This is a genomic window from Oceaniserpentilla sp. 4NH20-0058 (assembly GCF_040371755.1).
Taxonomy (GTDB): Bacteria; Pseudomonadota; Gammaproteobacteria; order Pseudomonadales; family Oceanobacteraceae; genus Bermanella.
Window position 1 is genome coordinate 1 of sequence record NZ_BAABWE010000002.1, and the last position, 57671, is coordinate 57671.

Below are 57671 nucleotides of genomic sequence, written 5' to 3' on the forward strand. Positions count from 1 at the left end.
GAAATTCAATCTGTTCGCGTTTTTTAGCCATCCAACCTCACCTCAAATAACAATTTTGATATTTACGCGATCCGCAAATATTTATTGTTGCTATAATGGGTGTCTGAATTAATTAGAATTAATTATTTCACCAGCACCGGAATGTAGGTCCTGCTGACTGGCCTTGTTAGGGCTTGGGAACAGATTTAAAACCACCCAGCTTTCTGTTTACAAAGTTACTTAGCTCATGATTTTCTTCGTATGGCTCCAGAGCAGTAGCAATATCCCATGGTGGATTTACTATGCCAAAATACTTTAAAACCTCATCTTGTTCCATAGGAGGAAACGAAGATAGGCTTCTTAAGAAACCCTCTGGACACTTGAAAAATGCTGCCTCATTAATCTCTGAGAGCCATTCGGAATTAGCTGCTCCTGTATACTGACCAGACACAGCCAACGAAAATAGTTTCTTGTAGTCTATATTTTTGTCACAGGACGATTGTGCTACCTCATTTGCCATGCTGACCAACGCAGACTCTCCGTCAGCTTGTGAAAACGCCATTGATGGAATAGTGAGAAGAACAGCCAGTATTAAATTTCTCATAGGTTTTACTTCATGGGTGCCCTAACGCCACATTAAGCGGCTAATTACAGTTTGTTATAATTTGAGCGAAGCGAACAACAAACTGTAATTTGTCCACTTGAATGCCTTGTTATACGTATTTTATACCTAATTTAAATTTATGAGCCGACTTAACGAGAAAGTAACTAACAATTGGGAATAATGGTGTAAACAAGATGAACATTAGAGCAATGCCTCCATCCATAATTCCAGCCTCCAAATGACTTAAAGGCGTAATAAATAAAACCAACATCATTAATGCAAAAGTTAAAGGCCCAGTCAAAATTGTAATAAAAGCTTTAAGTGTTGAAGTAAGCTCATAATCATAAAATTTAGCAAAATATTTACATACTAAAAAAGAGATATAAAAATGTGCTATAAGAAAAACACCTAAAATTAGCAAATCCACTGAACCTCCTTATACGTATAACGCCGCCCACAACGGCGAGCGTAGCGAGTCCGGCAGCCGTAGGCTGCGTATTGCTGGGCCTTGTTATAAATCATTTGCGAGCCCTTTGGTGATATTTTTTGAAATCCTTTTCATACCGGATTGAATATTACTACTAATGCGATGCCCTGGAATATATTGGGGGAGAACAGTGTTGCACTTTTGATAGTCTGGGTGAGTGCGAATTACATTTATATATTGCTCTAAAACCTCTGGAGGTGTGGTGGGACGTTTCAGCTGCCCTTTTAATTTTTCGTAGAATTTTCTAATGGATTCTTCTTCATTTGGTTCTTCATCATTCAGATGTATATACAGCACCTCTGCTAGTTTCGGAATTTTCCATCCAAGACCATCTATTGTGCCTTTAATAACTTCTTGTAACTCGTTAGTGTTCATTGTCCCTATTTGTCCCGATGAAAGTGTTAATTTAAATATTCCCAGTTTGGGACTTTAAACAAAAGAGGATTCTATTATGCATAATTTAAACATTACAATTTTCGCAAATGCTGGCGGTAACCCTCCAAATGGGCCAAGCACCACAGGAAACCCATCTGGTGGTGGAAGAGGTAACAACCCACCAAAGGGCAAATAGTTACTTTTGGCAGTTTTCAGCATTCTTATCAAAGGCCTTTAAAAAGGCCTGTTCGCTTACTTTATAACGAATATAGGATATCTCATTCATTGTATCCTCCATCGCACACAAACATATTTCATTTCTGCTTCCATAAACTCGATAGCTAACAGGCTCCCGATAAGAATTTGAGCAAGCGTTAAGAATTTCATACTCAATATCTAAAGGATATCTGTTATCAGTGATAGCGTAATCAATAAACTGGCTACCACCATAAGCCAAAATTGCAGCTATTCCAGCGGCCTTAAGGGGCTTCTTGATTTGAAATCTTTCAATTTCATTTGAGCAATTTTTGCAATGAAAAATGATATCTGCATTTATATCTGCATTCTCATCACAATTACAAGAATCTGACACTGCCTCTCCTTGATTTATAACATTTTAATCGTGCGCATGCGCGTTTTTGCAATTCTGATTTTGAAGGAAAGATCGTCTGGAAGACTCGCCATTTCTGGGCTATAGACCAAATTCCGTTTCGGCTTCTCAAGAAAAACGCGCATGCGCGGTATTAACCTAATTGCGGGTTCTCGCAATCTCAGGATTAATTTTTATAAGTCGTTGATATTGCACGATTTAAATTCAGGGCACCAGTAAAAACACGCACTATTTTATTATTTTAAGGTAAAAACGCGCATGATTTTTTTGATTTATTGAAAATATACTGTTTATACATACAGACTAATTACTGCAAGGAATAATCATATTTAAAAGACCATATTTGATCATTAAGGCAATCTTCAGATCATTCTCCAAAATTTGGAAAATGAAGCATTGTGTACACCAAAACCATGAAAGGATAAATAAGTCTTAGGTCCACACCTGCTTATCACTGTGTATCCCGCTGCATGCTCAACTCCCCCCCTTTACAATCAGTTCAAATAAGACTACATTTCGTTATATAACGAAATTACAAATGGAAGAATTACTATGACTCCAAACGATGATGCTCTCCTAGCTTTCTTCCGCGGCCTCGCTAACGAGAATCGGCAGAAGATCCTGTTTAGTGTATTTATTGATAAACAGCCCCACACGGTAGGGGAGGTGGCCGAGCGTATTGGGCTTGCCCAGTCCACCACCTCAATGCATCTAACACAAATGAAGCAGGCTGGTATTCTCAGCTCCGAGAAGATCAACAAAGAGGTCTTCTACCGAGTCAACAAAAACCGCATCGCTGAATATCTAAACCTAGTGCAGAATTGGCTCAGCTGCAGTTAGCCCGAACTCAAACTCAACTGGTATTTTGATATTTAATATATCTTAATTTCGCGATATAACATAACAAAAGCTATAGGAGTCACCAAATGAAACGATCATACATGCTTTACGCTACAGTCCTATTGTTCGTAATAGGCTTAAGCAGTAGCAACCTCGTGAATTATTATCATTCCAAACTGACACTGTTCGATGAAGATAAACTGGCCGACAACTTCCGGCATATGGACCGAATATTTAACAGTAATCCCATTGCGGCATCGACAAACCCAGTGCCATTCAGTCTTTCTCAAAAACCTATTGCTGACATGTATCGATTCAAAGGCAAGCAGTATTCTGTTAATGAGTTTCTCCAGCGCAGCGAAACCACTGGCTTTCTCGTCATTCAGAATGATCAGATCATCCATGAGCGTTATTTCAAGGATTATGATGCCCACGACCGAGTGACTTCTTTCTCTGTAGCCAAATCATTTATTGCAACGCTCGTGGGTATTGCTCTCGATGACGGTCTAATTCAAAGCCTGAGTGACCCGATCACGACATATGTACCTGAGTTAAAAGAGTCTGGGTTTCATCAAGTACCTATCGTCGATATATTGCAAATGTCATCTGGCATTGACTTCTCCGAGCACTACGACGACACCAGTACAGATGCCTATACGATCTACGACAAAATGTTCATCTGGCTACGCCCTATAGATGAGGTAATCAATGACTATGGCAGCACTGCAGCCCCCGGTGAACTCTTTCACTACGCCAGTATAAATACTCAGGCGCTAGGCATGCTGATAGAAAACGTGTTCGGCAAGAAGGTGCATTTGGTGATGCAGGAGCGACTCTGGAAACCTATGGGCGCTACCGAAAGTGCCTTATGGCTGACTGATCAATATGAAACCGAAGTCAGCCTTTGGGGGCTGAACGCCACGCTTCGCGACTTCGCGCGGCTCGGCCTACTTCATTTACACGAGGGCCGAATCAACAATCAGCAGATTATTTCCAAGGCATGGGTTCAGCACGCGACTAAACCGAATAAACCCTACCTACAAGCAGGTCATATTAATCAAGATTGGGGCTATCAGTATCACTGGTGGATTCCACGTGAGTCTAAGGGCGACTACACTGCAATCGGCATCTGGGGGCAGTTTATTTATGTGAACCCGAGTGCGAATCTCGTGATCGTGAAAACCAGTGCGGATGCTAACTTCAAGCCACACGAGTATGAAGCGATTACAGCCTTTCGAGCGATTGCAAAACAGTTAAAGGCCAGCGGCAGTCTCTAAATCGGTTATACCCTCTAAAATTAACTTGCTTAGGGGGCATCATTTCAAAAGAAAACGTAAACCCAGACCCGTGTCGATTATAAATTATAATTGCTGAGTACCGCATTTATAAACTGTAAATCAACCTAACCCTAACTTCTTTTTCAGCGCCCCTATAATCGGCACATTGGCCTCTGGAAAATCATAAGCATCTATCTCACTCATCAAAATCCACTTCGTCACTTGTCCTTCGGCACCATGTGCTTCTCCGCGGAATTCATTCACCACATAGACATCCAACTCGATTAACTTATCGCCGTAATCATGCTCTAGCCTGATGAGTGGGGAAACGCTTTGCGCGTGAATGCCTATTTCTTCGTCTAGCTCACGAATCAGGGCTTGTTCTGGAGTTTCCCCGTTTTCTTTTTTACCACCGGGGAATTCCCATAGTCCTCCTTGGTGCGCTTGGCTGGCACGCTTGGCTATGAATAACTGGGTTAAATCTGACGACAATATAGCAGCGGCGACCACTTCTATCTTTTTCATGTTACGTCCTTAAAATTTGGGCAAAAAAAAGCAAGCTTAACTCTCGCTAAGCTTGCTGATAGCTAATATTGTTGTTTAGCTGCGATAATCGGCATTAATCGAAACGTATTCGTGGGACAAATCTGTGGTCCACACGGTTTCGTTAGCATTTCCTCGCCCCATATCAATGCGAATGGTTAATTCCGATTGCGCCATTACTTTGGACCCTGCTTCTTCCGTATAACTAACTGCGCGTGCGCCGTTTTCCACAATGCAAACATCATCTAAATAGATATTAATATTTTCAACGATCATGTCGCGCACACCGCTGCGACCAACCGCTGCTAATATACGCCCCCAGTTTGCATCGGATGCAAATAAGGCCGTTTTCACTAATGGACTGTGGGCAACGGTATAGGCAATACGCAGTGCTTCTTTTGCGTTTTCACAGTGGCTAACGTCAATAGCGACAAATTTTGTGGCACCTTCGCCATCACGCACAATGGCATGAGCCAAGTACATAAATACTTTTTCAAGCTCTGCTTTTAATGTACGGTACTGAGGGCTTGCCTCGTCATCAATCACTGCAATATCGGCCGTACCACTGGCCATTAACATGCAGGAGTCATTAGTAGAAGTATCACCGTCAATGGATATTCGATTAAACGATTTATCTCCAAGCTCAGAACATAACTTTTGCAAAATGACTTTTTCAACCGGAGCGTCTGTGGCGATAAACCCTAACATGGTAGCCATGTTAGGTTTGATCATCCCTGCTCCTTTTGAGATGCCCGAAATAGAAATGGTTTGCCCATCTATTTCAAATTGCGTCGAAATGCCTTTTGGTTGAGTGTCTGTGGTCATTATGCCTCGACTGGCCTCAAACCAAATGTTGTCTTGCGGGTTGGCTAAGGCTTTTGGCAAAGTAGGCAGTATTTTATCCATTGGCAATCGTTCACCAATTACACCTGTTGAAAAGGGCAACACTTGTTCAATGCTAACGCCTTTTTCAGTTGCAATGGTTTGGCAAATTGCCATGGCGTCTTCATGGCCACCTTCGCCAGTGCCTGCGTTAGCATTACCTGTATTAATAACCAAGTAACGCGTATTAGCTGCCGCTAAATGTTTTTTGCAAATTTTCACTGGCGCTGCACAGAAGGCATTTTCAGTAAAAATACCCGCTGTGGTTGCACTTTCTTCCAGCTCAAAAACGACAATGTCAGGTCGCATGGTCTGCTTGATACCTGCGTTAGCGGTACCAATGTTAATGCCTTTGATTGTATTGAAGTCTTCAAATACAGATAAGTTTACCGGCATGTTTACGTTTTTCCTTTTAAATTAGGCTAATTTGCCATGACATTGTTTGTACTTTTTACCAGATCCACATGGACAAGGATCATTACGACCTACTTTTTGTCCTTCACGAACAAATGGTTTTGCATGTTCTTCTTGCACTTGTGCTGGTTGCTGCGTTTGTTCTTCTGCAGCAAGTGCTGATGCACTTTCATGTTCAAACTCTAAAGATTGAGCTTGTGCCTGTGCACGAGCTTGATCTTCCATACGCTTCACTTCGTCTTGGCTCATAAACTGGATATGGGATAAGTTACGAATGGTTTCGTGTTTAATATCATCCAGTAATTGTTTGAATAAATCGAAGGATTCACGCTTATATTCTTGCTTAGGATTCTTTTGTGCATAGCCACGTAAATGAATACCCTGACGCAAGTGATCCATAGTGGCTAGGTGTTCTTTCCACTGATGATCAACAATTTGTAGCATCATGCGTTTTTCAACTTCGCGCATCATATCCACACCAACTTGCTCGGTTTTGTCCGTGTAGGCTTGGTCTATTTTTTCTTTTATTCGTTCACGAAGGGTTTCTTCATAAAGTGCTTTATCTTCTTCTAACCATCCAGATACAGGGACTGTTAATCCGAATTCTTTTGCTAATTCGTGTTCTAGTCCGTCTATATCCCACTGCTCTGCCATGCTTTGCGGCGGAATATATTGGCTGATAGATTCTTGAACAACATCTTCACGGATGGACTCGATAGTACCAGCGATATTATCAGCTTCTAGCAATTCATTACGCTGTTGGTAGATCACGCGACGCTGATCATTGGCTACGTCATCGTACTCTAATAGTTGCTTACGCATATCAAAGTTGCGGCCTTCCACTTTACGTTGGGCTTTTTCAATGGCATTAGAAACCATTTTATGTTCGATGGCTTCGCCGTCTTTCATACCAAGCGCTTGCATTAAACGACGAGTTCGATCACTGGCAAATATGCGCATGAGGCTGTCTTCTAAAGATAGGAAGAAACGCGATGAACCTGGATCCCCTTGACGACCAGCTCGACCACGTAGCTGATTATCAATACGACGGCTTTCATGACGCTCAGTACCTAAAATGTGTAACCCACCTGCTTCAATAACCGTGTCGTGACGTTCTTGCCAGTCAGCTTTTGCTGCCGCAATTTTGTCATCATTAGGGTTATTTATTTGCTCCAATTCGCGCTCTAAATTGCCGCCTAATTTAATGTCGGTACCACGACCAGCCATATTGGTTGCAATCGTTACCGCGCTAGGACGTCCAGCATCCGCGATAATTTGGGCTTCGTTTGCGTGGTTTTTGGCGTTCAGTACGTTGTGTTTTATTTTCGCTTCTTTCAGAGCTTCTGAAATTAATTCACTGCTCTCGATGCTAGCAGTACCCACTAGTACTGGGCGTTTTTTCTCTTTCGACTCTAAGATTTCTTTAATTATGGCTTGGTATTTTTCATCTTCGGTTAAGAACACCAAGTCATTATAATCTATACGAGATACTGGACGGTTTGTTGGGATAACAACCACATCCAGTGAGTATATTTCACGAAACTCGAATGCTTCTGTATCGGCTGTACCTGTCATACCCGACAGTTTGGTATATAAACGGAAGTAGTTCTGGAAAGTAGTTGAGGCTAACGTTTGGCTTTCTGCCTGAATTTTCACACCTTCTTTTGCTTCTACCGCTTGGTGCAAGCCATCACCCCAACGACGACCAGCCATAGTACGACCAGTGTGCTCATCAACTATCACTACTTGTCCGTTAGAAACAATGTAGTCCACATTACGTTGGAATAAGGTATGCGCGCGTAACGCCGAATGTACATGGTGCAACATCATTAGGTTGCTTGGTGCGTATAAGCTGTCGCCTTCTTCTAGCAAGCCTTCTTTTATCAGCATGTCTTCTACTAGTTCATGACCCGCTTCGTTTAGTTCAACACTGCGTGATTTAAGATCAATTACAAAGTGACCTTCTTGCTCGACTACTTCTTCTTCGGTTTCTTTATGCTCAATCAAGTTTGGCACTAAGAGGTTAATACGCTGGTACATTTCAGAGCTGTCTTGTGCTGCACCAGAGATAATTAACGGCGTACGGGCTTCATCGATTAAGATGGAGTCAACTTCATCGATTACCGCAAACGCTAAACCACGTTGAACACGCTCTTCTTTTGAAAGCGCCATATTGTCACGCAGATAATCAAAGCCAAATTCGTTGTTCGTGCCATAGGTAATGTCAGCTTGATAGGCTTCTTGCTTGGTTTTTGAATCTTGTCCCGAAAGAACGATACCAACAGATAGGCCCATAAATTCATACAAAGGCTTCATCCAGTTGGCATCACGTTCCGCTAGGTAGTCGTTCACTGTAATAACATGAACACCCAAGCCATTTAATGCATTTAGGTATACCGCGAGGGTTGCAACTAAGGTTTTACCTTCACCGGTTTTCATTTCGGCAATTTTGCCGTTATTAAGCGTCATACCACCAATCATCTGAACGTCAAAATGACGCATACCCATTACTCGTTTGCTGCCTTCTCTTAGGGCGGCAAAGGCTTCGGGTAATATCTGATCGAGGCTTTCCCCTTGATTGATACGCTGCTTAAATTCTTCCGTTTTATCTTTTAAAGCCTGATCGGTTAGGCCTTCGAAGTTGGGCTCTAACTCATTTATTTTTTTCACGACTTTACGTAAACGTTTTAATTCTCGTTCGTTTTTACTGCCAAGTACTTTGGCTAATGCTTTGATGAACATTGGGAAGATTCTTTTATTCTGTTTGTTATTAGTAAAAAACTGGATAACGCAATTTGATAATTGCGTTATACCGAAATTAAGTTATGAGGGGAATAAGAATTTATCGGCGAGTGCGATGTATGTAGGCTGCAGGGTCAACTGTACGGCCATTTTTGTATACTTCAAAGTGAACATGCGGACCAGTTGAACGGCCTGTACTGCCCATTAAGGCAACCACTTGGTCTTTACGGACCACATCACCTACTTTGACTGTAATTTCGTTGCAGTGCGCATAGCGTGTCTTGTAGCCATTACCATGATTCACTTCAACCAAAAGACCGTAGCCATAGCGTTTGGCTGCCCATGTTACAACACCAGAGGCAACAGAAACGATATCCGAACCGCTTTTACCTGCGAAGTCTACTCCGCCATGCCATGCTAAACGCCCAGTAAATGGATCAGTTCGCATCCCATAACGGGATGACATCCAACCTTTTTTGATTGGCAGGCCCGCAACGAAGGTATCGCGAGTGATTTTTTTCGCACCCAACAGACTATCTAATACTTCTAATTGTTGTTCGCGGTTATCTATTTGCTCGCTTAGCTCATCTAACACAGACATGATGCCTGGGGCTTGATAGACAGAACCCACATCCTGACGATTCGGGCCACCTATTGCCGGTAAATCACCAAAATTGAATTCGCCTTTATCAAGCTTAGATTGATCAATTAGGCGTTCGCCTAAGGCATCAAGTCGGGTTAAACGGGTTTGTAACTCAGCCATACGCAGAGTTAAACCGACTAGCTGCTCGTCGGTTTGCTCACGTATTTTATCGAGCTTTTTACGTTGTTGAGTTAGGTCTTGCTCCCATGCCTTAGCAGTCTCAGGGCCAAATAGACCTTCATCTGCCAACATCATGGTTAAATAATAGCCTGCAGCCCCCATAGAAAAAGGCATAACAGCTAAAATAAACGTTAATATCCAACGAGCCACGGGCCCCAAAGATATAGTCTTAGAGCGACCGTGACGCTGACCTACGATTATAATATTCACTCAGCGCGTCCTAAATTTGTTAACTGGTATTTAGTTTAGACGGAACCCAGCCCACAGTATGAGACAAAAATCACAGTAATACTGATCATTACATTTCAGTATATACAAATAACGGCACTTTACGTGCCGTTACAAGTTCTATTTCTTAAAGCTAAACAGCAGCTACAGGTTTAGCATATGAGATAGGGGAGGCTTCCTCATCATCGAAGGAAACGAACTCCCAGCACTCAGGCTGATCCAGTAATGCCCGCAGTAGCTGATTGTTCAGGCCATGGCCTGATTTTACACCAACATATTCGCCAATTAAGCTATGCCCAAGCAGGTATAAATCACCCACGGCGTCTAAAATCTTATGTTTTACGAATTCATCGTCATAACGAAGTCCGTCTTCGTTAAGTACGCGGTAATCATCAACCACTATTGCATTGCTGACACTGCCACCTAACGCTAAATTTTGAGAGCGAAGGTATTCAATATCGCGCATAAATCCGAAAGTACGAGCTCGGCTCACTTCTTTCACAAAGGAAGTAGTGGAAAAATCTAAGCTGGCAACTTGGTTTTCTGCATCAAATAACGGGTGATCAAAATCGATTGTGAAGCTCACTTTAAAGCCTTTGTATGGCTGAAAAGAAGCAGATTTATCGCCGTCTGTTACCGTTACAGGGCTTTTTATGCGAATAAATTGCTTAGCTTTGTTTTGCTCTTCAATACCAGCTGATTGCAGTAAGAACACAAATGGTCCAGCACTACCGTCCATAATAGGTACTTCGGCTGCGCTTAGTTCTACGTATACATTATCAATGCCTAAGCCTGCCATTGCTGATAGCAAGTGCTCAACGGTAGAAACCTTCGCGGCACCATTGTTAAGAGATGTAGATAGCGTTGTATCGCCTACATTTGTCGCTTTAGCTTGGATTTCTACAGCGGGCTCTAAATCCGTACGAATGAAGACAATACCCGTATCAATCGGGGCCGGGCGCAAAGTCAGGTAAACCTTCTCACCAGAATGCAAACCAATCCCGGTGGCTCTGATTGCGTTTTTAAGGGTACGTTGTTTAATCATTGATGCTGTCGCTTACTCTTTTAACGGCAATCGATCATTATACTAATAATAATCGAATAGACCAACCGCCATGCTTAATCAGCTTGGCGGCGTAAAAATGCAGGGATATCTAGGTAATCCATATCCTTGCTATTATTTGTATCTGGGTTTGATTGAGGCGCTGCTTGAGCGTTTGAACCTCGCATGACCGTCGGACGATCTAGCTTTTTGTAGTCCACATTGCCGTCCACTTTGCTAGTAGTATTATCCACTACTTTTTTCGGCGCCGCTTCCATTGCACCTAACCCTGTAGCCACAACGGTTACGCGCAGTTCATCGGTCATATTTTCATCTATAACGGTACCGACTACGATTGTAGCGTTATCTGATGAGAATTCCTCTATCGTGTCACCCACTTCTGTGAACTCACCCAAGGATAAGTTCATGCCAGCCGTGATATTCACCAGAATACCGCGGGCACCTTGTAAATTTACATCTTCTAGCAGTGGACTGCGAATAGCTGCCTCTGCTGCTTCACGGGCACGGTTTTCACCAGAAGAGAAACCTGTTCCCATCATTGCCTGACCCATTTCCGACATAACTGTACGTACGTCGGCGAAATCCACGTTGATCATACCAGGGCGAATAATGAGATCCGCAATACCTTGCACTGCGCCTAGCAATACATCATTAGCCGCTGAGAAAGCATCCAATAATGACGTATTCTTACCCAGTACCGCCAGTAACTTTTCGTTAGGAATTGTTATTAGGGAGTCAACATGCTTCTCAAGTTCCGCTAAACCACCTGCCGCTGCGCTAATACGCTTGCGTCCTTCAAATGGAAAGGGCTTGGTTACAACAGCCACCGTTAAAATGCCTAGTTCTTTAGCTACTTCGGCCACAACAGGTGCAGCACCGGTTCCGGTACCACCACCCATACCAGCTGTAATAAAGACCATATCAGCACCGTTTAGTGCCTCAGCGATACGTTCACGATCTTCCATAGCAGCTTGACGGCCAACTTCTGGATTAGCACCTGCTCCTAGACCTTTGGTCACAGTGGAGCCTAACTGCAAGACAGAACGAGCAGACATGTTTTTTAGTGCCTGAGAGTCAGTATTTGCACAGATAAAATCTACGCCTTCAACTTGGCTCGACACCATGTGCTCAACGGCGTTGCCGCCACCACCACCTACACCCACAACCTTTATGATTGCGTTATGTTGAGGTTCATCTACTAATTCAAACATATCCCCATCTCTTTGCGACATCGCCCTTCTCCTTAAAAATTATTATTCGTCAGGCGCTTTACTGCTATTCTAGCGCCTATTAAATATTAAAAGTTCCCTTTAATCCAATTTTTTACGCGTGCAACGAAACCAATTGGGTCGTCTTCCTTGCGAGCAAAAATTAATTCGCCTAACTGATGCTTTGCACCGTAAATTAATAACCCGACAGATGTGGCGTATATTGGGTTAGAAACCACATCCGTTAGGCCCTCTACACCGTGAGGTTTTGCCAACCTCACGGGGACATGAAAAATTTCTTCAGCCAGTTCAACCACGCCCTCCATCATGGATGTCCCTCCGGTTAAAACCACACCTGCAGCGATCATATCTTCAAACCCACTGCGCCTTAATTCAGCCTGTATTAGAGTGAATAATTCTTCGTACCTAGGCTCAACCACTTCTGCCAAGGCTTGTCGAGAGAGGTTTCTAGGGGCACGCTCACCGACACTTGGCACTTTTATCAGCTCATCAGCGCCAGCTAACTGGGTTAAAGCACAAGCGTACTTAATTTTAATTTCTTCAGCGTGCTGAGTTGGAGTACGCAATGCCATGGCAATATCGTTAGTCACTTGATCGCCAGCAATAGGGATCACCGCAGTATGGCGAATAGCACCTTCGGTAAAGATGGCAATATCCGTGGTGCCTCCCCCTATATCGACCATGCATACGCCAAGCTCTTTTTCATCATCCGTTAATACTGCATAACTAGAGGCTAATTGCTCTAATATAATGTCGTCGATTTCTAGACCACAACGCTGCACGCATTTCTCAATGTTTTGTGCAGCATTAAGTGCACCACTGACCATATGCACTTTGGCTTCTAAGCGCACACCTGCCATGCCAATTGGCTCTTTAATACCCTCTTGTAAATCAATCACGTATTCTTGAGGCAAAACATGCAAAATCCGCTGATCCGCTGGTATTGCCACTGCTTTTGCTGCATCCAGTACGCGCTCAATATCCATTTGTTCTACTTCACGATCTTTTATAGCCACTATGCCGTGGCTATTCATAGAGCGAATGTGATTACCTGCAATACCTGCATAAACAGAGTGAATTTGACAACCAGCCATTAATTCCGCTTCTTCAATGGCGCGCTGTATAGACTGCACAGTGGACTCAATGTTCACTACAACGCCTTTTTTCATACCACGAGAAGGATGACTACCGACACCCACAACCTTGATGATACCTTGTGAATTTACCTCACCCACAATGGTAACCACTTTGGACGTGCCAATATCAAGGCCGACAATTAATTTGTTTTCTGCAGTTACGGTCATAGTTTTTCTCTTATTAGCCTGCATCTATCCCTGCGCTTGACTTGCAATTTTTTTCCAAGCCACTGCAAATCCTTGCTCATATCTCATATCAATTTTTTCAATTTGAGATAAGTTAAATTGATTCATTACATGTTCTAGTTGTTGCAACCCACTCTTGGCCTTATTGTGATCTAGCCAAATCTGCAAACCCGCTTCGTATTCTAATTTCCAACCAGCTGAAGAATGCTGCAACCCCACTAGGCTTAATTGATGACGCTTACCCCAGCGGTTAAACAATAAGAAATGCTGCATAACCAATTTACTTTCTTCATTGGCCCCATTTAATTTAGGTAAATCCAAGTTTTTGAGGGCTAACGGTAAAATGTCACCCTTTTCACTTAGCATGCTTTTTCCATTCCAAATTGCGACTGGTCGCTCTTCTTCTATGGTAATTTTAAGTGTTTCTGGCCAAATTTTTTCCACACTGACCTGTGAAACCATAATCATACTTTGTAATTGTGCCTGTATAGCACCCACATCTAGGTAAATATACCCTTGTGGAAACCAAGGTGAGATCTCTTTCAATACCCGATCTTGGTTAATATGCACTAATTTTTCGTTTAACTGTAATTGATCCACTGACTTATTAGCCGCTTGTAATATTAACAAAACCACAGCCAGCATAATTGAAGACACTGTCACAGCAATAGAAAGCGGTTTCAGTATGCGAGCATTTAAGAGGCTCGCCAATACTGATGTCTTTTGCTTGTGACGAGTGGCTCCTTTCCCTTTCATTAACGATGCACCGCATTGAGTATCTCTAACACTAAACCAGGGAATTCAAGTCCAGATGCCCTAGCAGCCATAGGTACAAGAGAATGATCAGTCATACCTGGTACAGTATTTACTTCAATTAGCCAAAATTTTTCAGCTTCGTCTTGCATTACATCAACTCGACCCCAGCCTTGGCAATCTAATGCTTCATACGCTTTCAAAGCCAACCCTTGAAGTTCAAGTTCTTTTTCTTCACTTAAACCACAAGGCAATAAATACTCAGTATCATCTTGAATGTATTTAGCGTTGTAATCATAAAAGTCATTTGCGGGCTTTAGCTGTATCGCAGGCAGTGCTTTGCCATTTAAAATCGCAACTGTAAATTCTTTACCTGTAATAAACTGCTCAGCCAATACAGGCGAACCCGTATCATTGGCTGCTTTAAATGCACATTCGATTTCTGATGCATGCTTAACTTTTGATATCCCGATACTCGAGCCTTCTAAAGCAGGTTTAACCATTAATGGAAGACCTACTTTTTGTGAAAATGCCGTCAATTCACTGACATCACAAGCCGATATAAATTCCGGTGTAGGTAATCCTAATCCCTGCCAAATTAATTTAGTACGCCATTTATCCATACATATGGCACTGGCTTTGACACCACTTCCGGTATAGGGCAATCCATAAAATTCTAATAGACCTTGTATAGTACCGTCTTCACCACCAACGCCATGAAGTGCAATAAACGCTATATCTACATTGTGTTGATTCAATTGCTCAATTAGGTTTTCTTTTGAGTCTATTTTTACTGCATCAACCCCTTGCGAAATTAACGCTTCAAAAACAGCATTGCCACTATTTAAAGACACTGTACGTTCAGCACTATTGCCCCCCAATAAAACGGCGACCTTACCAAAATTTTGCTGCGGAGTATTAGCCATCAATACTCTCCAATAACTCTGGTAATGCTTGAGTCAATTCAATGGCTAACGTGCCTACATTACCAGCACCTTGCGTCATTAAAATATCCCCTGGCTTTAACACATTTTTTAAGATGGGTTTTACATCCGCCCCTCTTTCAATAAAAATCGGATCCACTTTACCTAGCTGGCGAATTGTACCTGCTAACGCGCGTCCATCTGCACCCGGAATTTCGTCTTCACCAGCCGGATATACATCCATTAACAATAAAACGTCTACGCCACTTAATACACGCACAAAATCTTCATATAAATCTCGTGTACGAGTGTATCTATGGGGTTGAAACATCATTACTAGTCGGTTGTTTGGCCAACCTTTGCGTATCGCTTGAATGGTGACTTCCACTTCTGTTGGATGATGACCATAATCATCCACTAACATCACTTCACCATCGTTAAGTGGAAATTCGCCACACACTTGAAAGCGCCTACCAACCCCTTGAAACTTCTCAAGAGCCGTAATAATAGCTTCATCTGAAATGCCTTCATCGGTTGCTACTGCTATAGCAGACAACGCGTTTAAGACATTGTGTCGCCCAGGCATACGCAACTTGATGGTTAAATCTTTATGGTCATTAGGGCGCTTAGCAGTAAACGTGGTGAATATTCCTTCCTGTTGTACATCGACGGCATAAAAATCAGCACTTTCATCAAAACCATAGGTTAATACTGGGCGATTAATTTCCGGCAAAATATCTTTTACTGTTTCATCATCCACACATAAAACGGCTAAACCATAAAAAGGCAAGTTATGTAAAAAATCCACAAAGGTTTTTTTCAATTGATTGAAGTCGCCACCATAGGTGTCCATGTGGTCCGCTTCAATATTAGTTACAATAGAAACCATGGGTTGCAAGTGTAAAAACGAGGCATCTGATTCATCCGCTTCTGCAACCAAGTAACGGCTACCGCCTAATTTTGCATTAGTGCCTGCACTGGTCAAGCGACCACCAATAACAAATGTTGGGTCTTTTTCACCTTCTGCGAGTATTGATGCCACCAAACTTGTGGTAGTGGTTTTTCCATGAGTACCAGCAATGGCAATGCCATGACGAAATCGCATCAACTCAGCGAGCATTTCAGCACGGCGTACAATTGGAATTCTGTGCTCATTTGCGTATTGAATTTCAGGGTTTGCATAGTTGATTGCAGTTGACACAACCACTACATCCGCTTGTTCAACATTTTGTTTTTGATGGCCTAAATAAATCATTGCACCTAATGATTGTAAGCGATCCGTCACTGCAGATTGGCGTAAATCTGAGCCGCTGATTTCATAACCTTGGTTTAACAGAACCTCGGCAATTCCACACATACCCACGCCACCAATACCAATAAAATGTATGCGGCGTATACGTCGCATCTCTGGTATTTCCCAGCGCTGTACTGCTTTATTTGAATCAGACATTGATGGCCTCAATACAATATTTCGCAACGACACTGGCGGAATCAGGTTTTGCCAAGGTTCTCGCTGCTACTGACATTTTGATAATAGACTCACGATTTTGATGTAAGTCATTTAATTCGTTTAATAAACCCTGTGCGGTTAATTCACGCTGAGGATTTAATCGTGCAGCACCCGCTGACACTAAAAACTGCCCATTTGCTGTTTGATGATCATCAACGGCAAACGGGTAAGGGATTAAAATAGATGCCACTCCCGCGGCCATCATTTCACTAACCGTTAACGCCCCTGAGCGACAAATTACTACATCTGCCCACTCGTAGGCTTGAGCCATGTCGCCAATAAATGCGCTAACTTTAACTTGATCCACTCCGGCATTTTGATAACCCTGTTTCACATCTGCATAGTTACGTTTACCCACTTGATGCCAAACATTGATATGGCTAGGTTGGCTAGCCATCATTTCAATCAAAATATTATTAATCGCCACAGCACCTAAACTGCCCCCCACCACCAACACATTTAACGGGCCACTTCGATTCATTAAGCGTTGCTGCGGCGGCTGTATTTCAACAATATTTTTGCGTACTGGATTACCAACTGATCGGACTGACTTAGCTTTTGCAAATGTACCTTCAAATGCCTGCAATAACGTTTTTGCCATGGCGCTTAATATTTTGTTGGTCATTCCTGGAATTGCATTTTGCTCATGGATCACCAGCGGCACCCGTAATAAATACGCCAAAAAACCACCCGGCCCCGATGCAAATCCGCCCATACCCAACGCCATAACAGGTTTTACCTGACGAAATACTTTAAATGCTTGCCACAGAGCCCGCATAATTTGAAGTGGCGCCAACAAGGTTTTGAGCAAGCCACTTCCGCGCAGACCCGTCACCGATATACGGTGAAGTTCATACCCAGCATCTGGCACTAAATCATTTTCAATACCCTTAATACTGCCAAGCCAGTGTACTTGGTAACCCTTGGCTTTGAGTTCTTTCGCCACACTTAATGCTGGAATCACATGGCCACCAGTGCCACCTGCCATGATCATCACATTACCTTTTTTCATTTAGGCACTCCATTTCGTGATGAACTCTTAATAGCAAACCTAATGCAATACAACATGCAATCAAACTAGAACCGCCATAACTAACAAACGGTAAGGTTAAACCTTTAGTTGGTAATAACCCCATATTCACACCTAGATTAATAAATCCTTGAAAGCCAATTAACAACCCCATTCCATAGGCAACAAATGAAGCAAAATACTGCTGAAATTCATATGCCTTACGTCCAAGCTTCATGGCTTTAATAAAAATGTAAATGAACAATCCAATAATAAGTGCAGACCCCAGTAAACCGGTTTCCTCAGACCAAATAGCAAATACAAAATCCGTATGAGCTTCTGGTAAATAAAACAGCTTTTGTATGCTATTACCTAATCCCACACCAGAGTATTCACCACGACCAAATGCAATTAAACTTTGTGTTAATTGATAGCCACTGCCATAAACATTCTCAGGTGTCCAAGGCTCCCAATAACCAGTTAGTCGCTTCAAACGATATGGCTGGCTCAACAAAATAAGCACCGATGCACTTATTACGACGATAGCGGTTAATAAAAACTGACCTGCTTTAACACCACCTAAAAATAGCAAAGCCAAACTAGCCAACATCAATACAACCACCGCACCAAAATCAGGTTCGAGTAAGAGTAAAACCGCCAATAGTGCTAATACTAATAAGGGTTTGATGAACCCTGACCACTTTGATTGCACTTCAGCACGACGACGCTCTAAATAACTAGCCATGTACAAAACCGTAGCCAACTTAGCAAATTCACTAGGCTGCACATTCATAAAACCTAATGATATCCAGCGCATACTGCCGTTAACTTCTCGACCAATACCTGGAATCACAACCGCAACCAAGCTCAACAAAGAAAGTAAGATTAATACCCCGCTCATTTTTCGCACCCACTCAAGTGGTACGTGCACCACCACATAAGCAGTAATAGCACCAAGCAACAAATAAATACCATGGCGCAAACTAATATAAAGGTTATTGCCAAACTCTCGGTTGGCCCAATCCATACTGGCGGATGTCACCATCAACCAGCCTAGGGATGATAAAATAGTAACCGCCCACAATAACTGACGATCTAAGATGATGGACTGGCTAAAATCGAACTTTTGCCAAACTGGCGTAGTGGTAACGGTGCGAGTGGCTGAACTCATGACGCCTCCACCAATTTCACAAACGTCTCACCTCTGTGCTCAAAACTATTGAACATGTCAAAACTGGCACAGGCCGGCGATAACAAAACTGCATCATCTTGCTTGGCCGACTCACATGCTTTGCTAAAAGCATCTTCAAAACTACTGGCCTGTATTACCTTGCATTCTTGATGCAATACATCTGCAATTAACTGAGCATCTCGACCATAAACCACTAATGTAGAAACATAGGCTTTAACTTGATCTGACAAACACTGGAAGTCTGCATCTTTCCCCACACCACCCGCCATTAACACAATATGACCCTTAATATCAGGACCAAGCCCCTCAAGAGCCGCTTGGGTTGCACCAACATTGGTGCCTTTTGAATCGTTATAAAATTCCACACCATTTACTTTTCGAACCCACTGGCAACGATGCTCAAGTCCAGCAAACGTTGATAACGTTTTAAGCATGCTATTCATAGGCAAACCTGCGCACTCGCCTAAAGCTAACGCAGCCAATGCATTACTGCGGTTATGGCTACCTTTAATTTTTAATAAGCCGCTCTCCAAAAGTAACTCTTTGCCTTTACACAAATATAATTTTTCAGCTTGCTTGCACACTCCAAACTGATTATTTTCTGGCTCGTTAATAGTAAAACCGACCATACGTTCAGGCTGTGCAAACATTGGTGCTGACAACGTATCATCTAAGTTGATCACCCCCCACTTAGCCCCATTAAAAATAACCTGCTTTGACTCATAGTAATCTTTGTAACTATCATAGCGATCTAGGTGGTCTGGACTTATATTCAATACAGTAGCAACAAGTGGATTTAAATTAGGCGTTGCTTCTAACTGGAAACTACTTAATTCCATTACATAAAGCTGAACACTATCATCAATTAAGTCCAGCGCAGGCGTACCCAAGTTACCGCCAATGGCCGTATGCAAACCCGCATCCTGTGCCATAAGGCCAACTAACGTAGTTACTGTACTCTTAGCATTTGAACCTGTTATGGCAACAATTGGCGCTTTAGCATAATCAGCAAATATTTGAATATCGCTTACGACCTCTATGCCCGCGTCTTGTGCTTGTTTGATTTCTTTAGTTGCTAATGGCAAACCCGGACTGACCACTACTTTTTCAGCTTTTAATAGTTGGATCTCATCAAGTTTACCTAAACACATTTCTACATTAGGAAAGTTATCCAAAATAGTTTGAGCAAAAGGTGGCTCATCTCGAGTATCCATAGCTACTACAGGCATATTGCGTGCAGCAAAAAAAGCAACCACGGAATACCCCGTTTTGCCTAATCCAACCACCACAATAGGTTTTGCTGCAACCATATGAACCAATGCCTATTAACGAATTTTAAGTGTTGCCATACCTAGCAACACTAAAAACAATGTAATAATCCAAAAACGCACAATCACCCGCGGTTCTGGCCAACCTTTTAACTCGAAATGATGATGCAAAGGAGCCATTCTAAAAATGCGCTTACCTGTCATTTTAAATGACGCCACTTGCAAAATAACACTGACGGTTTCTGCGACAAAAATGCCACCCATAATGAACAGTAGAATTTCTTGGCGAACCATTACTGCAAGTACACCCAATGCAGCACCAAGTGCTAAAGATCCAACATCACCCATAAATACTTGTGCAGGGTACGTGTTAAACCACAAGAAACCGATTCCAGCTCCCACTAACGCGCCGCAGAATATCGTTACCTCACCCACACCACCTAAATACGGTAAAAACAAATATTCGGCAAATTTCACGTTTCCGACTAAATAAGCACAAACACCTAATGCACCACCCACCATTACCGTTGGCAAAATGGCTAAGCCATCTAAACCATCAGTCAGATTGACTGCATTTGAACTACCAACAATTACAAGATAGGTAAGTACGATATAAAAAAGACCAAGTTCAATCGCGATATCCTTAAAGAAAGGAACAATAAGCGTGGTTTCAGCTGGGCTTTGTGCATTAGCGTATAAATAAACAGCTGCAATCAGTGCTATCACACTTTGCCAAATCATTTTCCAGCGCGCAGGTAAACCTCTTGAATTTTTTTGCACTACTTTTCGATAATCGTCCACAAAACCGACGACACCTGTAGATAGGGTTACCAATAAAACAACCCAAACATAATGATTAGCCAAGTTCCCCCAAAGCAATGTACTAATAGAGATCGCCAGTAAGATCAACGTACCACCCATTGTTGGAGTGCCCGCCTTACTTAAATGAGACTGCGGTCCATCATCACGCACTGATTGTCCAATTTGCTTTTCTTGAAGTTTACGAATCACAATCGGACCACACCACAAGCCAATCGCCAAAGCAGTTAACGTGGCAAAAATGGCTCGAAACGTTAAATAATTTACTACGGCAAAACCCGAGTGATACTGCTGTAAAAATTCCGCTAACCATAACAACATGATTGGCTACCCTCTTATGATTCTTGAACGTCGATTATTTCACTAACAACACGATCCATATGGGCACTGCGTGACCCCTTAACCAGAACCGTTACATTTTTCTTAAGCTTGCCTTTTAAAAAGCGAACTAAACCATCATGACTTGCAAACCAGTGGGCGTTATCTCCAAACGCATCGGCTGCACCACGACTAAACTCACCTAATGCAAAAAACTCATTAATTTTTGCTTCGCGAGCATAGGACCCCACTTCTGCATGTGCTAATTGGGTTTCAACTCCAAGCTCAGCCATATCGCCCAATACAAAAATGGAATGACCTGAACGACTTGCTAGCACATCAACGGCCGCCCGAACTGATGCAGGATTGGCGTTATAACTATCGTCAATAATGACGCTATCATTTAGGCCTTGTTTTTCAATGAGCCGGCCTTCGACTCCTTCAAATTTTTGCAACCCTGATACGATTTCTTGAATAGTCATGCCTAAACCATGACATGCAGCCGCACATGCTAGAGCATTAAAAACATTATGTTGGCCCATCACTTTTAAATTCACATGAGCATTTTGGTCAGCGATGATCAACTCAAAATCACAACACCCGCTTTCGTTAATGCTGACATTATCAGCGCGTACATTAGCCTTTTCACTTAAACCAAAACTAACCACTCGACGCTTGCCTGCACGGGTTTTCCAAGTATTAAAATGTTCGCTGTCTGCATTTAAAACTGCAATACCATCATCATTAAGCGCATCAATAATTTCACCCTTGGTGCGTACTATTGTGTCTAAATCACCAAAACCTTCTAAATGTGCACTACCCGCATTGGTTAAAATTGATACTGTTGGTTTTGCCAGCCCTGCGGTATAAGCAATTTCACCCTCTGCGCTAGCGCCCAACTCAACAACGGCATAATCATATGTGTGATTAATTCGCAGTAATGTAAGTGGAGCACCAATATGATTATTCAAGTTACCGCGAGTAACCAATACTTCATTGGATTGACGTAATAATGTAGCCATCATGCCCTTCACTGTGGTTTTACCACTGCTTCCGGTTATGGCAATAACATCGTTGTTGAATTTCTCACGATTAAATAAAGCTAAGCGTCCTAACGCCTGAGTTGTATCAGCAACTTGTAAAAATGGCACAGATACATCCATTTCTTTACTAATGACAACCGCACAAGCCCCTTTATCAATGGCTTGTTTTACATAATCATGTCCATCAAACCGACCACCCATTAATGCCACATATAAATCGCCGGGTTGTAGGGTTCTGGTATCCGTACTAACAAATTGAAACGGCACATTTGCGCCACGATGTTTTGCAGAAATAAATTCGGCAACTTCTGCTAAACGAACCGAACCAATCATGCTTGGATCTCCAACTTCAACACTGCTTGGGCTTGCTCGACATCACTAAAGTGAAGCCGTTCACCGTTAATTTCTTGATAATCTTCATGGCCTTTTCCTGCAATCACAACAACATCGTGACTTTCAGCTCGGCCAAGTGCTGTTTCAATTGCTTTTTGGCGATCGATCTCAATCACCAAATTACCCGCTGTAGCATCTATCATTTGTTGGCAAATATCAGCTGGGTTTTCAGAGCGCGGATTATCGCTGGTTATGATTACCTTATCTGCATATTGGCACGCAATTTTACCCATTAATGGGCGTTTCCCTTGATCTCTATCACCACCGCAGCCCACTACCAATATAAGCCGTCCTGATTTCACATGTTTACGAGTGGATTTCAAAATCTGCTCTAACGCATCAGGAGTATGGGCGTAATCCACCAGTACTAATGGCTGGCCAGTCGTTACATTTACTTGCTGCATACGGCCAGCAACAGGGTGCAATTTAGAACAAGCAGAAATAACATCCGAAAACTTAAAACCCATTTGCAAACAAACTAAAATAGCAGCAGCTACATTTTCTGCGTTAAATGCTCCAAATAATGGCAATGAAATAAACTTTGTTTGAGCTTCCCACGTGAATGACACATCGATACCTTGTTCGTGATAACGCTCTAATTTAAAGCTCAAATCAGATTTTTCATGGCACCCGTAGGTTAAAGGCACCACATGACTCACTTTTTTAAGTACCTGTGAAAAAGGGTCATCTGCATTCACAACGGCAAATTTAATTTCAGGACGTTGAAATAACAGCGCTTTAGCCTCACCGTAAGCTTCCATGGTGCCGTGATAATCTAAATGATCTCGGGTGAGGTTAGAAAAAACGGCCCCTTCGAATTTCACTCCAGCTAGACGGTTTTGCTCAAGACCATGACTAGAGACTTCCATCGCAACCACATCAAACTCACAAGACATATCCAGTAAAGCGTTATGAAGCTTTTCTGATGGCAGTGTTGTCATACCGGTAGGCTTTAGCTGTTGCCAATCGCCATATCCTAACGTCCCCATAACAGCACAAGGGCTCTGTAACTCGTTTAACAGTTGCGCCAAATAAAAACTAATCGATGACTTACCATTGGTGCCAGTTATGCCTATTGCACGCAAGGCTAATGTGTTTCCATACAACAAGCCCGCAATTAACTGCCCAGCTTGCTCAACAGGATTTCTAAGTGTCACGCAGATGTCTCGATCTTGATCAACCAAATCAACACGAGTTTCATCTAATAAAATCACACTGGCACCTTGTGACAACGCTTTACCAATATAAGTTTGTTCATTGCCAGCCACAGATGGAAGCAAGAAAAAAGCATCACCCGCTGCAACTTCGCGACTATCAAAGCAAATATTATTTATCGTAAAATCCAATAAACCCTGGGGAATTGAATCAATCCAAGGTATTAATTGGCTTAGCGGTTGGTTGAATTGAATCATTCTAACCTCCCTGCTATTTTTGAATCTTCAAATACAGTTGGGGTAACATTTAACAGCCGTAAACTGGCTTGAGTCACTCTTGAAAAAATAGGTGCCGCAACTTCACCACCATAATACTCTCGACCATTTGGTTCATCGACCACCACAATTGTCACAATTCTAGGGTCATCTGCAGGTGCAATACCGGCAAATAAAGATAAGTAGCGCTCGTCTTCGTAACCATTAGCCCCCACTTTATGTACAGTGCCTGTTTTACCAGCCACCGAATAACCTTCAACATGGGCACGGCGCGCAGTACCTTTTGGCCCAACTACGCTCTCCAACATGTGTACAACATCTCTTGCCATTTTTTCAGGCATTACTCGCTTACCTTTTTCCGCCGCTTTACGCATTAACGTTAAAGGTTGCTTAACTCCGCCATTTGCCAACACCTGATAAGCTTGCGCTAATTGCAGTGGCGTAACTGCTAGTCCGTATCCATAGGAAAGCGTGGCACTTTGCAAGCGATTCCATTTATTTGAATCCACTGCCACTTTACCACCATGCTCACCTGGTAAACCCAAACCAACTGGCTTACCTAAACCCAACTGCTGGTAAAAATTCCACAGTTTTTCACCACCTAATTTAAATGACAATTTACTCACTGCGACATTACTGGATTTAGTCAAAATACCGGTCACATCAAGCTCACCGTAATCCCTATGGTCGCGAATAGTTTTATTACCTATGCGTAAATACCCCGGGTGTGTATTAATAATGCTATCGGATTGAATTTCACCCGCCATTAACGCTGCTGCTACAGTAAATGGCTTCACCGTAGAGCCTGGTTCAAAAATATCCGTAACAGAGCGATTACGCACACTCGCTGCTTTTAAATCTAAACGGTTATTCGGGTTAAATGCCGGCTGATTAACCAAAGCCAGAATTTCTCCGGTCTTCACATCTATCATCATTAAAGAGCCTGCTTTAGCATTATGCTGTTGCACAGATGCTTTAAGCTCGCGATACGCTTGATACTGTAATCGCAAATCAATGCTGAGCATTAATTCATTACCCGGCTCTGCAACTTCAGTTACACCTAAGTCTTTAACTAAACGACCTAAACGATCTTTAATGACTCGTCCCTTTCCTGGCGTACCTTGCAACCATTCATTATAAGCAAGCTCAACCCCTTCAATGCCTGCTTCATCAATATTGGTAAACCCTACTACATGGCTTGCCACTTCTGCTGCTGGATAAAAGCGCTTAAATTCTTGTTGAGTACCAATACCTGATAAGTTTAATTGTTTGATTTCAGCAGATACCAATGGGCTCATGTGACGCTGTAGATAAATAAATTCTTTGGATTGATTAGCCTGAATTCGCTCATTTAACTCACGAACCGTCATACCCAAAACAGGCGCTAATTTTGAAATATTAATATCGTCTTTTAATATTTGTTTGGGGTTGGCCCATATACTTTTAACTGGCGTGCTCACTGCTAAAGGTTCGTTATTACGATCTACTATCATGCCGCGATATGCATCAATACTGTGATCACGCACACTGCGCTTAGAACCTTCATCTTGAAGAAAATCTGTTTCTAACACCTGAAGCTGAGTCAAGCGTACCAATAGTGCAACAAACAATAACAAGCCGGCACCCATTACAGTGTAATGGCGCCAGCTATTACTGGTGTGCTCATATTGGTTTTTAATGGCCATAAGGCCCTCTTTGTTTACTTTAAATAATCGTGCTGCTCAATAATCCGAGTATTAAATTTATCCGGAAATTGCATACTGAGTTTTTTTCTGGCTATACTCTCAACTCGACTTGGTGCTGCCAAGGTGCTGTATTCCAACATAAGCCGCCCATATTCTTCTTGTAATTGAGCATATTCATTACTTTCTATTTGCCATGAACGCGCTAATTGTCGATTCATATAACTGCTATAGACCACAGCTAATGCGCAAATTAAAAGCAGTACAAACGCCAACTTTGTTTGTAATTTTCCCACGCTTTGCTCACAACTGTTTTTGCGCCACACGCATTACTGCGCTGCGCGATCGAATATTAGCACTCACTTCTTCTTTACTTGGTTTAATTGCCTTACCTACATGCTTTAAAACAATTGGGTAATCACTTGCCATAATCGGTATATCTGGGGGCAACTGCGGGCCTTTTTCTTTATCGCGAATAAAGCGCTTCACCATTCTGTCTTCTAAAGAATGGAAACTAATAACAACTAAGCGACCTTCTTTAGCCAGTAAATCCGTCGCGGTGTCGAGGCCATCCGTTAAATCGCCCAACTCATTATTCAGAAATATCCGAATAGCTTGAAAACTTTTAGTAGCCGGATGTTTACCTTTTTCCCATTTTGGATGAGCATCTTTAATAACTTGGGCCAAATCTAATGTTCTTTCGAAAGACTCTTGCTGGCGTCGCATAACAATGGCTCTTGCTAATCGGCGTGAATAGCGTTCTTCTCCAAACTGATACAACACATCAGCGATATCTTCTTCTTTTGCCGAAGCTATCCACTGTGCAGCGGTCATACCCGACTCGGTATTCATTCGCATATCCAATGGACCATCATTCATAAAGCTAAAACCACGATCAGCCTCATCCAACTGAGGACTACTCACACCTAGGTCCATTAGCACACCAGCCACCGGACGACCCTCACCATTTTGCGCTAACCAAGTTTTCATATCGGCAAACGAGCCATGACAAATAGAAAAACGAGAGTCTTCTTTTGCCAGCTCATTTGCAGTGACAATGGCACGAGGATCTTTATCTATACCAATTAAGCGACCGTTTTCGGATAATCGCTCTAGAATTAGTCGACTATGTCCCCCTCGACCAAAGGTACAATCAATAAACAAACCGGCCGTATCTTGAACCAAGGCATCAATCGCTTCGTGCAAAAGCACTGTTATATGTTCACTCATAGTGATAAATTCATTAGCTCTTCTGGCAGTTGTTCATCACCTTTCATTTCTTCTAGGTAATGGGCTCGGCGTTCACTCCAGTGGGCTTCATCCCACAATTCAAATTTGTTGCCTTGTCCCATCATGACCATTTTCTTATCAAGCCCAGCATAATCCCGCAAAGGGGCCGGTAATAACAAACGGCCATTAGCGTCCATATCAATATCCGTAGCATGACCAATGATCAGTCTTTGTATTCGACGAGCGGCAGGATTAAAACTAGGAAGGGCTTCGATTTTAGCTTGAATTGGCTCCCACTCTTTTAATGGATACACCAATAAACAGGCTTCTTCCGTATCAATAGTAACAACTAAAGCCCCATCGTTGCTCTCATGCAACAATTGACGGTAGCGGGCGGGCACGGCCATCCGGCCTTTGGTATCGAGATTGATATTATGCACACCACGAAACATGATTTATTTCACCTGCTACCCAAAAAACTCCACATTTTCCCACAAAACAACACTTTTACACACTATAGAAACACTCAAGCATAATTGCAAGGAATGAAGTCATGTTTTTAACCACTCATACCTGTGAAAAGCCACGTATTACGGGGGCTTAGAGGAATAACGAATAAGGAAGCACCTGCTTCATAACGATAGATGCAATAATTTCAAATTAATCAAGCAAGGTGATAAAAGTAAGTACACACCAACATAAAAGCATAAAAAAACCCACTGCCGTAGCAGTGGGTTTTAAAATAAAAAGAGATTTGTCTATAAGCCGGGTTCTGTGACTTGCAAGCAAGCTGCAACCATTCATCTAGGCCTTAAATCACTTTAAGGCTCAAGCGACCTACCCGTTCCCAACGTGGGCCACGTCATAAAGGGAACCTATTTGGTCTTGCTCCGAGTGGGGTTTACCATGCCACGAACTATTACTAGTCGCGCGGTGCGCTCTTACCGCACCCTTTCACCCTTACCTGTGCCCGAAGGCCATCGGCGGTATACTCTCTGCTGCACTGGCCGTTAGCTCGCGCTACCCAGGCGTTACCTGGCACCCTGCCCTGTGGAGCCCGGACTTTCCTCCCCTAACTACAAGTAGCTAGCAGCGGTTGCTCGACTATCTCCGCGGGCAAGGATACTCGTAGTTTAAAATTGGTCAAGTCGTTATTCTGCTTTGCTTTCCAACGCGAACTGATACAACTGATTTTTCTTGAATCCTGTGTGCTCTGAAACAATAGCCGCAGCTTTTTTCAAAGGCAGCTCTTTTGCTATAAGCAAAGTCAAATCAAGCGCCTCTTGTGAGACCTCAAGTTTCTTGTTGGATATAACACCACGAATCATCATCACAAACTCGCCGCGCTGCTGATTAGCATCAGCTACCATCATGGCTTTCACCTCTTGGGCCGTACCACGTAAAAAGGTTTCAAAGGTTTTGGTTAGCTCACGAGCTAATACTATTTCTCTGTCAGGACCAAGCTCACTTATCAAGTCATCCACAGCATGCATAATACGATGAGGTGACTCATACACAACCAAGGTACGCTCTTCATGTTTCACACCATTAAAATAACCCTTTCTGGCAGTGGTTTTAGACGGCAAAAAACCATCGAATATAAACCGGTCCGTTGGTAATGCTGCAGCGCATAAAGCGGTAATCACCGCACATGCGCCCGGTATCGGTACCACTTTAAAACCCGCTTTAGCCACCTGATCAGCCACGTGATAACCCGGATCCGCAATCAGTGGCGTACCGGCATCACTCACAATGGCTACATTTTGACCAATCTTCAGCTTTTCAATAATTTGCTGTGCTGCATGAGCTTCATTATGATCATGAGTAGCCATGCATGGCTTTTGAATACCAAGATGATTAAGTAGTTTTTTTGTATGCCTTGTGTCTTCAGCAGCAACAATATCCACAGATTCAAGCACTTGTTGTGCTCGAAGTGTAATATCAGCCAAATTTCCGATCGGTGTCGCCACCACATAGAGCTGATTTTCTGCCATAATGCTCGCCTTCATATTTTGTTTGAATCTAGGTAACTATGTTGAAATATCGTCACGTTGCTATTGTTATCCTCATCGCACTTTTAGGCGCGTGTTCTTCTACGCCCAAACAAACAACCACTCCCGCGACCACCGAGCCTGCCGGTATGGGCGCATTATCGACTATCGAGCAGCTAATCGCTAACCAAAGATACATAGAAGCAGAAGATGCACTAAAGAAAATCGATATTTACAGCATCACTGAATTGGATAAAGTGCACTTTTATTGGCTAAGTGCCAACCTTGCCATCCTACTAGGCCGCGGCGATGACGCCATATTCGCATTAAATGCCGTAGACCCCGGTGCCTTTAATCAACTTAGTATTGATCCAAACCGCCCAAGTTATTTAAGAGCCTCAGCACTTCATCTTAAAGGTGAGTTTATTGCCAGCGCCCGTGAGCGTATGTTTTTGGCCGGAGTATTAACAAGCGATCAATACGACACCAACCATCAAGCAATATGGAACAGCCTACTCCAAGCTGAGGATAGCGCGCTTGAAGCACTCATCCAAAAAAACAGCACCAAGATTTTTAAAGGCTGGTTGCAACTTGCACTGATTATGAAGCGTAACCAGCTTGATCTCGACAAACAATTAAGCTCCTTACGCTTGTGGCAAGTCCAATTTAAAGATCACCCTGCCGCCAAAAAACTTCCCGGAGGACTTGATAAGCTAGAAGAGTTTGTCGATGAAAAAGCAAAATTCATCGCCTTAATGATTCCTCTTTCCGGCAAACTGGCGGCAACTGGCAAAGCGGTCCGTGATGGCCTAATGGCCGCCTACTACTCCGCCAAACAAGCAGGTGCGCAAGTTCCTGAAATCCGCATTTATGATACAGCCAAAAGCCGTGACTTTTGGAGCTTATATAAACAAGCTATCTTGGATGGCAATGAACTTGTCATTGGCCCACTAAAGAAAAGCTCAGTACAGCGCTTGCAAAAAGAAACACACTTACCTGTACCCACCCTTGCCTTAAATTACGGCAACCGAGACGCCACTGAAAACCCAGAACGACTCTATCAATACGGCCTAGCAGTAGAAGACGAAGCTCAACTCGCTACCTCATATGCCAGACAGCAAGGTTATCAAAGTGCCATTGCACTTATGCCTAAAGGGCCTTGGGGAGAGCGGGTTTTTGAACGCTTTAGCCAATCTTGGCAAGAGCAAGGCGGAAAACTTATTGAGGCACAATTCTTTAGTGGTGCCGCAGACTACAACCGTGTTATCAGTCGATTATTCGCGATAGATGAAAGTGAAGCCCGTGCGCGAAACTTGCGCAAACAGCTTGATCTAAAGCTAGAGTCACAACCTCGCCGCCGCCAAGATGTGGACTTCATCTTTGTTGCCGCATTACCCAAACAAGCACGCCAGATTAAACCAACCCTTGCATTTAACTTTGCCAAAGATATTCCAATGATCGCCACCTCGCAGATATATTCGGGTATGCCGTCACGTTCCAAAGATAGAGATTTAAACGATGTGGTTTTTTGCGATATACCATGGATTCTAGAAAGCAGCCCATTACGCAAACAAGTGCAAACATTATGGCCAAGAGCAAAAGGCAGCTTAGATCGACTTTATGCACTTGGCGTAGACGCCTACCAGCTCTACCCGCGACTTGGCCAAATTAAAGTTTTAAAGTACAGCAGCATTCAAGGACAAACAGGTCGCCTATCAATGGATGAGCATGGTCAAATCATTCGATCCTTACCATTTGCAACGTTTGTAAATGGTATTGCTAAAAAGACACAAGGATATGTGCAGAATGTGGAAAACGCCCAAGGTATTTAATAAGCGTGCAAAAGGAAATCTATACGAGGAAATTGCACGCAAATATCTAATTCAAAAAGGTTTAAAATTTATCGCTAAAAATGTGAACTTTAAAGGCGGTGAAATAGACCTAATCATGGAAGACCAAAATCAATTGGTGTTTGTTGAGGTTCGTTACCGCAACACCAATAAATATGGCGGTGCCGCTGCCAGCGTCACATACAAAAAACAGCAACACTTAATACACGCAGCTCAGCTTTATCTGCAAAAACAATTTGGCAACCGACCTCCTAGCTGTCGCTTCGATGTAGTGGCGATTGAGGGCGAAGAAAAAGAATCAGACATTAACTGGCTAAAAAATGCATTTGCATGAGCCTACAGGCTTAGTCTGGTCATTCTTACTTTTGCTGGGTATGCTTACAAAAAAAATAGAGACGTTTTTATGCATTTTCAAGAACGGATAAACCAACACTTTCAAGATAGTGTTGAAACCAAACAACAAGCGGCACAGGTTTTAGCCCCTGTAATCGAACAAGCTAGCGATAGCATGGTTCAAGCCTTACTAAGTGGCGGTAAAATTTTAAGCTGTGGGAATGGCGGCAGCGCTGGTGATGCTCAGCACTTTTCATCTGAGTTATTAAATCGTTTTGAACGTGAACGCCCAAGCTTACCCGCCATTGCACTAACAACCGATAGCTCTACCGTTACCTCTATTGCTAACGACTACAGCTATAACGAAATATTCTCCAAGCAAATTCGCGCACTGGGCAACGCCGGTGATGTATTACTGGCCATTTCAACCAGTGGTAATAGTGCTAATGTGGTTCAAGCTATTCAAGCTGCCCATGATCGAGAGATGCGAGTTGTGGCTCTAACCGGTCGTAACGGTGGCGACATGGCTTCATTATTTTTACCGGACGACATTGAGATTCGCGTTCCTTCAATGGTAACTGCGCGCATTCAAGAAGTTCACCTGTTAGCCATTCACTGTCTATGCGACTTAATTGATTGGCAGCTCTTTGGCCCAATGGAATAAACATTCCATCATCAAATACAAAAAAAGCAGCCAATGGCTGCTTTTTTATTTCTGATGCTTATGTGAGCGTTATTTAACGACTGTCAATGAAGGTCGGCCTTTCGGCTTATCTTCTATTTTTTCTACAATTTTTGGTTTTTGTTTAATCGGCGTTGGATCATTGGGATCCGGCGCACCTGCTTCATTACCAAAAACCATCCCCTCTCCTGTCTCTTTTGCATAAATTGCTAAAACAGCCACGATAGGAACATAAACATTTTGCGTAACACCAGCAAAACGAGCATTAAAGCTCATAGCATCGTTATTAATCATCAACCCTTGTACCGCGGAAGGGCTAACATTCAACACGATTTGTCCATCTTTAACATACTCCTGAGGCACTTGCACACCCAGAATATTGGCATCTACCAATACATATGGAGTGGTGTCGTTGTCCAACACCCACTCAAATAATGCACGCATCAAATATGGACGAGATGGTGTCATTCACGCATTTCCTGTTCAGCTTCAGATAAACTCGCTTGAAAGGATTCACGCTCAAACAAACGCTCCATATAAACTTGTAAATCTTTGGTTTGCTTTTCAGGTAATTCAATACCCATTACAGGTAAACGCCATAAAAGCGGAGCTGTAACGCAATCCACAATGCTGTATTCGTCACTCATAAAGAATGGCTTTTCAGCAAACAATGGCGATGTGCTAATTAAGCTTTCGCGTAACTCTTTACGCGCCTGCGTTACAGCTGCATCATCTTTATTCGCTAAGATGACGTCCGCTAATTTGCACCAGTCACGTTGAATACGATAAAGCCACAAACGACTCTCGGCACGCGCTACAGGATAAACAGGCAACAAAGGCGGGTGCGGAAAGCGCTCGTCTAAATATTCCATCATGATGCCCGGCTCATATAATACTAAGTCACGGTCAACTAATGTAGGAACACTGTTGTACGGATTCAAAGACGCTAGATCTTCAGGTGGATTCATTGGATCCACATCGTGAATCTCTACCGCAACACCCTTTTCCGCTAAAACAATGCGGACACGGTGGCAATAATGATCATTACCATCAGAAAAGAAGGTCATGGAAGAGCGTTTAGCCACTACACCCATATAGGTTTTCCTCACCTTAAAAACAAAAAAATCGGCGGCTGATTATACACCAGACGCCGACTTTTGTGGGATTTATATTCGATGTTTCGATATAAAACCCTGTTATTTATCCACTTTTCACCAAGTTTGGATTAAATGCCGACGCATTCAATCCAATTGACTCGATTTGTCTTTTAGTGGATGCCGCGCCAAAATTCGCGGTTCAAGTAATACACTGGCACAAATAGGATAGCTAAGAATAATAGTACCCAGAAACCAATGCTCTTACGCTCCAGCGCCATTGGCTCAGCCATATATACTAAGAAGTTTGTGATATCCGCCACAGCCTTATCATACTCAGCCGCAGACAACTCACCTTTCTCTTCAATGTATAACACCTCAACAGGTTGACCTTCGTGATCATTACGAGCACATGAGTCTTCTTTTAGTTCTTGACCAGTTAAAGGATCAAAACCAATTACCACAGACGAACAGCCTTTCACTTGCTTACCTTGTAAGCTCGCTAATACATGAGGCATACCCACGTCTTTAAATACTGTGTTATTCACACCGTATGGACGTGTCTCATCTGCATAGAAACTACGAAGATAGGTATAAAGCCAATCTGCACCACGTACACGGGCAACCAGTGTTAAATCTGGAGGTGTTGCACCAAACCATTTTTTAGAATCTTCAGGACGCATAGCGATTTCCATCAAATTACCAATTTTGGTTTCAGCAAATACTAGATTTTCCATCATAGCATCTTCAGAGATACCAAGGTCACGGGCAACACGATTGTAACGTGCAAATTTTGTGCTGTGACACCCCATGCAATAGTTAGCGAAATACTTCGCGCCACGCTGCAAAGAAGCGTTGTCTTCTAAATCCACCTTCATATCATCAAGATGAACATTACCACCTGCCGCAAACACTAAGCTTGGTAGCAGGGCAAAAATAACTGCAATTAATGATTTCATTAGCCTGTTACCCTCTCTGGAACGGGTTTGGTTTTTTCCTTGGCAGAAATAAATGGCAAAGTAATGAACCAACCGAAGTAGATCACGGTGCCAATAATACCAAGAGTCTTATAAATACCAGAAGCTGGCTGAGTACCTAACCACGTCAACAAAATGAAGAACAAGCCAAATACCACTAGGTTGATACGAGAGATCCAACCTTTATAGCGCCATGATTTAACAGGGCTACGATCTAACCAAGGCAATACAAACAGAACCGCTATCGCCGCTCCCATTAGAAGTACGCCACCCAACTTATCCGGTACAACACGCAAGATGGTATAGAACGCACCAAAGTACCATACAGGAGCAATATGTTCAGGGGTTTTCAGGCCATTTGCTTGTTCAAAGTTAGCATGCTCTAAGAAGTAACCATTACCTTCAGGCCAGAAGAAGACTACAAAGCAGAATACAAATAGGAACACCACAATACCCACTAAATCATGCACTGTGTAGTAAGGGTGGAAAGGAACACCGTCTAACGGACGACCTTCTTCATCTTTATATTTTTTGATATCAACGCCATCTGGATTGTTAGAACCCACTTCGTGTAAGGCAACAATGTGCATAAACACAAGAGCCACAATCACAAGCGGCAATGCAATCACATGCAACGCAAAGAAACGGTTCAATGTGATACCAGAAATCAGGAAGTCACCTTTGATCCAAGTTACCAAATCATCACCCACTACAGGGATTGCACTGAATAGTGAAATAATTACCTGAGCACCCCAATAAGACATTTGGCCCCAAGGTAATACATAACCCATGAAAGCTTCCGCCATAAGCATCAGATAAATCGCCATACCAAAGATCCAGATAAGCTCACGCGGCTTCTGGTATGAACCGTACAATAAGCCACGGAACATATGCATATAGATAGCAATAAAGAAGAATGAAGCACCGGTAGAATGCATATAACGAATCAACCAGCCAAACTCAACATCACGCATGATGTATTCAACAGAAGCAAACGCTTGTTCCGCCGAAGGCGTGAAAGACATGGTTAACCAAACGCCCGTCAGGATTTGGTTAGCCAGCATCAAGAAAGAAAATACACCAAAGAAATACCAAAAATTGAAGTTCTTTGGGGCATAGTACTTAGACATATGCTTTTCGAAAGTGGCTGTAACCGGAAGACGGTCATCTACCCAGCCCATGAATGCGGACAATTTACTCATTATGAATTCTCCTCATCCAAACCAATTACGATAGTGCTTTCATCTAAGTATGAGTATGGTGGCACTTTCAAGTTGGCACCTGCAGGAGAGCCATTGAAAACACGACCAGCCAAATCAAAACGTGAACCGTGACAAGGACAGTAGAAACCACCTTTCCACTCAGAGTCAAAAGGCTCTGGCTTCACTTCAGGATGAAATTTAGGTGCACAACCAAGGTGAGTACATACACCTTCAAGAACAGCGATCTCAGGCTTACGAGAACGAGTTACATTATCTGCATAAGCAGGTTGTTGTGCTTTATTGCCATTAGCAGGGTCTTTAAGACGCCCAGCCAAGCCATCCAATAAACCAACGCTTTCATCTGTACGACGAACCAAATAAATCGGTTTACCGCGCCACTCTGCAACAACCATAGCACCAGGTTCAATTTTACTCACATCTGCTTTAGCAGGTGCACCGGCAGCCTTAGCCTTTTCACTTGGATTCCAAGATTTAACAAAAGGCACAGCTACGCCAACAGCACCAATACCACCACCCACCGCGGTTGTTGCGATGAGGAAGCGGCGTCGGCCTGTATTTACGCCATCATTGCTCATTCTGGCAGTCTCCCATCAACTTTTTTTTAAAATTCTGTGCAGCCAAGACACTTTGAATAACATGCCCAAATAACAACATACAATTCAAAGAATCTCTCAAATAATTACCTTGCAATCCTTAACTAAAGCACAAACACAGGGACGCAGGTAAAAAATCGGCCCAAATAGTAATGAAATGTAGTGTTTGTTACAAGGATACAGGTCAATTAACTAAGGGTTTTATCAATATAACCCCTTGTTTTAGATAAAAAAAACGCCCAGAGAAATATCTGAGCGTTTCTTTGACCATACAGCCTGAAAACGAATTAACGCTTAGAGAACTGAGGTTTCTTACGAGCTTTACGAAGACCCACTTTCTTACGCTCAACTTCACGGTCATCACGAGTAACATAACCCGCAGCACGTAGAGAAGGACGTAGAGTCTCATCAAATTCCATAAGAGCACGAGTAATACCGTGACGAATTGCACCAGCTTGACCAGACGCACCACCACCTTTAACAGTGATGTACAGGTCAAATTTCTCAGTGCTTTCAGTTAAAACAAGTGGCTGACGTACTACCATGCGTGAAGTTTCACGACCAAAGTACACATCTAGCGGACGCTTGTTAATAACGATTTGGCCAGAACCAGGGCGCAAGAAAACACGCGCGCTAGAAGATTTACGACGACCAGTACCATAATATTGTGTTGCAGCCATGATATTCCCCTTAAACCTTCAATTCTTTTGGTTGTTGTGCAGTGTGTGGATGCTCAGTTCCAGCATACACTTTCAATTTCGTGAACATTGCACGACCAAGAGGGTTCTTAGGAAGCATGCCTTTAACCGCTAATTCAACTACACGACCAGGTTTACGGGCCTGAAGGTCGTTAAAGTTAATTTCGCGTAGACCACCAGGGTAGCCAGTATGACGGTAGTAGATTTTATCCTGAGCTTTAGCACCAGTTACGGCTACTTTATCAGCATTAATAACAACGATGTAATCGCCAGTATCAACGTGAGGAGTATACTCAGGCTTATGTTTACCACGTAAACGAGATGCGATTTCAGTCGCTAAACGACCAAGCGCAACGCCTTCAGCGTCGACAACCAACCACTCACGTTTTACAGTTTCAGGTTTTGCAGTATATGTTTTCATAATCTTTTCTTTATCGCCTAATCAGACTGTTACCAACTTCGACCGATCTAAATCGGCAGGTAACACCGTTTTAGGGCTTCGTCTTGGGGAAACGATGGCGGCGGATTATACGAGATATATAAATGGATTACATCTTTTTTTTAAACTTTATGACTAACTGCCATAATATGGCTCAAAAGCCCCTAATAGCGCTCCCCTTCACGAAAATGCACTAAACCATAAATCAGCGCCAATAAAGCCACCACTGCATTCAATAATACAATTAACACCATGCTATCCTGCTGCTGCACATTGGCTTGAAAGCCCATAATACTGCCCACTGAAAACGCCAAAGCGGAAGATACAAACGCCACCAACAACATAGATATCAAATAATACCCACGCCCATCGTCTAACTTCATTTGAAATTGTTCGATTTTTTGTGAAAAGAAACGGTAAGCCCCGATACACAAGGCCGCAGTAAACAACATTGAACCAAAAAAGAAGTAAATCATGAGCATATTCCCCTGTATGACTCCCATAAGCGTAATACAGAAACTACAGTGCTCAAGGTAGATTGACCCCATATTACGACGATTAACTGGTAATGTCGCAGAATGGGATCATTATCTCAGTTTAATGCTCACGGGTAGCAAAAAACTCAACGTCTGGATACCGTTCCTGCGATAAAGAAAGGTTAACCATGGTAGGCGCAATATAAGTAAGATTATCGCCGCCATCCAGTGCTAAATTCTCATGAGCTTTTTTCTGGAATTCGGCAAATTTAATTTTATCTCCGCACTCCACCCAACGGGCAGTAGCAACACTAATAGGCTCGTAAATGGCTTCTACTTTGTATTCGTCTTTTAAACGTTGAGCAACCACATCAAACTGAAGTGTTCCCACCGCGCCAACGATCAAATCGTTGTTCTTTAATGGTCGAAATACCTGCACAGCCCCTTCTTCTGAAAGCTGGATAATGCCTTTAAGCAGCTGCTTTTGCTTAAGTGGATCTTTCAAGCGAATACGCTTGAACAATTCAGGAGCAAAGTGCGGAATACCAGTGAACTTTAAATCTTCACCTTGGGTGAAGGTATCACCAATTTGAATGGAACCGTGGTTATGCAAACCGATAATGTCCCCAGCGTAAGCTGATTCAGCTGCCTCTCGGTCGCCGGCCATAAAGGTAAGGGCATCGCCAATACGCACATCTTTGCCGATGCGCACATGTTTGGCTTTCATGCCTTTTTCATACTTGCCCGAAACTATACGCATAAAGGCCACGCGATCACGGTGCTGCGGGTCCATATTGGCTTGAATTTTGAACACAAAGCCAGTGAATTTCTCTTCAGTAGGCTCAACATCACGGGCTTCTGTATTACGTGTTTTCGGTGTTGGCGCCCATTTGGTTAGGCCATCTAACATATGGTCTACACCAAAGTTGCCCAAAGCTGTACCAAAATACACTGGGGTTAGTTCGCCTGCCAAAAACATTTCTAGGTCAAATTCGTTAGAAGCACCGCGCACCAGCTCTACTTCTTCGCGGAAGTCATCGGCATAGGCACCTAAGGCCTGATCGAACTCGGCACTGTCTAGGCCCTTGATCACACGGCGCTCTTGTATGGTGTGACCCTGACCCGTTGAGTATAAGATCACTTCATCTGTGTATAAGTTGTACACACCTTTGAACTCTTTACCCATGCCGATTGGCCACGTAATGGGCGCACACATAATGTTCAGTACGCTTTCCACTTCATCCATAACATCAATAGGGTCACGGGTGTCGCGGTCGAGTTTGTTCATAAAGGTGATAATGGGCGTATCCCGTAAGCGGGTGACTTCCATTAATTTAACAGTACGTTCTTCTACACCTTTTGCGGCGTCGATCACCATTAAACAGGAATCCACCGCCGTTAGAGTACGGTAAGTATCTTCCGAAAAGTCTTCGTGTCCAGGAGTATCCAGCAAGTTAACTAAACAGTCATTATAGGGAAACTGCATCACCGAGGTAGTAATGGAGATACCACGGTCTTTTTCCATTTGCATCCAGTCGGATTTAGCATGCTGGTTCGAGCCACGGCCTTTAACCGTACCAGCCTTTTGAATGGCGTTGCCGAACAACAATACCTTTTCAGTAATGGTGGTTTTACCCGCATCCGGGTGGGAAATAATGGCGAAAGTACGGCGTTTGCCTACTTCTGTTACTTGATTGCTCATATTCGGCTTTTTAAATAATCAAAAATTGCCGCGCATTATATCTGCCAACGGCTGAAGTTACGAGCACGGTAGACACCATGCCCGTAAAGGGTATTTTAAGCAACTTCCTGATTAGCCGCTTTGTTCGCCAGCAATTCATCATAAGTGCCTTGAAAATCAAGCAACTGATTATCTTTGATTTCAATCACACGGGTTGCCAATGACGAGACAAATTCGCGGTCGTGACTAACAAATATCAAGGTTCCATCAAAATCTTTAAGGGCATTGTTAAGCGCTTGAATGGACTCCATATCTAAGTGGTTAGTAGGTTCATCCATAACCAATACGTTTAAATCCATCATCATCAACTTACCAAACAGTAAACGGTTTTTCTCACCACCTGAACATACCCGCGCTTTTTTATTGAAATCGTCTGCGGTAAACAGTAAACGGCCAAGCATGGCCCGTACTTTTAAATCATCATGTTTTGGTGTGCGCCACTGACTCATCCACTCAAATAAAGTGAAGTCGTTGTCAAAGTCATCGGTACTGTCTTGAGGACAATATCCGATAGTTGCATTTTCTGACCACTTCACCGCGCCGTGTTCTGGAGCTAGCTCATTCATTAGGCAACGTAAGAAAGTGGTTTTACCCGCGCCGTTTTCACCAATTATGGCGAGCTTAGACCCTGCATCCAATAGAATGTCGCCACCTTTAAATAAAGTTTCGCCGTCAAAACCATGGGCTATTTGTTCTAGCTCAAGCACTTGGCGGTGCAGTTTTTTATCTTGGCGCAATGAAATAGATGGGGTTTGACGAGACGTTTGTTTTACTTCATCTAGGGTGATTTTATCCATTTTCTTGGCACGAGACTGAGCTTGCTTCGACTTAGAAGCATTCGCCGAAAAGCGGTTAACAAACGCTTGAAGCTCATCAATTTCAGCACTCTTTTTCGCGTTTTCGCCCAAAAGCTGTTCACGAATTAACGCTGAGGCTTCTTGGAAGTATTCATAGTTACCCGGATAAATACGCAGCTCGCCGTAATCGATATCAGCCATGTGGGTGCACACTGAGTTTAAGAAGTGGCGATCGTGAGAAATAATGATCATGGTGCTTTTGCGCTTGTTTAGTACTTCTGCCAACCAGTTAATGGTGTCGATATCCAAGTTATTGGTAGGTTCATCCAGCAGTAGGATTTCTGGATTAGCAAACAATGACTGCGCCAATAGCACACGTAATTTCCAGCCCGGAGCCAGTTGCTTCATGAGGCCATAGTGAAATTCTTCTTCTATTCCTGCTTCGAGCAGTATTTCACCCGCGCGACTTTCGGCGCTATAACCGTCCATTTCTGCGTATTGGGCTTCTAAGTCCCCCACTAACATGCCATCTTCTTCTGTCATTTCTGGCTTAGCATAAATAGCATCACGGGCTTGTTTGATTTTCCAAAGCTCTACATCGCCCATGATCACTGCATCTACGACCGAATATTCTTCAAAGGCATACTGATCCTGACTCAAAGTACCCACTTTATACCCAGGAGTAATAGAGATATTGCCAGAAGTCGGTGTTAATTCACCGCTCAGGATTTTCATAAAAGTAGATTTACCACAACCGTTTGCCCCAATCAGACCATAGCGATTGCCATGGCCGAATTGAGCTGAGATATTTTCAAACAAAGGCTCGGCGCCAAATTGCATGGTAATGTTAGCAGTTGTGATCAAAAGACTATCCTAGGGCTATGTTTTGTAAGACATGCCAAATAAAGAGGGGAATATTGGGGCGCACTATATAGATTGAGGCGGATTTTGTCGACAGGATGTACAAAAAACAATCAATATTTCTGTTGAGCTATAGATTGTGCTGTAACATGCTCTCAATGAACATTGAGCATCAGAATATGTGTATTCTCGTGATTTTGATCCTAAGTTTCTTTATGAATTAATGCATTTCATTAAGCAGCCACACACACTCACAAAGAAATTCACATAGATCTAATATGGCATCCACCATCACCAGCCAGCTTGTCTGAACGATTTAAACAATACTTTGGTTTTACTCCCACACAATATTTGAATACGTTTGATCAGACGGAAGCCCACAACTCAACGTCCGGCAAGTTATTCGCTACTTCTAAGCAGTCTTGGTGACGAGTCAAGCAATCAACCACCACCGATAGTGGTTTCGACCAGATTTCGGGTAAATCATATTCGCCCTTTTGAGATACTGAAAAAGCCAGTTGTTCTTGTGGCGGTATGTATTGTGCGCTTACACCTTCTTTATTTCCCCTAGCATCAATTCGATACCAACCAATATTATCTAAATACACAGCATTTAAGCCATGCAAGCAAAACGGTGGTTCATCTGTGATGGTTAATCGTTGATAACATAATCCAGCTGGGATACCGTTTGCTCTAAGTAGCGCGGCTAATAAATGGCTTTTAGCGTAGCAATATCCTGTACCATGCCTTAGAACATCCGATGCTTTACACGTGACGGGGTTTAATTGGAAATCCCACGAATGCTTTATTTCATCCCGTACAAATTCAAAACAACGCTTAGCAATGGCTTCATCGCCTATCGAGCCATCAGATAGTAAATTCGACTGTTTTAATATTTCTGGATTCCGCCAATCGATGTACTCTGATGCTTCTAGAAATTGCTCAATTTTCATATTTGGCTTTACCTATATAAAAAAACATCTATAGCCTATTCTCGTGACTATAGATGTTGATTGGCACTCGATATAGATTAATTAAACGGATGGTTTAATATCATTTCCTAAATCTGAAACACCAGCTTCTTGAAGTAAAGAATCAACCAACGGTGCCATAGCTCGATGCTTTAAGGCACTATCTACTAAAGCTTCCGGTAGACTTTGACTCTTTTCTGCATCCGCATTCAATATCCCATTTGTGCCTTTTTCTCCAAACCCAGACATCCCATCAATAGAAATAATTTTCATACCATCTATATTTTCTAGAGGTTTCACACTTTCTTTAATAATCATTGGTAGGTTCTCATGCAAGCTTAACACTCGCTTCAATGAAATCTGAGCTTCACTTAGACTATTTAACGCTTCATTCATTGCTCGCTGACCCTCTGCATCAACTTGATACTTTTCTCTGTCTGCATCAACCCGAACACGAATTGCATCTGCTTCTGCCTGTGCTTGTAAGCGAAGCGCTTCTGCTTTGTCTTCAGCTGCCAGTTTTTCAGCTTCAGCAGATACCTTCACACCTGTTGCTTGGCGCTCCGCTTCTTTACGAGCTTCAATCAGCTCAATTTCCTTATCACGTTCTGCAATTTCAACCTGCTTAGCCGTAATAACTTTTTCTTCTGCTCGAACAGCTTCGGATAGAGCAACATTTGCCTCTTGATCAGCCAAAGATTGCTCTTTAGATTTTTGAGCTACGGCAATTGCACGCTCTTGACCTGCAATTTCTAGTGATTTTTGTTTTTCTATTTCTCGTTGCTGAAGAAGGCGTTCGCGTTCAATTTCCTGCTCACTTAAACGGCGTTCTTTTTCAATTTCAAGTAAACGAGTGGATTGATCGGCAGCAATTCTCGATACATCTACTTCACGTTTTGCTTCAATTTCCGCTTGTAGTGCTGTTCTTTCTTTATCCGCTTTTTCTTTTGCAATATCGGCCTGCTGCTGAGCTTCTCTATTTTCAATTTCGCGTTCCTGCTCCAATTTGGCATATCGAGTTTCACGCTCAATTTCTAATCTTTGACGTTCTGCTTCTAGGTTTTTCTTTTCAATTAGTACCAATGTTTCCTGCTCAACATCATTTACCTCTTTACGGCGAGACTCGATCGAGCGAGTCATTTTTGCCAAACCTTCTGCATCGAAGACATTATCTTGCTGAAAAAATTCTCTTGGGGTTTGATCTAAGCCTGTAAGTGATACGGATTCTAATTCCAAACCGTTTTTCAACAGATCTTCACTAACTACCTGTTGAACTTTTTGTACAAATTGACTGCGCTGTTCATGAAGCTCGGCCATTTCCATTTCTGCAGCAACCGATCGTAATGAATCGACAAACTTACCCTCTATCATTTCTTTAAGTGCTTCAGGGTCAAGAGTTCTTGTACCTAATGTTTGCGCTGCATTGGCAATAGCATCATTTTCTGGTTTAACTCGCAAATAGAATTCAGCAAGAACATCAACTCGCATGCGATCTTTAGTAATAAGCGCCTGTTGCTCTTTACGTGAAACCGCCAATCTAAGTGTATTCATGTTGACAGGAATAACCTCGTGCAAAACAGGTAATACCATAGCCCCGCCATTCAAAATAACTTTTTGTCCACCCATCCCTGTACGAACAAACGATCGCTCTTTTGAAGCTCTTGTATAAAGACGAGAGAAGATGATGCCAATTGCTAATAATGCAAATATAACAATAATCGAGAAAAATATAACTGTAGATAAATTACTCATGTGAGTTCCATTTCTTTATTTTTAATGACTTAAACTCTGACTAATCTGCCATATGATTTAAGTTGGGGTTATTTGGTGCGATTACTTTAAAAACAGCACCGTTTGACTCGACCAATAAAACCTTTTCACCTTTTGAAAAGCTTGTTTGTTCAATTGGTTCTACCATTATGTAATGAGTTGTTCCAAACTGATCTTTGAAACGGGCTTCGGCTGGAGAATTCTGTTTTGCTTCCCCTAGCGTTATAGTGGCTACTCGCCCAATAAAACTACTTGAAGATATTGACTCTGTTTCATCTTTAAATGCTATCTTTGATAAAATTCCACTACTACTACGAACAATGGGAAGTGATAATAATAAAGATATAATTCCAGCAGCAAAGGCAGGCAGCATAAATCCAAAAGTTTCATCAAGTATTGCTTGCATGGTAATTCCTATTACACCAAAAACACTTAAAAAAACAACTAAAAGAACTAATGCTGGTACTTTACCAAATCGAATCCAGCCTAAAAAACGACTCAGAGCCCCTCCAGTTGTAATACTTGAACCTGCATCAACATCTACATCGGGCAAGATACTATCTAACGCTTGTGATGCCCCAAAGCCAACCAGAGTCAAAACTCCTTCTAGTAAAGAAATAATCAACATTAATGTTATTGCAATACTAAAGGGAATATTTTGATCAGAAAGAATGAACTCCATTTATGAGCTTGCCTCTGATTTAACCTTTGCTAGACGCTCTTGAATCCGATTGGTTCTCGCTAATGCTTCTAACTCAGCAAGCTTGCTTGCATCTTTGTTGGCACTAATGCCTGGCGCGCCAGCCACATTCATCACTCGATTAAATGCTGATGTCGCCTTATCAACCTTTTGTGAAGAGTTATTGGTGCTATGCAAATCATTTCCACCCTCTGTATGGGCCTCTGCTTTACGATATTCTTCTGAAGCTTCCTCCATTTCTCGCCTTTTTGCTTGAAGCGCTTGAATAAAAGAGTTTAACTCCAAAATTTGTGCGTCTGAATCCACTATTGATTTTTCAACAACTGGAATCATCGCTTCAATATCCATCTGGCGAGCAATCGCTGCCTCAGCTAAATCATCACGACCTGCATTTACTGCTACCTCTATTTGCTCCTGTAATTCCGTGTGGCGAGCATTATCTTTATTTAGACTTTGACTACTAAGATAACGAGCTGCCTCCGCTCTGCCTAACTCTTGGCGAACTTCTTCAATCGCTTGATCTATTTCTCGAATTGTTTCTTCCATGACCATTAATGGCGCAGCATTTTCAAGAGAATTAATTAGAGTGTTAGCAGATGCTGACACCAATCGTCCGATTCTAGTGATATATCCTTCTGGCATTATTTGCTCCCTTTTTTCTGTGATTCTATATAGATATGTTGATTTTCAATAAAATGAGTTATGCGTTTTTTTCGGTCTTGATTAATTGTATTTGTAATTATTTTTGAAGATTTGTTTTCCAATAAACATGGCACTAAGCGCGTTATTAAATCTTCTGCTACTGGTTCTAATTGAGCTTCTAGTTGCGCTAAAAAATTGATTTCTTTTTCGGTGGATTGGATTGACGTTACTACCTCACAAACCATATCCAAAATAGTATCCACTATATCGCTACGGACATTAGGATCTTCTTTACTTATAGCTTTATAGGGCGCTATCGTTTCTGAAGAAGATAGGTAAGCGCGAGTAAAGGTTTCCGTCCCTACTTGATCTCGAGCCATTTTAATAAGCTCTCGAACCTTTTCACTCTGCGTAATAGCGCCGTTTTGTTCTATCTTCATCAAATAAGCATGATCTTCTTGAGATAATCGAACACTTATTGATTGAGATTTGCTGAGCATCCAGCCTGTCCTTGTGTACCCATTGATTTGCATACAAATGTATACAACGAATACAAAGAGGTCAACTATCTTTTTAGGATATAAGATATGTTGGAAAATAACGCTTTTTTAAGTATTTGAGTGATAAAGATTAATAACGATTATTCACTGCCAAGATAATGAATAATCGTTGCCTTATGAGGGGCCTTATCCAACCACTTCTTCACTTCAATTGCTTTTTCAGTATCAATTGAACCGACTGACGCTCTCAAGCGAGCAACCCTACTCGCATCTTGCTTTTCTTTCCTGACTTTACGCTGCCAATTTTCAGTAAATATACTTGTAGCACTCGTCATCAAACTTAATGATTTCAGTAATGCCCACTCCCCTCTATCAAGCCAAGCCTCATCACAATTTCCACATAGATCTATGCGATTTCCCACATCGCCTGCCAGTGAGTATTTTGTCATCACTCGGCTACACTTCGGGCAGTTTAATGCGATTTTAGAATCATGCTCTTCCATAGCTGCATCGTCCGAGCAAGTAGCTTGCTCATCTACTGCGCCTTGCTCAGCCCAATCTCGATAGTACAACAAAGATAATAACGCGCCTTCACAAGTTTTACAGCCCATCGCCGGCAAACGTGCCTCTAGCTTCGTAGGTAATAATCGGGTTGTTTTACAGCTTGGGCATTGCATTAGATAATCTCCTTTAAAATCAGCCGCAGTCTTATATCAAGGCACACATTACTTTTCAGAAATCACGTACTTTAAAATTCCTACAATTTGTTCTGGGTTTTGGGCCCACGCCATCGCTGCACCATCCACTTCTTTTAACGGGTGAATAATGCTTTCATCATGCAATGTAATATACGGCTTGCCTAAAGCCGCACACATGCCTGCATCAAACGCTGCATTCCACTGTTTGTATTTATCACCAAAGCGTACTACTGCCATGTCGCAATTTTCGATCATGTTTTTAGTACGAATCGCATTTACTTTAGATGACTGATGATCACGCCAAAAACTATTTTCAGGTACACCCAATACATCTCCAGCGGCGTCGCTGGCTTCATGATTGGTAACTGCCGATACAAATTCAACGGGCAAATTAAGGGCTTTTGCGCCTATTTCAATTTGTTCACGCCAATTAGTATGGATTTCGCCCGATAGATATACATTCCACGTTTTCATAGTTACTCCTATTTTTTTTCGCTAAGCGATTAAATTAAACTACTGAATCGAGCCTGAATCAGATATGACTTTTAACGCCTGATATAATTTATCGTTTTGCTCGGTGGTACCCACTGTGATGCGCAAGCAGTTCTTCAACAATAGGTGACCACCGTCCAAGCATTTAATTAAAATCCCTTTTTCTTTTAAACCTTCGAACCAATGACGAGCCATGCCATCTGGGGTGCGCACCAGTACAAAGTTGGCTTCACTTGGGAATACTTGTAACCCTTGAATGGTGCACAGGTCTTTCATTAACACAACGCGGTCAATGCGCAGTTGTTCAGTTTGCATAATTAACATGTCAAAGTGCTCTAACGCAAACAGGGCACTGGCTTGGGTTAATGAATTAATATTGTAGGGCATACGAATTTTTTCCAACTCGCTTAACCATTGCTTAGAACCAATCAGCAAACCTAAACGCAAGCCTGCTAAACCCACTTTTGATAAAGTACGCATAACTAACACGTGGTCATACTTTTCTAATAAAAACAAATGATCGGCATCGGTAAAAGCGGTATAGGCTTCATCTAAAATCACTAAACCTTGAGAAGCTTCAATTACATTAGTAACGATGTTTTCATCCCACAAATTACCAGTAGGATTATTAGGTTGGGCTAAAAAGATCAGTTCAGGCTCATGTTCGTTAATGGCCTCAAGCATGGCCGCTTCGTCTAATTCAAATTCGTCGGTTAATGGCACGCCCACATAATTTAACCCGCAAAACGTTGCAATCATTTTATACATAACAAAACCCGGTTCTGGCGCTAGAATGGTCGCACCGGGCTTGGCTACTGCCATGGCTAACATTTGAATGATTTCATCACTGCCATTACCTAATAAAATATCATAATTATCATTTACGCCCATCTCTGCTTTTAAAGCATCTTTTAGTTGCTGAGCACCAGCATCAGGGTAGCGATTAATGGGCACATCTTTTAATAAGTCAGCCCATGCTTCACGAGCCACCGCTGGCCACATATATGGATTCTCCATGGCGTCTAACTTCAACATCCCTTCAGCACTTGGCACTGGGTACGCGGTTAAATCTAGAATTTCTTGGCGAATGAGTTTTTTAACACGAGACATGTGAGTTTCTCTTAAACAAAAACCCTAAGGTTAAAAACGTTAGGGTTTTATTATTTTTAAATTTATTAATACATCAAACATCTTCGAAAAAATATTTTTACTTAATTATAAGCAGCTGTGATGCTTTTTAATCTGTATACCAACTTATTGACATAACAGTCGCAGTAGCACCTATTGCTCTATACATTGGGCTATCTGGATTATCTCCATACAAGCTCATCAGTAAAAAAGACACACTTAGAACTACAGGAATAACAGACTTATTATTTACATCAGCATCTAGCTTAAAGTCACCATTAGAAGCAGGCACTGAAGTGGCATTACTCATAATACTTCTTTCTTGATACTTGTATTCATTCTCTAATTGTAAATTCAATGATTGCGCGGACGCGTTTACTGACAATATTAGGAAAACAACAAACATTAAAAATCTATACATTTCTACAACCCTGAAAGGCATTAAAATTAATTTCGGTTACACTTAAGTAATAAAGTTACTACTAAAACCTTGGCAGCGATAATCAGCAAGGTATCATTTTTTGAAGAAGCGCAGTCATCGTACCCTTGGGTAGTACATGAGCATTCTGAAAAAATTTATAACACCGCTAGGGCAAATTATTACCGTTTATTAATCCATTAAACCGTCAGCGGCGACGCTCAAGCTTTTCAACAACGCATAAGCGAGTAAGCTAGGGTTAAACGCGTAGTAACGATGACCTAGCAAGGCATAAATTTTTGAAGAAGCGGAGTGTACAAGTAGTACATGAGCATTCTGAAAAAATTTATAACACAGCTAGGGCGAGTTGATACCGTTTATTAATCTTTTATGCGGTACTCGGCAGACCTCGCATGGGCTGTAAGGGACTCCCCTCTTGCCAATACCGATGCAATTTTGCCCATTTCACTGGCACCATCTGCACTGCACATTATTAGTGAGCTGCGCTTTTGGAAGTCATACACACCTAACGGGCTGGAAAAACGTGCGGTGCCAGATGTAGGCAACACATGGTTTGGCCCAGCGCAGTAATCTCCTAAAGCTTCGGCGGTGTAGCGCCCCATGAAAATGGCACCTGCGTGGCGAATTTGCTTGGCCATGACTTCTGGGTTTTCTACTGACAACTCTAAATGTTCTGGCGCAATACGGTTAGCAAGGTCAATGGCTTCTTGTTCGTTTTGTACTTTTACCAGAGCGCCGCGACCTGAAAGAGAAGCGCGAATAATGGTTTCACGTTCCATGGTTGGCAGTAGCTTTTGAATGCTCGCCTCCACTTGTTTTAAATAGTCAGCATCCCACGAGATTAAAATAGACTGCGCGTCTTCGTCGTGCTCCGCTTGGCTAAATAAATCCATGGCAATCCAGTCTGGATCGGTTTTGCCATCACATACCACTAAAATTTCAGATGGTCCGGCAATCATGTCAATGCCCACTTCACCAAATACGAAGCGTTTAGCTGTGGCTACATAGATATTGCCTGGACCAACAATTTTATCCACTTTAGGGACGCTTTGAGTACCGTACGCCAAGGCGGCAACCGCTTGCGCACCACCAATGGTAAAGCAACGTGTCACACCGGCAGCAGCGGCAGCGGCTAATACTAATTGATTCACTTCACCGTCAGGTGTTGGAACCACCATGATGATTTCTTTTACTCCTGCCACGTGTGCAGGAATGGCATTCATTAATACGCTTGATGGATACGCGGCTTTGCCACCCGGTACATAGATACCCACGCGATCCATAGCCGTCACTTGCTGACCTAATACAGTGCCATCTTCTTCTTGATACTGCCAAGAGTCACTGCGTTGTTTTTCGTGATAACGACGTACTCGTTCGGCCGCTTCTAATAGTGCTGTGCGACGTTCTTGGGGAAGGTTATCCAGCGCTTCTTGTAATTGAGTTTGCCCAATTTCAAGTTGCTCCATACTACTGACACTCAAACGATCAAAGCGATTGCTGAATTCAATAACCGCTTCGTCACCACGGGTTTTAATTTGATGCAGGATATCTAATACAGTTTGCTGCACTTGATGATCCGATACCGATTCCCACGATAACAAATCATCCATGGCTTGGGTGAAGTCTGCTTGTTGGCTATCTAAAGTTCGCATTTGAAACGACATACTGGCCTCTACACTCTAACTAACTGCACTAAATACTCAAATCGCGCCGGTCATTAACGACGACGATCTACTGCTTGGGCTAACTTATCGATGATAGGTTGAATCTGGCGATGTTTCATTTTCATGGCGGCTTTGCCCACCACTAAGCGCGAACTAATAGGTGCGATTAAGTCTCGCTCTTCTAATCCATTGGCTTTTAACGTGTTACCTGTATCAACGATATCAACAATTAAATCCGCCAGCCCCATAATGGGTGCTAACTCCATACCGCCGTATAGTTTGATGATGTCCGCTTGTTTGCCTTGCTCGGCAAAATAACGTTTGGTCACACCGACAAATTTAGACGCAACTTTAATGCGACCTTCTGGCATCACTGCACCTTTTAATGCGGCGGTCATTAGGCGACAGGTGGCGATGTTTAAATCCAGAGGTTCATACAAACCTGTACTGTCCGCTTCCATTAATACGTCTTTACCGGCAACACCAATATCCGCTGCGCCATATTGCACGTAAGTTGGTACATCAGTGGCACGAATCACAACCAATTTAATATGGTCATGGTTGGTATCAAAAATCAGTTTGCGACTTTTTTTAATGTCTTCCGCTGGCACAATGCCCGCTTCTGCAAAAAGCGGTAAGGTGTCATCTAAAATTCGACCTTTAGATAACGCGATGGTCAATGGCTGTTGGCTCATGATAATTCCTTGATGCTTCGGCCTAGTTTGGCACGCGGCGAATATTAGCGCCTAATAATTGTAGCTTTTCTTCGATGCACTCATAGCCACGGTCTATGTGGTAGATGCGTTCAACAACCGTTTCACCTTCGGCCATAAGCGCGGCAATGACCAAGCTGGCCGATGCGCGTAAATCGGTGGCCATAACAGGGGCGCCTTTTAATTTGTCACTGCCTTTAGTTATGCAGGTATTTCCTTCTAAGGCCACTCGTGCGCCCATACGTGCTAGCTCTTGCACGTGCATAAAACGGTTTTCAAAAATGGTTTCAGTTACGGTTGCACTGCCGTTAGCTACGATGTTCATCACTAAAAACTGGGCCTGCATATCGGTTGGAAAGGCAGGGTATGGCGCGGTTTTGATGTTAACAGGCTTTAACTCACGGCCAACCATGTCTAAGCTGATCCAGTCTTCACCTGTTTCAATTTTTGCACCAGCTTCTTCTAGCTTGTGCAATACTGATTCTAAAATATCAGCACGGGTATCTTTCAGTTTTACTTTTCCGCCTGTAGTGGCTGCCGCTACGAGATAGGTTCCGGTTTCGATACGGTCAGGCATCACGTTGTAATGACCGCCGTGTAGGCTTTCTACCCCTTCAACACGAATAACATCTGTGCCGTGTCCGGTAATTTTTGCACCCATGGTGATTAAGCATTCGGCTAAGTCCACTACTTCTGGTTCACGAGCTGCGTTTTCAAGTAGTGTTACGCCATCAGCCAAGACGGCTGCCATTAATAGATTTTCAGTACCGGTTACCGTAACCGTGTCCATGAAAATATTAGCGCCTTTTAAACGCCCATCCGTGGTGGCTTTTACGTAGCCATCTTCAACCACAATATGGGCACCCATGGCTTCAAGGCCTGATAGGTGAATATCTACAGGGCGAGAACCAATGGCGCAGCCACCGGGCAAGGATACTTGTGCTTCACCAAAACGAGCCACTAAAGGACCTAATACTAAAATTGAAGCGCGCATGGTTTTAACTAACTCATACGGGGCCACAAGAGTTTTTATGTTATTGGCGTTCACTTCAATGGCGTAATCTTCACCCATTATGACATCCACGCCCATGGTACCTAAAAGGTTTATCATGGTGGTGACGTCATGCAGGTGTGGCAAGTTACCTATGGTAATTGGAGTATCAGCAAGTAAGGTGGCAGCAATAATTGGCAGCGCCGAGTTCTTAGCACCAGAAATTCGGATTTCACCAGAAACTGGCTTACCACCTGTAATGATGAGTTTGTCCATTGAAGGCATAGTTAGCTACTTTATTAAGATTGTTGTTGAGCCCACTGGGCTTGCGTGTAGGTCTTAATGGTTACGGCGTGCACGGAGCCGTCGGTGATTTTGTCATTTAATGCCGCATATACAAATTGCTGGCGTTTCACCGGGTTAAGACCTTCAAATTCATCGGAAATCACTGTGATTTCATATTTATAGCCATCCCCATCCACCGATACCTGACAGTTTGCTAGCTTTTCTTGAAGCAAGGATTGTAAGTCTTCTGGGCTCATACGGCTCTCCGATGGGACTGAGAATGTGGCAATGAAAAAATAAAGGCGGGAATTGTAGCGCAAAGGCACACTAATAGCTAAGTGAAAAATAGCCGCCAGCTCACATTCTGTCTAGGCGTCGATAGGAAAAACTGATTCTAGGCAGGCGCTTTTGATTTGCCCTGCTAAAGACTCAGGAACACGAACCACTTGAAGTGACTTTCCTGAATTTTCTGCATAGCGTTTCCAGCTTATCAATAAGGCTAAACTGGCACTACTGCACTTGGTGACAGCAGACAAATCAAAGAGAATTGGGCTTGTACTCTCATCAATCGCAGCCATCCCTTCTTTTTCCACATACATGACTGTATCAAAACTCAACTCTCCGACAACACCATAGTCTCCAGCTTGTCGCAGCTCCACTTGTTGATGTGGCATCACTCGGACTCCTCTATCCGCTCAGCTGTGGCATTTTGTGCTTGCGCTAACCCTGATGCCCCCCACTCTTCAATGGCTAAGCCTATATTGCCATTATTTTGAGAGACTAGGCGAGAAAATCGCTCGCGGAATAACAAACCCATGTTAATGCCATTAATAATGACATTTTGCACCATCCATTTATTTTCTTTTTTATTGTAAAACAAGCTTTGAGCCACTGGGAATATTTGCCCACTTGAGGTCACCACCTCAAAACTTACTTGCGTATTACGCTCTGTTTGATTAGTTGGGTTTAATGGCAAAAGGTTGACTTTATAATTATTAAACTCCCACAACCCTTTAGCGTAAGTATTCAATAAGCTTGACTTAAAAACCGCTAAAAAAGCGTACTTTTGCTCTTTAGTCGCACTGCGAAAATGCTTTGCCATAACGCGCCGCGCGATGCGTTTGAAATCCACAACCTCCCCGAGCTCAGCATCAACTAGCTGAATTTTTTGCTTATCTGTAAATATGGTGTTGGCTTTTGATTGTTCAATCTTAGCCATTAAACTGTGTATTTTTTTATCAACCAATTCAAATGCCTGTTGCACAGAAGGTTCTGCCCAAGCATTAACCGTCAGTATGCAAAACAGCGCAAAGTAGACCCTATTGAACATCATGGTGATTCACTGGCTCGGGAGAAAATAAACTGGCCGATAAGCTCTTCTAGCACAATGGCTGACTGGGTATCCTCGATCACATCACCGCTTAATAAGTTTTCCTCATCAGCACCTACACTCAGCCCGATGTACTTTTCTCCCAGAAGGCCCGATGTTAAGATTGATGCCGAGGTATCCAGCGATAAAGGCACCCCTTTTTCGATGGCCATTTTCACCACTGATACATAGCTGTCAGTATCTAAACGAATATCCACCACCCGTCCAACAATGACACCAGAAAGCGAAACTTTAGCGCGCTCACTCAAACCGGATGAGTTCTCAAAGCGGGCATACAAATAGTAGGTGTCGTCATCCCCTTGAAACCGTAATCCACTAACATTCAAAGCCAGTACCAATAAGCCGAATATCGCCCCAATGACAAAAATGCCCACTATCAATTCCACTGACTTACCTTGCATAGCCACTCACTCCTAAAACCCACCTAACATGACCGCCGTTAATACGAAGTCTAGACCTAAAACAGCTAAAGAGCCTTGTACTACGGTTGCCGTAGTGGCCAAGCTCACCCCTTGAGAAGTTGGTTCAGCCCTCCAGCCATGGAATAAGGCTATCCAAGTACACACAAAAGCAAATACCAGTGCCTTAAACACCCCTTTCAGTACATCATCCACAAATAACACAGAATGTTGCATATTCGCCCAATAAGAGCCTTCATAAATCCCCAGTATTTCCACCGCCACAAATGCGCCGCCATAAATTCCAAGTAAGCTGAATAAAATAGTCAATAACGGCAAACTAATAACCCCAGCCCACAAACGAGGTGAAAACACGCGTTGATAAGGGTCTACTCCCATGATCTCCATGGCTGAAAGTTGTTCAGTGGTTTTCATTAGGCCAATTTCTGCAGTTAACGCAGAGCCGGCTCTTCCTACAAATAACAAGGCGCTCATTACAGGCCCAAACTCACGCAATAGAGATAAAGCCACCATTTGCCCTATGACTTCTTGGGAGCCATAGCTGCTTAAAATGTAATACCCCTGCAGGGCCAATACCATTCCAACAAATACACCTGCAACTAATATAATGGGTAAAGACAGCACCCCCAGATGAAACACCTGTGTTATTAACCGTCCACAAGGTCCTTTAAAACCTCGACCCCAGTTTAAAATATTAAGTAAAAATACGCCCCATTGACCAAGGGCTTGGCACAACCCAAGGGCCTTATCACCAAGATTAATAATGTAACTAATCATGCTGCATTACCTGATTTACAAAAGGTTCAGCGGGATAATGGAAAGGCACAGCAGCATCACCTTTAGCGTATAAAAACTGCTGTACAAATGGATCTGACGACTGACTTAGCTGATCAGGGCTGCCGCTTGCTACGACCTCACCTTTGGCAAGCACATAGACATGGTCAGCAAGAGATAAGGCTTCTGGTACATCGTGACTCACCAAAACAGTGGTTAACTTTAAGTCTTCATGTACTTGTCGAATAAGCTTCATGATAACACCCATTGAGATTGGGTCCTGACCGGTGAAGGGTTCGTCGTACATAATTAACTCTGGGTCCAGTGCAAGACTTCTGGCAAGGGCTACCCTTCGCGCCATGCCTCCGGATAATTCACTGGGCATCAATTGAGCCGCGCCTCTTAATCCTACAGACTCAAGCCTAATCAGCACTAAATCGCGAACCATGGATTCAGATAACTTTGTGTGCTCTCTTAATGGAAACGCCACATTGTCGAAAACCGACATATCTGTAAATAATGCGCCGCTTTGAAATAATAAGCTGAGCCGCTTCCTGACTTTAAGTAATGCTTTTCGACTCAAATCGGCCAAATGATCACTATCAAGTACGATTGAGCCCAAGTCAGGCTTAAGCTGTCCACACATCAATTTTAAAAGTGTGGTTTTGCCCGTTCCACTTGGCCCTAGAATGACCGTCACCTTCCCTTTTGGAATGGTCAGGCTTAAATCGTGGAATATGGCTCGTCCTTCACGACTAAAGTGTATGTTTTGCAGTTGCACAAAATTTTGTGTTGAATCAGACATGTCCAAACCCTGTGCTCTCAATTGCGTATCCTTTCACCTAGTATTCAGCATAGCTGGATCTTAGTACTCCACAACCAACCTAGAGCCTTGTTAGGCCGCAAAAAGCCTGTAGAATGCGCCGATTGTTTATATTTATGGGTGTTATCGATGCTATTAGCCTCTCTTGCCATTTTAATTGGGTTAATTGTTCTAGTATGGAGTGCTGATCGCTTTGTATTAGGTGCTGCTGCCACCGCTCGCCACTTAGGCATGTCTCCGCTACTCATTGGTATGACGATTGTGTCGCTAGGTACCAGTGCTCCGGAAATTTTTGTCAGTGCAACCGCGTCTTTAGATGGCTCGGGCATTTTAGCCATTGGTAACGCCTTGGGCTCCAACATTACCAACGTTGGCCTAGTTTTAGGGATCACCGCTTTAATCGCCCCCTTGCCCATTCAGGGCAGAATGCTGAAAAAAGAAATCCCTATTTTGTTGCTTGTCACTGTCATCGCAGGCCTCGTGATTCAAGACATGCACCTTGGCTTTTGGGATGGGGTTGTCATGTTGATCTGCTTAGTGATCACCCTATTTTGGTTGTTTAACGAAACCAACGAACAAGAAATTAGCGGCCTAGATGAAGAAGAAGTAGAGGCTATTGAGCATACCTCCACTGCCAAAAGTATAATGTGGCTTGTGATAGGATTAGTGGCATTAATGATTAGCGCCAAACTGCTTGTTTGGGGTGCAGTGGAAGTGGCCCGTTATTTTGGCATCAGTGAACTAATCATTGGTTTAACCATTATTGCCATTGGTACTAGCCTACCTGAATTAGCCGCCAGCGTAGCCAGCGCATTAAAAGGCCATCACGACATTGCCATTGGTAATGTGGTGGGCTCTAACATATTTAACTTACTAGCAGTGATGCCCATTCCGGGTTTAGTGGCCGGCACCGATATTGGCTCAGAAGTTCTGTATCGAGATTATGGCGCCATGCTGGCCATAACCTTATTACTGATTGCTTTTATTTACAGCTTTCGTCGTAAAGGCCGTGTCGGACGCAGCGCAGGTAGCATTTTGTTATTGGCCTATGCTAGTTATTTAGGTCTATTAATTTTCCAAGCTTAATTTAAAACATAAGAATTATTATGAAATTTATAGATTCAGCTGTTCGTACCATTAAAGCCGAGCGAGATGCCGTTGATGGCATGCTTGGCAAGCTTAATCAAGCCATGTTCACTAAAGCCTGTGAGTTATTATTAAACTGTAAAGGCCGTATTGTCGTCACCGGCATGGGAAAATCAGGCCATATTGGCAATAAAATGGCTGCCACACTGGCCAGTACAGGCAGTCCAAGCTTTTTTGTTCACCCCGGTGAAGCGGCCCATGGCGATATGGGCATGATCACCGAGGATGACGTGGTCATCGCCCTTTCTAATTCAGGGGAATCCAGCGAAGTCACCACATTAATCCCTCTAATTAAGCGCTTAAATGTACCGTTAATTGCCATGACTGGTAATGATCAATCTACTTTAGCGCAAGCCGCTGATAGTCACTTAAACACAGGTGTTGATAAAGAAGCCTGTCCATTAGACTTAGCCCCAACCTCTTCAACCACTGTCACCCTAGTTATGGGGGACGCACTGGCTATCTCGCTTTTAGAAGCCCGTGGCTTTACCGCTGAGCAATTTGCCTTCAGCCACCCTGGTGGCAGCTTGGGTCGTCGATTATTACTAAAAGTAAAAACTATTATGCATGCCAATGGTCAAATACCTAAAGTAGCGCTAGGAACTCCCATTAAGGATGCATTAATGGAAATAACACAAAAAGGCCTAGGCATGACCACCGTCATCAATGAAGACGGTGCCCTTGCCGGTATTTTTACCGATGGTGACTTACGTCGAGCATTAGATAAAGACGTGGACTTTCATACAACCCCAGTAGAAAACGCCATGACCCAAAACTGCACCACCATTGACCCTGAAAAACTGGCTGCAGAAGCACTGCAAGTAATGGAAGAAAAAAAGATCAACGCACTGGTGGCCATGGAGCTTGGCAAGGTGGTTGGTGTGATTAATATGCACGATCTACTCAGAGCAGGTGTGTTGTAATGCGCAAGCGTTATATCGTCACAATTTTAACGGCACTAGCCATCGTGGCGTACATGACCTTGGATGATCGAAATGCATCTGATGAAATTATAATCGAATCCTTAACAGATCAAGAGCCTGATTACATCATCGAGGGGTTGAACTCAGAGTCTTTTGATGAACAAGGTAACCTCATCCAACAAATCGCTGCCCGCAAAGCCTCTCACTACCCTGCTGATGATATTACCCTACTTGAAGCTCCTGCCGTGCTATTGCATGAAAACAATCTTCCCAAATGGGGCATCAAGAGCAACCATGGTCAACTGATAAAAGATCAAAACCTATTGTTAGAAGGGGACGTTATTATTGTCCCCTTACAATCTACTGCAAACGATTTTAGCCTAACCACCGAAAGCTTAAATATAGACTTACAAGAAAAGATCGCAGACACTGATCAAACTGTACTAATTGAAAGCGATAC

61 protein-coding genes and 1 other RNA gene (1 of these 62 running past the window's edge) are annotated in these 57671 nt (G+C 42.8%); 8 read left to right on the plus strand and 54 right to left on the minus strand.

Features of this window, described 5'->3' with window-relative positions; translation table 11 throughout:
- Positions 1-166 precede the first annotated feature (166 nt).
- From ABWV45_RS03120 to ABWV45_RS03135, 4 genes are all read right to left on the minus strand, one after another.
- Positions 167-583, minus strand: coding sequence for a hypothetical protein (locus tag ABWV45_RS03120; RefSeq protein ID WP_353348597.1), 417 nt, complete (start codon positions 581-583; stop codon positions 167-169).
- Between the two features lie 109 nt (positions 584-692).
- A complete protein-coding gene (locus tag ABWV45_RS03125) occupies positions 693-1010 on the minus strand; it encodes a hypothetical protein (RefSeq protein WP_353348599.1) in 318 nt (105 codons plus the stop codon).
- Between the two features lie 84 nt (positions 1011-1094).
- Positions 1095-1445, minus strand: coding sequence for a hypothetical protein (locus tag ABWV45_RS03130; protein ID WP_353348600.1), 351 nt, complete (start codon positions 1443-1445; stop codon positions 1095-1097).
- Between the two features lie 196 nt (positions 1446-1641).
- Positions 1642-2037, minus strand: a complete 396-nt coding sequence (locus tag ABWV45_RS03135) for a hypothetical protein (RefSeq protein WP_353348602.1) — start codon at positions 2035-2037, stop codon at positions 1642-1644.
- A 570-nt stretch (positions 2038-2607) separates the two neighbouring features.
- On the opposite strand from ABWV45_RS03135, the gene ABWV45_RS03140 reads away from it, so the two are divergent.
- Together ABWV45_RS03140 and ABWV45_RS03145 are read left to right on the plus strand one after the other, a co-directional pair.
- Entirely contained in the window at positions 2608-2895 is a 288-nt protein-coding gene (locus ABWV45_RS03140; RefSeq protein ID WP_353348604.1) for an ArsR/SmtB family transcription factor, read from the plus strand.
- Between the two features lie 86 nt (positions 2896-2981).
- A complete protein-coding gene (locus ABWV45_RS03145; RefSeq protein ID WP_353348606.1) occupies positions 2982-4172 on the plus strand; it encodes a serine hydrolase domain-containing protein in 1191 nt (396 codons plus the stop codon).
- 120 nt (positions 4173-4292) lie between these two features.
- On the opposite strand, the gene mutT is transcribed toward ABWV45_RS03145, so the two are convergent.
- From mutT to rsmI, 22 genes are all read right to left on the minus strand, one after another.
- Positions 4293-4697, minus strand: coding sequence for an 8-oxo-dGTP diphosphatase MutT (gene mutT, locus ABWV45_RS03150; protein WP_353348608.1), 405 nt, complete (start codon positions 4695-4697; stop codon positions 4293-4295).
- A gap of 75 nt (positions 4698-4772) precedes the next feature.
- Positions 4773-5993, minus strand: a complete 1221-nt coding sequence (gene argJ / locus ABWV45_RS03155) for a bifunctional glutamate N-acetyltransferase/amino-acid acetyltransferase ArgJ (protein ID WP_353348610.1) — start codon at positions 5991-5993, stop codon at positions 4773-4775.
- Between the two features lie 21 nt (positions 5994-6014).
- Positions 6015-8753, minus strand: a complete 2739-nt coding sequence (gene secA / locus ABWV45_RS03160; protein ID WP_353348612.1) for a preprotein translocase subunit SecA — start codon at positions 8751-8753, stop codon at positions 6015-6017.
- Positions 8754-8853: 100 nt separating this feature from the next.
- On the minus strand, positions 8854-9786 hold the full coding sequence (locus tag ABWV45_RS03165; protein WP_353348614.1) for a peptidoglycan DD-metalloendopeptidase family protein: 933 nt from the start codon (positions 9784-9786) through the stop codon (positions 8854-8856).
- Between the two features lie 151 nt (positions 9787-9937).
- Positions 9938-10849: a UDP-3-O-acyl-N-acetylglucosamine deacetylase gene (lpxC, locus tag ABWV45_RS03170; protein WP_353348616.1), complete on the minus strand. Its 912-nt coding sequence runs from the start codon at positions 10847-10849 to the stop codon at positions 9938-9940.
- 74 nt (positions 10850-10923) lie between these two features.
- Complete coding sequence (gene ftsZ, locus ABWV45_RS03175; RefSeq protein WP_353349389.1) at positions 10924-12078, minus strand: cell division protein FtsZ; 1155 nt, start codon at positions 12076-12078, stop codon at positions 10924-10926.
- Between the two features lie 86 nt (positions 12079-12164).
- Positions 12165-13400, minus strand: a complete 1236-nt coding sequence (gene ftsA, locus ABWV45_RS03180) for a cell division protein FtsA (protein ID WP_353348618.1) — start codon at positions 13398-13400, stop codon at positions 12165-12167.
- A 24-nt stretch (positions 13401-13424) separates the two neighbouring features.
- On the minus strand, positions 13425-14174 hold the full coding sequence (locus ABWV45_RS03185) for a cell division protein FtsQ/DivIB (protein ID WP_353348620.1): 750 nt from the start codon (positions 14172-14174) through the stop codon (positions 13425-13427).
- On the minus strand, positions 14174-15097 hold the full coding sequence (locus ABWV45_RS03190) for a D-alanine--D-alanine ligase (RefSeq protein WP_353348622.1): 924 nt from the start codon (positions 15095-15097) through the stop codon (positions 14174-14176). The genes ABWV45_RS03185 and ABWV45_RS03190 overlap by 1 nt, the downstream gene beginning before the upstream one ends.
- The gene (gene murC, locus ABWV45_RS03195; RefSeq protein ID WP_353348624.1) at positions 15090-16544 is read right to left on the minus strand and encodes a UDP-N-acetylmuramate--L-alanine ligase; all 1455 of its coding nucleotides are present in this window, start codon (positions 16542-16544) and stop codon (positions 15090-15092) included. The genes ABWV45_RS03190 and murC overlap by 8 nt, the downstream gene beginning before the upstream one ends.
- Positions 16537-17616, minus strand: coding sequence for an undecaprenyldiphospho-muramoylpentapeptide beta-N-acetylglucosaminyltransferase (murG, locus tag ABWV45_RS03200; protein WP_353348626.1), 1080 nt, complete (start codon positions 17614-17616; stop codon positions 16537-16539). Before murG ends, murC begins: the two co-directional genes overlap by 8 nt.
- Positions 17603-18784 carry a putative lipid II flippase FtsW gene (ftsW, locus tag ABWV45_RS03205; RefSeq protein ID WP_353348628.1) on the minus strand — a complete coding sequence of 394 codons (1182 nt, stop codon included), beginning with the start codon at positions 18782-18784 and terminating at the stop codon, positions 17603-17605. The genes murG and ftsW overlap by 14 nt, the downstream gene beginning before the upstream one ends.
- A complete protein-coding gene (murD, locus tag ABWV45_RS03210; RefSeq protein ID WP_353348630.1) occupies positions 18781-20115 on the minus strand; it encodes a UDP-N-acetylmuramoyl-L-alanine--D-glutamate ligase in 1335 nt (444 codons plus the stop codon). The genes ftsW and murD overlap by 4 nt, the downstream gene beginning before the upstream one ends.
- 15 nt (positions 20116-20130) lie before the next feature.
- On the minus strand, positions 20131-21213 hold the full coding sequence (gene mraY / locus ABWV45_RS03215) for a phospho-N-acetylmuramoyl-pentapeptide-transferase (RefSeq protein ID WP_353348632.1): 1083 nt from the start codon (positions 21211-21213) through the stop codon (positions 20131-20133).
- Positions 21214-21227: 14 nt separating this feature from the next.
- The gene (locus ABWV45_RS03220; protein WP_353348634.1) at positions 21228-22586 is read right to left on the minus strand and encodes a UDP-N-acetylmuramoyl-tripeptide--D-alanyl-D-alanine ligase; all 1359 of its coding nucleotides are present in this window, start codon (positions 22584-22586) and stop codon (positions 21228-21230) included.
- Entirely contained in the window at positions 22583-24058 is a 1476-nt protein-coding gene (locus ABWV45_RS03225; protein WP_353348636.1) for a UDP-N-acetylmuramoyl-L-alanyl-D-glutamate--2,6-diaminopimelate ligase, read from the minus strand. The genes ABWV45_RS03220 and ABWV45_RS03225 overlap by 4 nt, the downstream gene beginning before the upstream one ends.
- Positions 24055-25761, minus strand: a complete 1707-nt coding sequence (locus ABWV45_RS03230) for a peptidoglycan D,D-transpeptidase FtsI family protein (RefSeq protein ID WP_353348638.1) — start codon at positions 25759-25761, stop codon at positions 24055-24057. The genes ABWV45_RS03225 and ABWV45_RS03230 overlap by 4 nt, the downstream gene beginning before the upstream one ends.
- Positions 25762-25775: 14 nt before the next feature.
- Positions 25776-26084 carry a cell division protein FtsL gene (ftsL, locus tag ABWV45_RS03235; RefSeq protein WP_353348640.1) on the minus strand — a complete coding sequence of 103 codons (309 nt, stop codon included), beginning with the start codon at positions 26082-26084 and terminating at the stop codon, positions 25776-25778.
- Positions 26062-26988, minus strand: coding sequence for a 16S rRNA (cytosine(1402)-N(4))-methyltransferase RsmH (gene rsmH, locus ABWV45_RS03240; RefSeq protein WP_353348642.1), 927 nt, complete (start codon positions 26986-26988; stop codon positions 26062-26064). Before rsmH ends, ftsL begins: the two co-directional genes overlap by 23 nt.
- Positions 26985-27440, minus strand: coding sequence for a division/cell wall cluster transcriptional repressor MraZ (gene mraZ, locus ABWV45_RS03245; protein WP_353348644.1), 456 nt, complete (start codon positions 27438-27440; stop codon positions 26985-26987). The genes rsmH and mraZ overlap by 4 nt, the downstream gene beginning before the upstream one ends.
- 292 nt (positions 27441-27732) lie before the next feature.
- Positions 27733-28100, minus strand: an RNA gene (gene rnpB / locus ABWV45_RS03250) — RNase P RNA component class A.
- 39 nt (positions 28101-28139) lie between these two features.
- Positions 28140-28982 carry a 16S rRNA (cytidine(1402)-2'-O)-methyltransferase gene (rsmI, locus tag ABWV45_RS03255; RefSeq protein ID WP_353348646.1) on the minus strand — a complete coding sequence of 281 codons (843 nt, stop codon included), beginning with the start codon at positions 28980-28982 and terminating at the stop codon, positions 28140-28142.
- A gap of 38 nt (positions 28983-29020) precedes the next feature.
- Between rsmI and ABWV45_RS03260 the strand changes: the two genes are divergently transcribed.
- The 3 genes from ABWV45_RS03260 to ABWV45_RS03270 all read left to right on the plus strand — a co-directional run bounded on the left by ABWV45_RS03260 (position 29021) and on the right by ABWV45_RS03270 (position 31826).
- The gene (locus tag ABWV45_RS03260; RefSeq protein ID WP_353348648.1) at positions 29021-30811 is read left to right on the plus strand and encodes a penicillin-binding protein activator; all 1791 of its coding nucleotides are present in this window, start codon (positions 29021-29023) and stop codon (positions 30809-30811) included.
- The gene (locus ABWV45_RS03265; protein WP_353348650.1) at positions 30786-31163 is read left to right on the plus strand and encodes a YraN family protein; all 378 of its coding nucleotides are present in this window, start codon (positions 30786-30788) and stop codon (positions 31161-31163) included. The genes ABWV45_RS03260 and ABWV45_RS03265 overlap by 26 nt, the downstream gene beginning before the upstream one ends.
- 69 nt (positions 31164-31232) lie before the next feature.
- The gene (locus ABWV45_RS03270; RefSeq protein WP_353348652.1) at positions 31233-31826 is read left to right on the plus strand and encodes a phosphoheptose isomerase; all 594 of its coding nucleotides are present in this window, start codon (positions 31233-31235) and stop codon (positions 31824-31826) included.
- A 69-nt stretch (positions 31827-31895) separates the two neighbouring features.
- Here ABWV45_RS03270 and ABWV45_RS03275 read toward each other — a convergent pair whose 3' ends face one another.
- The 28 genes from ABWV45_RS03275 to ABWV45_RS03410 form a co-directional block, all read right to left on the minus strand.
- The gene (locus ABWV45_RS03275; RefSeq protein WP_353348654.1) at positions 31896-32312 is read right to left on the minus strand and encodes a ClpXP protease specificity-enhancing factor; all 417 of its coding nucleotides are present in this window, start codon (positions 32310-32312) and stop codon (positions 31896-31898) included.
- On the minus strand, positions 32309-32938 hold the full coding sequence (gene sspA, locus ABWV45_RS03280; RefSeq protein WP_353348656.1) for a stringent starvation protein SspA: 630 nt from the start codon (positions 32936-32938) through the stop codon (positions 32309-32311). The genes ABWV45_RS03275 and sspA overlap by 4 nt, the downstream gene beginning before the upstream one ends.
- 173 nt (positions 32939-33111) lie before the next feature.
- A complete protein-coding gene (locus ABWV45_RS03285; RefSeq protein ID WP_353348658.1) occupies positions 33112-33897 on the minus strand; it encodes a cytochrome c1 in 786 nt (261 codons plus the stop codon).
- Positions 33897-35117, minus strand: a complete 1221-nt coding sequence (locus ABWV45_RS03290) for a cytochrome b (RefSeq protein ID WP_353348660.1) — start codon at positions 35115-35117, stop codon at positions 33897-33899. The genes ABWV45_RS03285 and ABWV45_RS03290 overlap by 1 nt, the downstream gene beginning before the upstream one ends.
- Positions 35117-35713 (minus strand): ubiquinol-cytochrome c reductase iron-sulfur subunit, encoded by a 597-nt coding sequence (gene petA, locus ABWV45_RS03295; RefSeq protein WP_353348662.1) that lies wholly within the window; start codon positions 35711-35713, stop codon positions 35117-35119. The genes ABWV45_RS03290 and petA overlap by 1 nt, the downstream gene beginning before the upstream one ends.
- Before the next feature lie 305 nt (positions 35714-36018).
- Entirely contained in the window at positions 36019-36411 is a 393-nt protein-coding gene (rpsI, locus tag ABWV45_RS03300) for a 30S ribosomal protein S9 (RefSeq protein ID WP_353348664.1), read from the minus strand.
- A 10-nt stretch (positions 36412-36421) separates the two neighbouring features.
- Positions 36422-36850, minus strand: coding sequence for a 50S ribosomal protein L13 (rplM, locus tag ABWV45_RS03305; protein ID WP_353348666.1), 429 nt, complete (start codon positions 36848-36850; stop codon positions 36422-36424).
- A gap of 182 nt (positions 36851-37032) precedes the next feature.
- Complete coding sequence (locus ABWV45_RS03310; RefSeq protein ID WP_353348668.1) at positions 37033-37344, minus strand: hypothetical protein; 312 nt, start codon at positions 37342-37344, stop codon at positions 37033-37035.
- 121 nt (positions 37345-37465) lie between these two features.
- Positions 37466-39046, minus strand: a complete 1581-nt coding sequence (gene prfC, locus ABWV45_RS03315; RefSeq protein ID WP_353348670.1) for a peptide chain release factor 3 — start codon at positions 39044-39046, stop codon at positions 37466-37468.
- A 95-nt stretch (positions 39047-39141) separates the two neighbouring features.
- Positions 39142-40746 carry an ABC-F family ATPase gene (locus ABWV45_RS03320; protein WP_353348672.1) on the minus strand — a complete coding sequence of 535 codons (1605 nt, stop codon included), beginning with the start codon at positions 40744-40746 and terminating at the stop codon, positions 39142-39144.
- A 362-nt stretch (positions 40747-41108) separates the two neighbouring features.
- Entirely contained in the window at positions 41109-41690 is a 582-nt protein-coding gene (locus ABWV45_RS03325) for a transglutaminase-like domain-containing protein (protein ID WP_353349391.1), read from the minus strand.
- Positions 41691-41777: 87 nt separating this feature from the next.
- Positions 41778-43466 (minus strand): flotillin family protein, encoded by a 1689-nt coding sequence (locus tag ABWV45_RS03330; protein WP_353348674.1) that lies wholly within the window; start codon positions 43464-43466, stop codon positions 41778-41780.
- Positions 43467-43506: 40 nt separating this feature from the next.
- Positions 43507-44166: a YqiJ family protein gene (locus ABWV45_RS03335; protein ID WP_353348676.1), complete on the minus strand. Its 660-nt coding sequence runs from the start codon at positions 44164-44166 to the stop codon at positions 43507-43509.
- Entirely contained in the window at positions 44167-44826 is a 660-nt protein-coding gene (locus ABWV45_RS03340; protein WP_353348678.1) for a PspA/IM30 family protein, read from the minus strand.
- The gene (locus tag ABWV45_RS03345; RefSeq protein WP_353348680.1) at positions 44826-45326 is read right to left on the minus strand and encodes a hypothetical protein; all 501 of its coding nucleotides are present in this window, start codon (positions 45324-45326) and stop codon (positions 44826-44828) included. The genes ABWV45_RS03340 and ABWV45_RS03345 overlap by 1 nt, the downstream gene beginning before the upstream one ends.
- Before the next feature lie 140 nt (positions 45327-45466).
- A complete protein-coding gene (locus tag ABWV45_RS03350; protein WP_353348682.1) occupies positions 45467-46003 on the minus strand; it encodes a TFIIB-type zinc ribbon-containing protein in 537 nt (178 codons plus the stop codon).
- 48 nt (positions 46004-46051) lie between these two features.
- The gene (locus ABWV45_RS03355) at positions 46052-46498 is read right to left on the minus strand and encodes a YtoQ family protein (RefSeq protein WP_353348684.1); all 447 of its coding nucleotides are present in this window, start codon (positions 46496-46498) and stop codon (positions 46052-46054) included.
- Between the two features lie 39 nt (positions 46499-46537).
- Positions 46538-47626, minus strand: a complete 1089-nt coding sequence (gene hisC, locus ABWV45_RS03360; protein WP_353348686.1) for a histidinol-phosphate transaminase — start codon at positions 47624-47626, stop codon at positions 46538-46540.
- A 127-nt stretch (positions 47627-47753) separates the two neighbouring features.
- Positions 47754-47954 carry a hypothetical protein gene (locus tag ABWV45_RS03365; protein WP_353348688.1) on the minus strand — a complete coding sequence of 67 codons (201 nt, stop codon included), beginning with the start codon at positions 47952-47954 and terminating at the stop codon, positions 47754-47756.
- Positions 47955-48442: 488 nt separating this feature from the next.
- Positions 48443-49747, minus strand: coding sequence for a histidinol dehydrogenase (gene hisD, locus ABWV45_RS03370; protein ID WP_353348690.1), 1305 nt, complete (start codon positions 49745-49747; stop codon positions 48443-48445).
- 53 nt (positions 49748-49800) lie between these two features.
- Positions 49801-50442 carry an ATP phosphoribosyltransferase gene (hisG, locus tag ABWV45_RS03375; protein ID WP_353348692.1) on the minus strand — a complete coding sequence of 214 codons (642 nt, stop codon included), beginning with the start codon at positions 50440-50442 and terminating at the stop codon, positions 49801-49803.
- Positions 50443-50464: 22 nt separating this feature from the next.
- Positions 50465-51727, minus strand: a complete 1263-nt coding sequence (murA, locus tag ABWV45_RS03380) for a UDP-N-acetylglucosamine 1-carboxyvinyltransferase (protein ID WP_353349393.1) — start codon at positions 51725-51727, stop codon at positions 50465-50467.
- A 23-nt stretch (positions 51728-51750) separates the two neighbouring features.
- Positions 51751-51993, minus strand: coding sequence for a BolA family protein (locus ABWV45_RS03385; RefSeq protein WP_353348694.1), 243 nt, complete (start codon positions 51991-51993; stop codon positions 51751-51753).
- A gap of 111 nt (positions 51994-52104) precedes the next feature.
- Complete coding sequence (locus ABWV45_RS03390; RefSeq protein WP_353349395.1) at positions 52105-52410, minus strand: STAS domain-containing protein; 306 nt, start codon at positions 52408-52410, stop codon at positions 52105-52107.
- On the minus strand, positions 52410-53069 hold the full coding sequence (locus ABWV45_RS03395; RefSeq protein WP_353348696.1) for an MlaC/ttg2D family ABC transporter substrate-binding protein: 660 nt from the start codon (positions 53067-53069) through the stop codon (positions 52410-52412). Before ABWV45_RS03395 ends, ABWV45_RS03390 begins: the two co-directional genes overlap by 1 nt.
- On the minus strand, positions 53066-53527 hold the full coding sequence (gene mlaD / locus ABWV45_RS03400) for an outer membrane lipid asymmetry maintenance protein MlaD (RefSeq protein WP_353348698.1): 462 nt from the start codon (positions 53525-53527) through the stop codon (positions 53066-53068). The genes ABWV45_RS03395 and mlaD overlap by 4 nt, the downstream gene beginning before the upstream one ends.
- Positions 53528-53539: 12 nt before the next feature.
- Positions 53540-54322, minus strand: coding sequence for a lipid asymmetry maintenance ABC transporter permease subunit MlaE (mlaE, locus tag ABWV45_RS03405; RefSeq protein WP_353348700.1), 783 nt, complete (start codon positions 54320-54322; stop codon positions 53540-53542).
- On the minus strand, positions 54315-55124 hold the full coding sequence (locus tag ABWV45_RS03410) for an ABC transporter ATP-binding protein (protein WP_353348702.1): 810 nt from the start codon (positions 55122-55124) through the stop codon (positions 54315-54317). Before ABWV45_RS03410 ends, mlaE begins: the two co-directional genes overlap by 8 nt.
- Positions 55125-55271: 147 nt before the next feature.
- On the opposite strand from ABWV45_RS03410, the gene ABWV45_RS03415 reads away from it, so the two are divergent.
- The 3 genes in view from ABWV45_RS03415 to lptC are tightly spaced (at most 20 nt apart) and all read left to right on the plus strand, a layout consistent with a single transcriptional unit that may run on beyond the window.
- Positions 55272-56228 carry a calcium/sodium antiporter gene (locus ABWV45_RS03415; protein WP_353348704.1) on the plus strand — a complete coding sequence of 319 codons (957 nt, stop codon included), beginning with the start codon at positions 55272-55274 and terminating at the stop codon, positions 56226-56228.
- 20 nt (positions 56229-56248) lie between these two features.
- On the plus strand, positions 56249-57211 hold the full coding sequence (locus ABWV45_RS03420) for a KpsF/GutQ family sugar-phosphate isomerase (RefSeq protein WP_353348706.1): 963 nt from the start codon (positions 56249-56251) through the stop codon (positions 57209-57211).
- Positions 57211-57671, plus strand: partial view of an LPS export ABC transporter periplasmic protein LptC gene (lptC, locus tag ABWV45_RS03425; RefSeq protein ID WP_353348708.1) — the 5' portion only. Its footprint extends 100 nt past the window's final position; 461 of the gene's 561 nt are visible here — the first part of the coding sequence; it begins with the start codon at positions 57211-57213; the stop codon falls past the right edge of the window. The genes ABWV45_RS03420 and lptC overlap by 1 nt, the downstream gene beginning before the upstream one ends.

Coding starts and splice junctions, on each gene's coding strand:
- ABWV45_RS03120 (WP_353348597.1), bottom strand. CDS start 583: ATGAGAAATTTAATACTGGCTGTTCTTCTCACTATTCCATCAATGGCG.
- ABWV45_RS03130 (WP_353348600.1), bottom strand. CDS start 1,445: ATGAACACTAACGAGTTACAAGAAGTTATTAAAGGCACAATAGATGGT.
- ABWV45_RS03140 (WP_353348604.1), top strand. CDS start 2,608: ATGACTCCAAACGATGATGCTCTCCTAGCTTTCTTCCGCGGCCTCGCT.
- ABWV45_RS03145 (WP_353348606.1), top strand. CDS start 2,982: ATGAAACGATCATACATGCTTTACGCTACAGTCCTATTGTTCGTAATA.
- mutT (WP_353348608.1), bottom strand. CDS start 4,697: ATGAAAAAGATAGAAGTGGTCGCCGCTGCTATATTGTCGTCAGATTTA.
- argJ (WP_353348610.1), bottom strand. CDS start 5,993: ATGCCGGTAAACTTATCTGTATTTGAAGACTTCAATACAATCAAAGGC.
- secA (WP_353348612.1), bottom strand. CDS start 8,753: ATGTTCATCAAAGCATTAGCCAAAGTACTTGGCAGTAAAAACGAACGA.
- lpxC (WP_353348616.1), bottom strand. CDS start 10,849: ATGATTAAACAACGTACCCTTAAAAACGCAATCAGAGCCACCGGGATT.
- ftsZ (WP_353349389.1), bottom strand. CDS start 12,078: ATGTTTGAATTAGTAGATGAACCTCAACATAACGCAATCATAAAGGTT.
- ftsA (WP_353348618.1), bottom strand. CDS start 13,400: ATGACCGTAACTGCAGAAAACAAATTAATTGTCGGCCTTGATATTGGC.
- ABWV45_RS03185 (WP_353348620.1), bottom strand. CDS start 14,174: ATGAAAGGGAAAGGAGCCACTCGTCACAAGCAAAAGACATCAGTATTG.
- ABWV45_RS03190 (WP_353348622.1), bottom strand. CDS start 15,097: ATGGCTAATACTCCGCAGCAAAATTTTGGTAAGGTCGCCGTTTTATTG.
- murC (WP_353348624.1), bottom strand. CDS start 16,544: ATGTCTGATTCAAATAAAGCAGTACAGCGCTGGGAAATACCAGAGATG.
- murG (WP_353348626.1), bottom strand. CDS start 17,616: ATGAAAAAAGGTAATGTGATGATCATGGCAGGTGGCACTGGTGGCCAT.
- ftsW (WP_353348628.1), bottom strand. CDS start 18,784: ATGAGTTCAGCCACTCGCACCGTTACCACTACGCCAGTTTGGCAAAAG.
- murD (WP_353348630.1), bottom strand. CDS start 20,115: ATGGTTGCAGCAAAACCTATTGTGGTGGTTGGATTAGGCAAAACGGGG.
- mraY (WP_353348632.1), bottom strand. CDS start 21,213: ATGTTGTTATGGTTAGCGGAATTTTTACAGCAGTATCACTCGGGTTTT.
- ABWV45_RS03220 (WP_353348634.1), bottom strand. CDS start 22,586: ATGATTGGTTCGGTTCGTTTAGCAGAAGTTGCCGAATTTATTTCTGCA.
- ABWV45_RS03225 (WP_353348636.1), bottom strand. CDS start 24,058: ATGATTCAATTCAACCAACCGCTAAGCCAATTAATACCTTGGATTGAT.
- ABWV45_RS03230 (WP_353348638.1), bottom strand. CDS start 25,761: ATGGCCATTAAAAACCAATATGAGCACACCAGTAATAGCTGGCGCCAT.
- rsmH (WP_353348642.1), bottom strand. CDS start 26,988: ATGAGTGAACATATAACAGTGCTTTTGCACGAAGCGATTGATGCCTTG.
- mraZ (WP_353348644.1), bottom strand. CDS start 27,440: ATGTTTCGTGGTGTGCATAATATCAATCTCGATACCAAAGGCCGGATG.
- rsmI (WP_353348646.1), bottom strand. CDS start 28,982: ATGGCAGAAAATCAGCTCTATGTGGTGGCGACACCGATCGGAAATTTG.
- ABWV45_RS03260 (WP_353348648.1), top strand. CDS start 29,021: ATGTTGAAATATCGTCACGTTGCTATTGTTATCCTCATCGCACTTTTA.
- ABWV45_RS03265 (WP_353348650.1), top strand. CDS start 30,786: ATGTGGAAAACGCCCAAGGTATTTAATAAGCGTGCAAAAGGAAATCTA.
- ABWV45_RS03270 (WP_353348652.1), top strand. CDS start 31,233: ATGCATTTTCAAGAACGGATAAACCAACACTTTCAAGATAGTGTTGAA.
- ABWV45_RS03275 (WP_353348654.1), bottom strand. CDS start 32,312: ATGACACCATCTCGTCCATATTTGATGCGTGCATTATTTGAGTGGGTG.
- sspA (WP_353348656.1), bottom strand. CDS start 32,938: ATGGGTGTAGTGGCTAAACGCTCTTCCATGACCTTCTTTTCTGATGGT.
- ABWV45_RS03285 (WP_353348658.1), bottom strand. CDS start 33,897: ATGAAATCATTAATTGCAGTTATTTTTGCCCTGCTACCAAGCTTAGTG.
- ABWV45_RS03290 (WP_353348660.1), bottom strand. CDS start 35,117: ATGAGTAAATTGTCCGCATTCATGGGCTGGGTAGATGACCGTCTTCCG.
- petA (WP_353348662.1), bottom strand. CDS start 35,713: ATGAGCAATGATGGCGTAAATACAGGCCGACGCCGCTTCCTCATCGCA.
- rpsI (WP_353348664.1), bottom strand. CDS start 36,411: ATGGCTGCAACACAATATTATGGTACTGGTCGTCGTAAATCTTCTAGC.
- rplM (WP_353348666.1), bottom strand. CDS start 36,850: ATGAAAACATATACTGCAAAACCTGAAACTGTAAAACGTGAGTGGTTG.
- ABWV45_RS03310 (WP_353348668.1), bottom strand. CDS start 37,344: ATGATTTACTTCTTTTTTGGTTCAATGTTGTTTACTGCGGCCTTGTGT.
- prfC (WP_353348670.1), bottom strand. CDS start 39,046: ATGAGCAATCAAGTAACAGAAGTAGGCAAACGCCGTACTTTCGCCATT.
- ABWV45_RS03330 (WP_353348674.1), bottom strand. CDS start 43,466: ATGAGTAATTTATCTACAGTTATATTTTTCTCGATTATTGTTATATTT.
- ABWV45_RS03335 (WP_353348676.1), bottom strand. CDS start 44,166: ATGGAGTTCATTCTTTCTGATCAAAATATTCCCTTTAGTATTGCAATA.
- ABWV45_RS03340 (WP_353348678.1), bottom strand. CDS start 44,826: ATGCCAGAAGGATATATCACTAGAATCGGACGATTGGTGTCAGCATCT.
- ABWV45_RS03345 (WP_353348680.1), bottom strand. CDS start 45,326: ATGCTCAGCAAATCTCAATCAATAAGTGTTCGATTATCTCAAGAAGAT.
- ABWV45_RS03350 (WP_353348682.1), bottom strand. CDS start 46,003: ATGCAATGCCCAAGCTGTAAAACAACCCGATTATTACCTACGAAGCTA.
- ABWV45_RS03355 (WP_353348684.1), bottom strand. CDS start 46,498: ATGAAAACGTGGAATGTATATCTATCGGGCGAAATCCATACTAATTGG.
- hisC (WP_353348686.1), bottom strand. CDS start 47,626: ATGTCTCGTGTTAAAAAACTCATTCGCCAAGAAATTCTAGATTTAACC.
- ABWV45_RS03365 (WP_353348688.1), bottom strand. CDS start 47,954: ATGAGTAATGCCACTTCAGTGCCTGCTTCTAATGGTGACTTTAAGCTA.
- hisD (WP_353348690.1), bottom strand. CDS start 49,747: ATGTCGTTTCAAATGCGAACTTTAGATAGCCAACAAGCAGACTTCACC.
- hisG (WP_353348692.1), bottom strand. CDS start 50,442: ATGAGCCAACAGCCATTGACCATCGCGTTATCTAAAGGTCGAATTTTA.
- murA (WP_353349393.1), bottom strand. CDS start 51,727: ATGGACAAACTCATCATTACAGGTGGTAAGCCAGTTTCTGGTGAAATC.
- ABWV45_RS03385 (WP_353348694.1), bottom strand. CDS start 51,993: ATGAGCCCAGAAGACTTACAATCCTTGCTTCAAGAAAAGCTAGCAAAC.
- ABWV45_RS03390 (WP_353349395.1), bottom strand. CDS start 52,410: ATGCCACATCAACAAGTGGAGCTGCGACAAGCTGGAGACTATGGTGTT.
- ABWV45_RS03395 (WP_353348696.1), bottom strand. CDS start 53,069: ATGATGTTCAATAGGGTCTACTTTGCGCTGTTTTGCATACTGACGGTT.
- mlaD (WP_353348698.1), bottom strand. CDS start 53,527: ATGCAAGGTAAGTCAGTGGAATTGATAGTGGGCATTTTTGTCATTGGG.
- mlaE (WP_353348700.1), bottom strand. CDS start 54,322: ATGATTAGTTACATTATTAATCTTGGTGATAAGGCCCTTGGGTTGTGC.
- ABWV45_RS03410 (WP_353348702.1), bottom strand. CDS start 55,124: ATGTCTGATTCAACACAAAATTTTGTGCAACTGCAAAACATACACTTT.
- ABWV45_RS03415 (WP_353348704.1), top strand. CDS start 55,272: ATGCTATTAGCCTCTCTTGCCATTTTAATTGGGTTAATTGTTCTAGTA.
- ABWV45_RS03420 (WP_353348706.1), top strand. CDS start 56,249: ATGAAATTTATAGATTCAGCTGTTCGTACCATTAAAGCCGAGCGAGAT.